Raw genomic sequence first — 57,671 nt, forward strand, 5'->3', positions numbered from 1 at the left:
GCAGCACGCGGCAGGCCTGGGTGCCGGAGTAGTCGAACTCGACGGCCTGTCCGATGACGATCGGGCCGGAGCCGCCGACGGCGGTCCCGACACGACCCAGAAGGGCTCCTAGTCCGTGCCAACGACACGCCTCAGCACCGAACCCACCGCCGTCCTCGTCCTCGAGGACGGACGACGATTCCGGGGACAGGCCTACGGCGCCCGAGGCCGCACCCTGGGCGAGATCGTCTTCGCCACCGGCATGACCGGCTACCAGGAGACGCTGACCGACCCGAGCTACGCCGGTCAGATCGTCGTGCAGACCGCGCCCCACATCGGCAACACCGGGACCAACGACGAGGACATGGAGTCGCGCCGCATCTGGGTCGCCGGCTACGTCGTCCGCGACCCCTCCCGCGTCGTCTCCAACTTCCGCGCGCAGCGCTCCCTCGGCGACGACCTGGAGACCGACGGCATCGTCGGGATCTCCGGCGTCGACACCCGGGCGATCACCCGCCACATCCGCTCGGCCGGCTCGATGCGCGCCGGCGTGTTCTCCGGCGAGGACCTCGCCCTCCCCGAGGAGGAGCAGCTCGCGCTGGTCCTCGGCGGCCGGCAGATGCAGGGGCTCAACCTCTCCTCCTCGGTCTCGACCGACGAGCAGTACACGGTGCCCGCCCGCGGCGAGCGCGTCGGCTCGGTCGCGGTCATCGACCTCGGGGTGAAGACCTCGACGGTCGACTACCTCGCGGAGCGCGGCTTCGACGTCCACGTGCTGCCCGAGTCGGTGACCGCCGAGCAGGTGCTCGCGCTCGACCCGTCCGCGCTCTTCTTCTCCAACGGCCCCGGCGACCCCGAGGCCTCGGACCGCCACGTCGAGCTGCTGCGCACCACCCTGCGCGCCGACCTGCCGTTCTTCGGCATCTGCTTCGGCAACCAGCTGCTGGGGCGCGCTCTCGGCTTCGGCACCTACAAGCTCCCGTTCGGCCACCGCGGGATCAACCAGCCCGTGCTCGACAAGCTCACCGGCCGCGTGGAGATCACCTCGCAGAACCACGGGTTCGCCGTGGACGCGCCGATCGAGGGCGAGCTGGACTCGCCCGAGGGCTTCGGCCGCGTCGAGGTCAGCCACTACTCCCTCAACGACTCGGTCGTGGAGGGCCTGCGCTGCCTCGACATCCCCGCCTTCTCGGTGCAGTACCACCCGGAGGCGGCGGCCGGCCCGCACGACTCCAACCACCTCTTCGACCGCTTCCGCGAGATGGTCGTGCAGCGCACGGCCGGGCGCGGGGCCTCGGAGCCCACCGACATCCCCACGACCAGCAGCATCGGAGAGCAGAAGTAATGCCGCGCAGGGAAGACATCCAGAGCGTCCTGGTCATCGGCTCCGGCCCGATCGTCATCGGACAGGCCGTCGAGTTCGACTACTCCGGCACCCAGGCCTGCCGCGTGCTGCGTGCCGAGGGGGTGCGCGTGATCCTCGTCAACTCCAACCCGGCGACGATCATGACCGACCCCGACTTCGCCGACGCCACTTACGTGGAGCCGATCACGCCCAAGGCGATCGAGGCGATCATCGCCAAGGAGAAGCCGGACGCGATCCTGCCGACCCTCGGCGGGCAGACGGCCCTGAACGCGGCCATCCAGCTGCACGACCTCGGGATCCTCGAGAAGTACGGCGTCGAGCTCATCGGCGCGAGCTTCGAGGCGATCAACCGCGGCGAGGACCGCCAGATCTTCAAGCAGCTGGTGCTGGACGCGGGCGCCGACGTCGCGAAGTCCTACATCGCGCACACCGTCGACGAGGCGATCGAGTACGCCGAGGACCTGGGCTACCCCCTCGTCATCCGCCCGTCGTTCACCATGGGCGGCCTGGGCTCCGGCTTCGCCTACACCCGCGAGGAGCTGGTGCGGATGGTCGGCGACGGCCTGCACCAGAGCCCCACCACCGAGGTGCTCCTGGAGGAGTCGATCCTCGGCTGGAAGGAGTACGAGCTCGAGCTCATGCGCGACACGGCCGACAACACGGTCGTCGTCTGCTCGATCGAGAACGTCGACCCCGTCGGCGTGCACACGGGCGACTCGATCACCGTCGCACCGGCGCTGACCCTCACCGACCGCGAGTACCAGAAGCTGCGCGACATCGGCATCCGGATCATCCGCGACGTGGGCGTGGACACCGGCGGCTGCAACATCCAGTTCGCGATCGACCCGGCGGACGGCCGGATCATCGTGATCGAGATGAACCCGCGCGTCTCCCGCTCCTCCGCCCTCGCCTCCAAGGCGACCGGCTTCCCGATCGCCAAGATCGCCGCGAAGCTCGCCATCGGCTACCGCCTGGACGAGATCCCGAACGACATCACCAAGGTGACGCCGGCGAGCTTCGAGCCGACGCTGGACTACGTGGTCGTGAAGGTCCCGCGGTTCGCGTTCGAGAAGTTCCCGGCCGCCGACAAGACGCTGACCACGACCATGAAGTCGGTGGGCGAGGCGATGGCGATCGGCCGCAACTACGCGCAGGCGCTGCAGAAGGCGCTCCGCTCGCTCGAGAAGCGCGGCTCGTCGTTCCACTGGGGCGCGCAGGAGCGCTCGGTCGAGGAGCTGCTCGAGATCGCGAGGACCCCGACCGACGGCCGCATCGTCACCGTGCAGCAGGCGCTGCGCCTGGGAGCCACGGTCGAGCAGGCGTTCGAGTCCACGAAGATCGACCCCTGGTTCCTCGACCAGATCGTGCTGATCAACGAGATCGCCGACCTGGTGCACGAGCACGACGGCCTCGACGCCGGACTCCTCCGCCTGGCGAAGGACCACGGCTTCTCGGACGCGCAGATCGCCGAGCTCCGCGGGCTCGACGAGGCGGAGGTCCGCCGCACCCGCTACGCGCTGGACGTGCGCCCGGTCTACAAGACCGTCGACACCTGCGCGGGCGAGTTCCCGGCGCTCACGCCGTACCACTACTCCTCGTACGACGAGGAGACGGAGGTCGTCGCCGCCGACCGCCGCAAGGTCGTCATCCTGGGCTCCGGCCCCAACCGCATCGGCCAGGGGGTCGAGTTCGACTACTCCTGCGTGCACGCCTCGTTCGCGCTCTCGGACGCGGGCTTCGAGACGATCATGATCAACTGCAACCCCGAGACGGTCTCGACCGACTACGACACCTCGGACCGCCTCTACTTCGAGCCGCTGACGCTCGAGGACGTGCTCGAGGTCATCCACGCGGAGTCGCAGTCCGGCGAGCTCGTCGGCGTCGTCGTGCAGCTGGGCGGCCAGACGGCGCTCGGGCTCGCCGCGGGTCTCGAGGCGGCCGGCGTGCCCATCCTCGGCACCACCCCCGCGAACATCGACCTCGCGGAGGAGCGCGGCGCGTTCTCGCGGATCCTCGACGAGGCGGGACTTCTCGCTCCGCGCAACGGCACCGCGACCGACCTCGACGGCGCCCGCGAGGTCGCGGTGGAGATCGGCTACCCGGTCCTCGTCCGTCCGTCGTTCGTCCTCGGCGGGCGCGGCATGGAGATCGTCTACGGCACGCCGCAGCTCGAGGACTACTTCGAGCGGATGGCCGGCGAGGGGATCATCGACGAGGCGCACCCGCTGCTGGTGGACCGCTTCCTCGACGACGCGATCGAGATCGACGTCGACGCGCTCTTCGACGGCGAGCAGCTCTACATCGGCGGCGTGATGGAGCACATCGAGGAGGCCGGCATCCACTCCGGCGACTCGGCGTGCACGCTCCCGCCGGTGACGCTCGGCCGCCGCCAGATCGACCAGGTGCGGGAGGCGACCCTCGCGATCGCGCAGGGCGTCGGCGTCCGGGGACTGCTGAACGTCCAGTTCGCGATCGGCCAGGGCGTGCTCTACGTGCTCGAGGCGAACCCCCGGGCCTCGCGCACCGTGCCGTTCGTGTCGAAGGCGCTGGGCATCCCGCTCGCGAAGGCCGCGTCGCGCCTGATGGTGGGCGAGACCATCGCCGCGCTGAAGGCCGAGGGCCTGCTGCCCGAGCGCGACGGCTCCGACGTCCCGATGGACTCTCCCATCGCGGTGAAGGAGGCGGTCCTGCCGTTCAAGCGCTTCCGCACCAAGGAGGGCCAGATCGTCGACTCGCTGCTCGGGCCCGAGATGCGCTCCACCGGCGAGGTCATGGGGATCGACCGCGACTTCCCGCGCGCCTTCGCGAAGAGCCAGGACGCCGCCTACGGCGGCATGCCGGCGAGCGGGACCGTCTTCATCTCGGTCGCCGACCGCGACAAGCGCTCGATCGTCCTGCCCGCGCTGCGCCTGCGCCAGCTCGGCTTCGACATCCTCGCGACCGAGGGCACGGCCGAGGTGCTGAACCGCAACGGGATCCAGGCCCGCGTGGTCCGCAAGTACAGCGAGACCGCCGAGGGCGACGCGCCCTCCATCGTCGAGCTGATCGCCCGCGACGAGGTCGACGTGGTGATCAACACGCCCAGCGGAGGAGCGACCCGCGCCGACGGCTACGAGATCCGCGCGGCCGCGGTCGCCGCGGACAAGCCGCTGTTCACCACGATCGCCCAGCTCGCGGCGGCGGTCGCCTCGCTCGACGCGGCGAACGAGCCCTTCGAGGTGACGAGCCTGCAGGACTACGCCCTGCGCCGCGCGGAGCGCACCGCGTGAGCGGCGGCGCGGCGGGCACCGCCTCCTTCGGCTCGCGCCTCGAGGCGGCGTTCGCCGCGCACGGCCGGCTCTGCGTCGGGATCGACCCGCACGCGTACCTGCTCGACGCGTGGGGCCTCGCCGACGACGCGGCCGGGCTCGAGAGCTTCGGACGCACGGTCGTCGAGGCGGCGGCCGGCCGTGTGGGCGTGGTGAAGCCGCAGATCGCGTTCTTCGAGCGGCACGGCTCGGCGGGCTACGCCGCGCTCGAGCGCGTGCTCGCCGACGCGCGCGAGGCCGGACTGCTGGTGATCGCCGACGTCAAGCGCGGCGACATCGGCACGAGCGTCACCGCCTACGCCGAGGCGTGGCTCCGGCCGGGCTCACCGCTCGAGGCGGACGCCATGACCGCGGCGGCCTACCAGGGGCTCGGCTCCCTCGAGGGGATGCTGACCCTCGCCGAGGAGGCCGGCAAGGGCGTGTTCGTCCTCGCAGCCACCTCCAACCCCGAGGCCCGCCCCGTGCAGCGCGCCCTCGTGCAGGACGGCGGCCGGGCGGGATCCACCGTGGCACGCGCGGTCGTGGCGGACGTGGCATCCTGGAACGACGCTCACGCTCGCGCGTCGATCGGCTCGGTCGGCGTGGTGCTCGGCGCCACTGTCGCCCTGGGCGACTTCGGCATCGGCATCGACGAGCCGCTGCACCCCGCACTCCCGGTGCTCGCGCCCGGCTTCGGCCACCAGGGCGCAGCCGTCGCGGACGCGCAGCGGCTGTTCGGCGCGCTGAGCGCCGCCACCATCGTCAGCGAGTCGCGCAGCGTGCTCGGCGCCGGCCCCTCGGGGATCGCGGCCGAGATCACCCGCCGCGCGACCGACATCCAGGAGACCCTTGTCCGCTGAAACCGTCAGCCCCGATCCCGGCGCCTCCTCGCGCCCGGAGGCCGTGCGCCGTCCCTCGCCGCCCGAGGTCGACCGGCGCGCCGCCTCCGAGGCCGCGATCGCGGCGCGCCGTGCCCGCGCCGCCGTCAAGAAGGCCGTCGCCGCCGGACGCCGCCCCGCGACCGCCGTGCTCGCGGCGGCCCAGGCCGAGCCTCTCGGAGTCGAGGGGCGGATGCGCGTCAGCGAGCTGCTCCGCGCCGTGCCCGCGCTCGGCGTGGTCAAGACGCCCCGGGTGATGGACCAGCTGCGGATCGCCGAGTCGAAGCGCCTCGGCGGCCTCGGCCGGCGCCAGGTCGAGGGCCTGGCGTCGTTCCTCGAGGAGCGGGAGTCGCGGCAGCGCCGCCCCGGCCGCAACCGCCTGCTCGTCCTCGCCGGTCCGACCGCGGTCGGCAAGGGCACCGTGTCTACCTACATCCGCGAGAACTACCCGGACGTCCTGCTCTCGGTCTCGGCCACCACCCGGGCCCCGCGTCCGGGCGAGGTGGACGGCGTCAGCTACTACTTCGTCGACGACGCCGAGTTCGACCGGATGGTCGCGGCGGGGGAGTTCCTCGAGTACGCCGTCGTCCACAACGCTCACCGCTACGGCACGCCCCGCGGCCCCATCGACGCCGCGCTGGAGCAGGGCCGGCAGGTGATGCTCGAGATCGACATCCAGGGTGCCCGCCAGGTGCGCGAGCGGATGCCGGATGCGCGGCTGGTCTTCCTCCTGCCGCCGAGCTGGGACGAGCTGGTCCGCCGCCTGGTCGGCCGCGGCACCGAGAGCGCGGAGGAGCAGGAGCGCCGTCTGGCCACCGCGAAGGTGGAGTTGGCCGCGCAGGACGAGTTCGATTTCGCCGTCGTCAACAGCACCGTGCCCGAAGCGGCCCGCGAGGTCGTAGAATTGATGTCGCCTCGTGCCGACGGTGCGCCCGCTGACCCGGGCCGCTGACACCGGGCCACCGACCACCTCCGGGCCGACGCCCCGGGTCCCACCGGGCACACGCCCCTCGGAGCCCGCGCGCCGTGTTGCTCCGGAGCCGCAGATCGGCGCTGATGCGCCTGCAAGGAGACACCCATGGCCAACAACCTCGGCATCATCGACCCGCCCATCGACGAGCTCCTCTCGAAGGTCGACTCCAAGTACGCGCTGGTGATCTTCGCCTCCAAGCGCGCCCGCCAGATCAACGACTACTACGCCGACCTCCACGAGGGCAGCCTGTTCGACAACGTCGGCCCGCTGGTCGACTCCACCATCGACGACAAGCCCCTCTCGGTCGCACTGCACGAGATCAACGAGGACAAGCTCGTCGCCAAGCCCCTCGCCGAGTAGTCCCCTCCGGGTGGGCTCCTCTCTCGAGGCCGGCCGACGGCTCAACGTCGTCGTCGGCATCACCGGCGGCATCGCCGCGTACAAGGCCGTCGGAGTCGTCCGCGCGCTGGTCCTCGCGGAGCACGACGTGCACGTCGTCGCGACCGAGGCCGCGCTGCGCTTCGTCGGGAAGCCCACCCTCGAGGCCATCTCGCGGAACCCGGTGCACACCGAGCTCTACGAGGGCGTCGCCGAGGTCCGGCACGTGGCCATCGGCCAGGCCGCCGACCTCATCGTGATCGCGCCCGCGACGGCGCACACGCTCGCCAAGCTCGCTGCCGGCCTCGCCGACGACCTGCTCGGCAACACGGTGCTCGCGAGCACCGCCCCGCTCGTGGTCGCCCCCGCGATGCACACCGAGATGTGGGCGAACGCCGCCACCGTCGCGAACACGGCGGTGCTCCGCTCCCGCGGCGTGCACGTCGTCGGCCCCGCGGTCGGCCGCCTCACCGGCGCCGACTCGGGCCCCGGCCGCATGGAGGAGCCCGAGACGATCGTCGCGGAGGCCCTCGCCGTCCACGCCCGCTCCGCCTCCGCCCGCCGCGACCTCGCGGGCGTGCGCGTCCTCGTGACCGCCGGCGGCACCCGCGAGCCCCTCGACCCGGTGCGCTTCGTCGGCAACCGCTCCAGCGGCAGGCAGGGCGTCGCGCTCGCGCTGGCCGCTGCGGCCCGGGGCGCGGAGGTCACCCTCCTCGCCGCGAACCTCGACGTGCCGGCGCCGGAGGGCGTCACGGTCCTCCCGGTGGGCACCGCCCTCGAGCTGCGCGAGGCCGCCCTCGCCGCGGCCCCCGGCGCGGACGTCGTGATCATGGCCGCGGCCGTCGCCGACTACCGGCCCGCCGCGGTCGCCGACGCGAAGATCAAGAAGGAGCAGCAGGGCGACCGTCTCGTCCTCGAGCTCGTCAAGAACCCGGACGTCCTCGCCGAGATCTCCGCCTCCCGGCGGGAGGGGCAGATCGTCGTCGGCTTCGCCGCGGAGACCGAGCCGGACCGGGACGCGATGCTCGCGCTCGGCCGCGCCAAGATCGCCCGCAAGGGCTGCGACCTGCTCGTCCTCAACAGGGTGGGCTGGGCCGAGGGCTTCCAGAGCGACAGCAACGCCGTCGTGGTCCTCGATCGGGCCGGCGATATAGTTGGCGAGGCCTCGGGCAGCAAGGCGGAGGTGGCCGATCGCGTCCTCGACGCGGTCGTGCGCTAGCCCCGCCGGTCCGCCCGCCCAGGCGCCGATCGCCTGCCGCCCGGCATCGCGCCCGCCAGGCCACTCCCGGTACGAACGACCCCGGTCCGCACGAGCCGGGACGAGAAGAGAAGCATGACCTCCGGTCCCCTCCGCCTGTTCACCTCCGAGTCCGTCACCGAGGGCCACCCGGACAAGATCTGCGACCAGATCTCGGACCGCATCCTCGACGCCCTGCTCCGCGAGGACCCGCACAGCCGGGTCGCCGTCGAGACGCTGGTCACGACGGGACTCGTGCACGTCGCGGGCGAGGTCTCCACGAGCGGCTACGTCGAGATCCCCAAGATCGTGCGCGACACGATCGTCGAGATCGGCTACGACTCCTCGGAGAAGGGCTTCGACGGCCGCTCCTGCGGCGTCTCGGTCTCGATCGGCCAGCAGTCGCCCGAGATCGCAGCGGGCGTCGACACGGCGCTCGAGGTCCGCTCCTCCGAGGCGGGCGAGGACGCCTTCGACCGCCAGGGCGCGGGCGACCAGGGCCTGATGTTCGGTTTCGCGACCGACGAGACCCCCGAGTACATGCCGCTGCCGAGCTGGCTCTCGCACCGCCTCGCCGAGCGCCTGGCCGCCGTCCGCAAGTCGGGCGAGCTCGACTACCTCCGGCCCGACGGCAAGACCCAGGTCACCATCGGCTACGACGGCACCACGCCGTCCACCATCGACACCGTCGTCCTGTCCACCCAGCACGCCGAGCACGTCAGCACCGAGAGGATCCACGCGGACATCGCGGCGCACGTCATCCGCCCCGTGCTCGAGACGGTCGACCTCGACTCCTCCGCCGTGCGCCTGCTGATCAACCCGACCGGCCGCTTCGAGATCGGCGGCCCTCAGGGCGACGCCGGGCTCACCGGCCGCAAGATCATCGTCGACACCTACGGCGGAGCGTCCCGCCACGGCGGCGGCGCGTTCTCGGGCAAGGACCCGTCGAAGGTGGACCGCTCGGCCGCCTACGCCATGCGGTGGGTCGCCAAGAACGCGGTCGCCGCGGGGCTCGCCTCGCGGCTGGAGGTGCAGGTCGCCTACGCCATCGGCAAGGCGGCCCCGGTCGGCCTCTACGTCGAGACCTTCGGCACCGGCACCGTCTCCGACGAGACGATCACCGAGGCGATCCGCTCGGTCTTCGACCTGCGCCCGGCCGCGATCATCCACGCACTCGACCTGCTCCGCCCGATCTACGCGCAGACCGCGGCCTACGGCCACTTCGGCCGGGAGCTCCCCGACTTCACCTGGGAGCGCCTCGACCGGGTCGACGACCTGCGCTCCGCCGCGGGCCTCTCGTAGCGGGCGCGGCGGCGATGGCGACGAGTGGAGCCGTCGCGCGCGTGCTCCTGGACTCGCCCCTCCCGCAGCTCGACCGGCTCCTGGACTACGCGGTGCCGGAGGCGCTGCGCGGCGAGGTGGTCGCCGGCGTGCGCGTGCGGGTGCCGTTGCGGACCGGAGGCCGGATCGCCGACGCGTTCGTCGTCGAGACGGGGGAGGGGACCGAGCACGCCGGAGCGCTCAGCGGCATCGAGGAGCTGGTCTCGCCGCTCGTCGTGCTGACCCCGGAGGTCTGGGCCCTCGCCCGCCGAGTGGCCGACCGCGCCTCCGGAGGCGCGAGCGACGTGCTGCGCCTGGCCGTGCCGCGCCGCCACGTCCGCGTCGAGAAGGCGCGACTCGCCGCGGGTCCCGCTCCTGCGGCGCCCGCGGTCGAGGCGGGCGGCGTGACGGGCTACTCCGGCGCCTCCTTCGCGGGACTCTTCGAGGGGGCCCGGCTGGCGGTCGGCGCCGTGCCGGCTCCGGTGAGGCTCGACTCGGGCGCGTGGGTCGGCGGCTGGGCCGTCACGCTCGCCGAGCTCGCCCGGGACACGCTCGCCGCGGGCCGCGACGCGATCCTGGCCGTCCCCGACTACCGCGACCAGGAGCAGCTGGAGCTCGCTCTCGCCGACCTCGTCCCCGCGGAGGCGGTGGTGCGCCTCGATGCGCGGCAGAAGGGGGCCGAGCGCTACTCCGCCTTCGTCCGCTGCCTCGATCCCGGGCCGCGGGTCGTCGTCGGCAACCGCTCCGTCCTCTACGCGCCCTCCTCCGCCCTCGGCCTGATCGCGCTCTGGGACGACGGCGATCCGCTCTTCGCCGAGCCGCTCGCGCCCTACGCGCACGCCCGCGACGTCGCCCTGGTGCGGCAGGAGCAGAGCGGCGCCGGCCTCGTCCTGCTCGGCAACACGCGCACGGTCGAGGTCGAGCGGCTCGTCGAGATCGGCTTCGCGACCGAGGTGGAGCCACGGCCGAGCCGCCGCCCGCACGTCGTGCCGACCGCGCAGCAGTGGGCGGCCGACGAGCACGACGCGGCAGCGCGCATCCCCTCCTCCGCCTGGCGGGAGGCGCGGAAGGCCCTCGACTCCGGTCCCGTGCTCGTCCAGGTCGCGCGCCCCGGCTACGCGCCGGTGGTCGCCTGCGCCCGCTGCCGGACCGTCGCACGCTGCAACCGCTGCCAGGGTCCGCTCGGCGTGCACTCCGAGGGCGGGCGGCCGAGCTGCGGCTGGTGCGGCCTGATCGCGGCCGACTGGACCTGCTCCGTCTGCGAGGCGACGGCTCTGCGCCTCGTCTCCCTCGGCGCGGGCCGCACCGCGGAGGAGCTCGGACGCGCCTTCCCGGGTGCCAAGGTGATCGTCGCCGACGGGCAGCGCCCCGTGCTCACCCTCCCCGACGAGCCCGCGCTCGTCGTGGCCACGCGCGGGGCGGAGCCGCGGGCCGACGGCGGCTACCACGCCGTCCTGCTGCTGGACGGCGAGCGGATGCTGGCCCGCGAGAGCCTGCGGGTCGCCGACGACGCGCTCCGCACCTGGTCGAACGCCGCGGCGCTGGCCCGCCCGGGCGCGCCGGTCCTCCTGGTCGGGGTCGGCGGCCGGCTCGCGACCGCCCTGGCGACCTGGCGGCAGGCCGAGTACCTCCGGGCCGAGCTCCAGGAGCGGCGCGCTCTGCGCTTCCCGCCCGCGGTGCGCCTGGCCACGGTGAGCGGCGACGCGCACGCGGTGGAGGAGGCGCTCGACGCGCTCGACGAGGACGACCGGCACGAGGTCCTCGGTCCTGTCGGGCTCGAGGACGGCTCCGTCCGGGCGATCGTCCGGTTCGACTACGCTCGCGGTGCGGATGTGGCCGCGCGCCTCCGCTCCGCCGTGATCCGCAACGCCACGCGCCGTCGTCGCCCGCCGACCACGCCAGGCCGCTTCCGGCCGGCCCCCCGGCTCCGGGTCCGTCTCGACGACCCCGACATCCTCTGACTCCCCAGGAGACCCCCGTGCGCCTCGTCTTCGCCGGCACGCCCGCCGCCGCCGTTCCGACCCTCCGCGACCTCGCCGCCTCCGCGCACGAGGTCGTGGCCGTGGTCACCCGGGAGGACGCCCCGGTGGGACGCAAGCGCGTGCTCACCCCCTCGCCGGTCGCCGTCGCGGCCGAGGAGCTGGGGATCCCGGTGATCCGGGCGAACCGCCTCGACGAGGACGTGACCGACCGCATCGCGGGGCTCGCCCCCGACCTCGGCGTGATCGTGGCCTACGGCGGCCTCGTCCGGCAGCGCCTGCTGGCGGTGCCGCGCCTGGGCTGGATCAACCTGCACTTCTCCCTGCTGCCGCGCTGGCGCGGGGCGGCTCCCGTCCAGCGGGCGCTGATGGCGGGCGACACGCGGATCGGCGCGAGCGTCTTCCAGCTGGTCGCCGAGCTCGACGCCGGTGACGTGTACGCCGAGCTCGCCGTCGACGCGGGGGAGCGCACCGCGGGCGAGCTGCTGACGGAGCTGGCCGGGAGCGGCGCCGGCCTCACCCTCGGCGTGGTCGACGCGCTGGAGGAGGGCACGGCCGTCGCGACTCCGCAGACCGGAGAGGCGACCCCCGCTCCCAAGCTCGACGCCGCCGACGGCCGGATCGACTGGAGCCTCCCGACCGCGCGGGTCCTCGCGCTCGTGCGCGGAACGGCTCCCGAGCCCGGAGCCTCGACCGCGGTGGGAGACGCGCGCCTCAAGGTGCTCGCGGTCCGCGCGGCCGAGGGGGACCTCGCTCCCGGCGTCGTCCGCCTCGACGCGGGGCGCGCCCTCGTCGGCACCGCGGACGGAGCGGTCGAGCTGGTCACCGTCCAGCCCGCCGGCAGGACCCCGATGGCCGGCGCCGACTGGGCCCGCGGCCTGCGCGAGAGCACGGTGCTCGCGTGAGCGCCCGTCGCGAGGCCGCTCCCGCCCGCCGGGTCGCCTACGACGTCCTGCTCGCGGTGAGCGGGTCGGACGCCTACGCCAACCTGGTCCTGCCCGCGCGGATCAGCGCCGCCGGCCTCTTGCCCGCCGACGCGGGACTGGCCACCGAGCTCTGCTACGGCACCCTGCGGATGTCCGGCTACTACGACCGCGTGATCGCCCTCGCGGCCGACCGGTCCGTCGAGAGCATCGATGCGCCGGTGCTCGACGCGCTGCGCCTGGGCGTGCACCAGCTGCTCGCGACCCGCGTGGCCCCGCACGCCGCGGTGAACGAGAGCGTCGCGCTCGTCGCGGCCGGCTCCTCGCGGGGAGCGGTGGCCTTCGCCAACGCCGTGCTGCGCGCGGTCGCGCGCTCGAGCGCCGGCGAGTGGCGCGAGCGGGTCTCCGCGGCCGCGGTCTCCGGGGACGACCGGATCGCCGCGCTGAGCTCCCACCCCGTGTGGATCGTGCGCGCCCTGCGACGGGCGCTGGCGGCGGAGGGGGCGGCCGACGAGCTCGACGCGCTGCTCGCCGCCGACAATGCGGCTCCGCGCGTGAATCTGGTGGCTCTGCCGGGCCTGGCGTCTCCCGGCGAGATCGCCGACGCCGAATCCGACCGGTTCTCGCCGGTCGGCATGACCAGCACCGGCGGCGACCCGGAGGCGTTCCCCGCGGTGCACGAGGGCCGCGTGCGCGTGCAGGACGAGGGCTCCCAGCTCGCCGCTCTGGCGCTCTCCCGGGCGCGGCCGGTCCGCCCGGGCGAGCGCTGGCTCGACCTGTGCGCGGGACCCGGCGGCAAGGCGGCGCTGCTCGCGGCGGAGGCGCGCGCAGGCGGGGCGGCGCTGCTCGCCAACGAGGTGGTCCCGGGCCGCGCGGGCCTGGTGCGGCAGGCGCTGGCCGCCGTCGATCCGTCGGTCGAGGTGCGCACCGGCGACGGGCGCGACCTGGGCGACGAGCAGCCGGGATCGTTCGACCGCATCCTCCTCGACGCGCCGTGCACCGGTCTCGGTGCGCTGCGGCGTCGGCCCGAGGCGCGCTGGCGCAAGTCCGCGGCCGACGTGGAGCCGCTGGCCGCCCTCCAGGGCGAGCTGCTCGACTCCGCGGTGAGGGCTCTCGCTCCCGACGGGCTGCTGGCCTACGTGACCTGCTCGCCGCACCTCGGTGAGACCCGGCGCGTGCTCGCCCTCGCGCAGGAGCGGCACGAGCTCGAGCTCGTCGACACGCCGGCCGTGCTGCGCGCGGTGACGGCGGACCCGCTCCCGCTGCCGGACGGCCCCCTCCACGTGCAGCTCTGGCCGCACCGGCACGGCACCGACGCCATGTTCGTGCAGCTCCTCCGCCGCCGCCGGCCCTTCGAGGCGGCGTCCGGAGACGCCTGACCCCTCCGGAGCGGGAGCGTGCTCGGCCGGGCGGACGCGGAGGACGCTCCGATCTAGGCTGAAGGCATGCCCGCACGGATCAACCCCAGCATCCTCTCCGCCGACTTCGTGAACTTCGAGGCCGAGCTGCAGCGCATCGCCGGAGCCGACCTCGTGCACGTCGACGTGATGGACAACCACTTCGTGCCGAACCTCACCTTCGGGCTGACCATGGTCCAGCGCCTCCAGGACGTCTCGCCCCGGCCGCTCGACCTGCACCTGATGATCGACGACCCCGACCGGTGGGCCCCCGACTACGCCGAGACCGGCGCCTACTCCGTGACCTTCCACGCCGAGGCCGCGCGCGACGCCGTGGCACTCGCGCGGCGCCTGCGCGAGATCGGCTCGCGGGCGGGGATCGCGCTCAAGCCGGGCACGATGGTGGACGACTACCTCGACCTCCTGCCCGAGTTCGACCAGGTCCTCGTGATGACGGTCGAGCCCGGCTTCGGGGGCCAGTCCTTCATGGAGGAGACGATGCCCAAGCTGCGGACCCTCCGGAACGTGGTGGACCGCACCGGGCTCGACGTCTGGCTCCAGGTCGACGGCGGGATCGCTCCCGGCACGATCGAGATCGCAGCGGAGGCGGGAGCCGACACCTTCGTCGCGGGCTCCGCGGTCTTCGGCGCGGACGACCCGGAGGCCGCGATCGCGTCGCTGCGCGAGACGGCGACCGCTCACCTGCACCGGCACTGAGGCGGCCCGCGCCCGGCCGCCGTATAGACTTCCCCGGTGAAAACTTTCGACGACCTCTTCGCTGAGCTGGGCGAGAAGGCCGCCGCCCGTCCCGAGGGTTCGGGCACCGTCCGCGAGCTCGACGCCGGCGTGCACTTCATCGGCAAGAAGATCGTCGAGGAGGCCGCCGAGGTGTGGATGGCCGCCGAGTACGAGGGCGACGAGCGCACCGCCGAGGAGATCTCGCAGCTGCTCTACCACCTGCAGGTGCTCATGCTCGCCAAGGGACTGACGACGGCCGACGTCTACCGGCATCTGTGAGCCCCGCCCCGCTCGCCGGGGTGCGCCTCCGCTCCGCGCCGTCGCGCCCGCACGCTCCCCGAGGAGCCGTGCCGCCCCCTGAACAGCCGTCGAGTCATGAAGGACGTCCCGTGACCACCACCCCCGCCCCGGCGCTCCTGCGCGTCGCCGTCCCCAACAAGGGCTCCCTCTCGGAGACCGCCGGTCAGATGCTCGCGGAGGCCGGCTACACCGGCCGCCGTGACCCGAAGGAGCTGCACGTCGTCGACGAGCGCAACGGGGTCGAGTTCTTCTACCTGCGCCCGCGCGACATCGCCACCTACGTCGGCTCCGGCGCTCTCGACGTCGGGGTCACCGGCCGCGACCTCCTGATCGACTCCGGCTCCGAGGCGCGCGAGATCGCGAGCCTCGGCTTCGCGAACTCCACCTTCCGCTTCGCCGGGCCCGCCGGCCGCTACGACGAGCTCGCGCAGATCGACGGCCTCCGCGTGGCGACCAGCTACCCGGGCCTCGTGGGCCGCTTCCTCCGGGAGCACGGCGTCGAGGTGACGCTGATCCGCCTCGACGGCGCGGTCGAGTCCGCGATCCAGCTCGGCGTCGCCGACGTCATCGCCGATGTCGTCGAGACCGGCACCACGCTCCGCAAGGCCGGCCTCGAGATCTTCGGCCCGGTCATCCTGGACTCGACCGCCGTCCTGGTCTCCGCCGCGGGGGAGCCCGAGGGCATCCCGGTGCTGCTGCGCCGCCTGCAGGGCGTGCTGGTCGCCCGCGAGTACGTGCTGCTCGACTACGACTGCCCCGTCGCGCTCCTGGAGAGCGCCACGGCGATCGCCCCGGGCTTCGAGTCCCCGACGGTCTCGCCGCTGCACGACGCCGAGTGGGTGGCCGTCCGCGTGATGGTGCCGCGCTCGGACATGAACCAGGTGATGGACCGCCTGTACGACCTGGGCGCCCGCGCGATCCTGGTCACCTCCATCCACGCCGCGCGCCTGTAGAGGGGGAGCCGATGAGTCTCGCCGTCCGCGTCATCCCCTGCCTCGACGTCGCCGCCGGCCGCGTCGTGAAGGGCGTCAACTTCCAGAATCTGCGCGATGCGGGCGACCCCGTCGAGCTCGCCCGCCTCTACTTCGAGCAGGGCGCCGACGAGCTGACCTTCCTCGACGTCACCGCCACGGTCGACGACCGCTCGACCACCTACGACGTGGTGCGGGCGACCGCCGAGCAGGTCTTCATCCCGCTCACGGTCGGCGGAGGGGTGCGCAGCGCCGAGGACGTCTCGCGACTGCTCGCGCACGGCGCCGACAAGGTGGGCGTCAACTCCGCCGCGATCGCCCGGCCCGAGCTCCTCGGCGAGATCGCCGACGTCTTCGGCGCGCAGGTGCTCGTGCTCTCGCTCGACGTCAAGCGGAGCGACGCCACGGCGTCCGGCTTCGTCGTCACCACTCACGGCGGACGCCGCGAGACCGAGCTCGACGCCCTGGCCTGGGCGGCCGAGGCCGTCGAGCGCGGCGCCGGGGAGCTGCTGGTCAACTCCATCGACGCCGACGGCACCAAGCAGGGCTTCGACCTCGAGCTGATCGCCGCGATGCGCGAGCTGAGCTCCGTGCCGGTCATCGCCTCCGGAGGCGCCGGCGCCGTCGAGCACTTCGCTCCGGCCGTCGACGCGGGGGCCGACGCCGTGCTCGCCGCCTCCGTCTTCCACAACCGCGAGCTGACGATCGGCGACGTCAAGCGCGCGCTCGCCGCCTCCGGGATCGAGATCCGATGACCCCCGCCGAGCTCGACGCCGTCCTGGACCGCGCCGCCTTCGATCCGACCGGGCTCCTGCCCGCGATCATCCAGCAGCACGACACCCGCGAGGTGCTCATGATGGGCTGGATGGACCGCGAGGCTCTCCGGCGCACCCTCACCGAGGGCCGCGTCACCTTCTGGTCGCGCTCGCGTCAGGAGTACTGGCGCAAGGGCGACACGTCCGGTCACGCGCAGTACGTGCGGGGTGCCGCCCTCGACTGCGACGCCGACACCCTGCTGGTCCAGGTCGAGCAGATCGGCGCCGCCTGCCACACGGGCGAGCACGCCTGCTTCGACGTCGACCCCCTCGTGCCGTTCACCGGCCTCGGCCCGGTGGAGTGAGCATGAGCGGACGGCGGCTGAAGTACACGGCGATCCTCGGGGTCGTGCTCCTCGCCGCGCTCGAGCTGACCTCCTCCACCCAGACCTGGTCCACGCTGACCCTGGCTGCGATCGAGGGGGAGGGCCAGCGGATCGACGTGGCCGGGACCGTCGCCGCGCCCGCGCTCTCCGCCCTGGCGCTCGCGGGCCTCGCCCTCGCCGCGGCCCTCGCCATCGCCGGCCCCGTCTTCCGGATCGTGCTCGGTCTGCTCCAGGCCGTCCTCGGCGCCTCGGTGGTGCTCGAGGCCGCGACGGCACTGGGCGACCCCGTGCGCGCCGGCGCCTCGCTGGTCACCGAGGCGACCGCCATCGCGGGGGAGCAGTCCGTCGCGGCGCTCGTGGCCTCGTCCTCCGCGACGGCCTGGCCCGTCGTCGCCCTGGTCTGCGGCGTTCTCACGGCGCTGCTCGGGATCGGCGTCCTCGCGACCTCGCGCCGCTGGCCGGGAGCGGCGCGGAAGCGCGCGTCCCGCTTCGAGCCCGCCGACGGCTACGGCCACGGCGCGTCGACCGTGCAGACGGACGACGGCGACATCGACCCGGTCGTCTCGTGGGACGAGCTCTCGCGCGGCGACGACCCCACCTCGGGCCGCTGACACCGGCCGCGGTCGTGTCCGGCGGTCCAGCATCCCCGCCTCCTGCAGGCGGGTGCGCAGGCGAGTCCGGGGCCGGGCGCTCAGGCGCCTCACGCTAGACTGCTCTGGTCCCGATGCACCCCCAGGAGGAGACCCATGAGCACCGAGCACGACGACGACAACCACGGCCACTCGCCCGCAGCGTGGACGGCCGTCGTCATCATGCTGGTCGGATTCACGATCGGCACGATCGCGTTCTGGTTCGACGTGCCCCTGGTGGTCTGGCTCTCGGCCGGCCTGGTCGTGGTGGGTCTGCTCGTGGGCATGGGCATGGCCAAGGCGGGCTACGGCGTCAACGGCGCGAAGGCGAACCCGAAGGCGCGCGCCTAGGTGCTCGCCGACCTCACCGCCGGCGCCCTGGCCGACGCGGCCCGGCGCCGCGAGAGCGCCCCGCTCGAAGCCGTCGAGCGCCGCGCGCTCGCCCAGGCGCCCGCCCTCGACGCCCTGGCCGCTCTGGCCCCCGCCGAGCGCGTCAGGATCATCGCCGAGGTGAAGCGCGCCAGCCCGTCGCGCGGAGCCCTCGCCGACATCCCCGTCCCCGCCGATCTGGCCGGGCAGTACGAGCTCGGGGGAGCGAGCGCGATCAGCGTCCTCACCGAGGAGCGCCGCTTCAAGGGGTCCCTGGCGGACCTCGAGGCGGTCCGCGCGCGCGTGTCGATCCCCGTCCTGCGCAAGGACTTCGTCTCCGAGCCGTACCAGGTCCTCGAGGCCCGTGCGGCCGGAGCCGACCTGGTCCTCCTCATCGTCGCCGCGCTCGAGCAGCCCCTGCTCGCCGAGCTGCACGCCCTCGTCCTCGAGCTGGGGATGACCCCGCTCGTCGAGACGCACTCGGCCGACGAGCTCGAGCGGGCCGCCGACCTCGGCGCGCGGCTCATCGGCGTGAACGCCCGCGACCTCTCCACCTTCCAGCTCGACCGCGACCTCTTCGGCCGCCTCTCCGAGCGCTTCCCCGACGATGCGGTGAAGGTGGCCGAATCGGCCGTCCTCACCGCCGACGACGTCGCGCACTACCGCGGCTCCGGAGCCGACGTCGTCCTCGTGGGCGAGGCTCTCGTCACCGGCGGCGACCCCGTCTCCACCCTCGCCGGCTTCCTGGCGCACTGACCACTCCGATAGGCGGTACCCCCATGGCACTCCGGGATGAACTCGGCCCCTACTTCGGCGAGTTCGGCGGACGCTACGTCCCCGAGTCCCTCGTCGAGGCCCTCGACGAGCTGAGCGCCGAGTACGAGCGCACGAAGGTCGACCCCGCGTTCGCGGCCGAGCTGATGGAGCTGCACCGCAGCTACACCGGCCGTCCGTCGATCATCACCGAGGTGCCGCGGTTCGCCGAGCACGCCGGCGGTGCGCGGATCATCCTCAAGCGCGAGGACCTCAACCACACCGGCTCGCACAAGATCAACAACGTGCTGGGCCAGGCGCTGCTCACCAAGCGGATCGGCAAGACCCGCGTCATCGCCGAGACGGGAGCGGGCCAGCACGGCGTCGCGACCGCCACGGCCGCCGCCCTGTTCGGCCTCGACTGCGTGGTCTACATGGGCGAGGTCGACACCGAGCGCCAGGCCCTCAACGTCGCCCGCATGCGCCTGCTCGGCGCCGAGGTGATCCCCGTGACGACCGGCTCGCGCACCCTCAAGGACGCGATCAACGACGCGATGCGCGACTGGGTGACGAACGTCGGCACCACGAACTACATCTTCGGCACCGTCGCGGGCCCGCACCCGTTCCCGGCCCTCGTCCGCGACTTCCAGAAGATCATCGGCGAGGAGGCGCGCGAGCAGGTCCTCGAGCTGACCGGCTCGCTGCCTACCGCGGTCACCGCCTGCGTCGGCGGCGGCTCCAACGCGATGGGGATCTTCCACGCCTTCCTCGACGACCCCGAGGTCCGCCTCGTCGGCTTCGAGGCCGGCGGCGACGGGATCGAGACCCCCCGCCACGCGGCGACCATCAGCAAGGGCCGCCCCGGCGTCCTGCACGGTGCCCGCAGCTTCCTCCTCCAGGACGAGGACGGCCAGACCGTCGAGTCGCACTCGATCTCGGCCGGCCTCGACTACCCGGGCATCGGCCCGGAGCACGCGTGGCTCTCGAGCATCGGCCGCGCCGACTACCGCGCGGTCACCGACTCGGCCGCGATGGACGCGCTCATGCTGCTCAGCCGCACCGAGGGGATCATCCCCGCGATCGAGTCCGCGCACGCGCTGGCCGGCACGCTGGAGCTCGGGCGCGAGCTCGGCCCCGAGGCCACCATCCTGGTCAACCTCTCGGGCCGCGGCGACAAGGACATGACGACCGCTGCGCACTACTTCGGCCTCATGGACCAGGGCGCGGTGCAGTCGTGAGCGGCCGCGGACCGAGCGTCGCCGAGACCGTCCGGCGCCGGAACGAGGAGGCGGCGGGCGCCCTGATCGGCTACCTCCCCGTCGGCTTCCCCGACCTGCCGACCAGCATCGACGCCGCCGTGGCCATGGCCGAGAACGGCGTCGACGCGATCGAGCTGGGCCTGCCCTACTCCGATCCGGTGATGGACGGACCCGTCATCCAGGAGGCGACCCAGGCCGCCATCGCGGGCGGCTTCCGCCTCCGTCACGGCTTCGAGGCCGTCCGCGAGATCCGGGCGCGCGTCGACGTGCCGGTCCTGGTGATGACCTACTACAACCCCGTCCTGCAGTACGGGGTCGAGCGCTTCGCCACCGATCTGGCCGAGGCCGGCGGGTCCGGCCTCATCACGCCCGACCTGATCCCGGACGAGGGCGCCGAGTGGCTCGCCGTCTCCGAGCGGCTCGGACTCGACCGCGTGTTCCTCGCGGCGCCGTCCTCGACGGACACGCGCCTGCGCCAGGCCGTCGACTCGAGCCGTGGATTCGTCTACGCGGTCTCGACGATGGGCATCACCGGCGCGCGCACCGACGTCGACTCCGCGGCCCGCACCCTGGTCGACCGCCTCCGCGCCGCCGGCTCCGAGAGTGCGTGCGTCGGCCTGGGCATCTCGACCGGCGAGCAGGTCGCCGAGATCCTCGCCTACGCGGACGGCGCCATCGTCGGATCCGCCCTGGTGCGGGCACTGGCGTCCGGCGGGGTCGACGCGGTCGCCGAGACCTCCCGCGGCCTCGCCGAGGGCACCCGCCTGCGCTCCGCGCGCTGACACCCTCCCGCTACAATCGGGATGCCCACCGGGGCGCGGCCGAGCCGTGCCCGGGGGACCCCCTCCTTCGAAAGGTCGAGTACCGGTGTCCGTACCGCTGAGCATTCCGAGCCCCCCCGACGCGTGGAGTCAGTACGACCTCACGATCGGCACCTTCACGCTCGCGATCCACACCTACGCGCTCTGCATTCTCGCGGGGATCATCGTGGCGACGATCATGACGAACCAGCGCCTCAAGCGCCGCGGGGCGGAGCCGTGGGTCGTGCTCGACATCATCATCTGGGCGGTGCCGCTCGGCATCGTCGGCGCCCGCGCCTACCACGTGCTCACCCACCCCGGCGACTACTTCTACGACGGCGCCGACCCGTGGGAGGTCGTCCGCATCTGGAACGGCGGCAACGCCATCTTCGGCGGGCTGATCGGAGGCGCGGTCGGCGCGTTCATCGGCTGCCGCTGGACAGGAGTGCGGTTCTGGACCTTCGCCGACGCCCTCGCCCCCGGCATGCTCGCCGCGCAGGCGCTCGGGCGTCTGGGCAACTGGTTCAACCACGAGCTCTTCGGCCTGCCCACGACCCTGCCCTGGGGCCTCGAGATCGAGACCACCAACCCGGCCTTCCCCGTCGGCCTCCCGGCGGGCACGCTCTTCCACCCGACCTTCCTCTACGAGATCCTCTGGAACGTCGTCGGCATCGCGGTCATCCTCCTGCTCGAGCGCCGTCTCAAGCTGCAGTGGGGCACCGTCTTCGCCGCCTACCTGATCTGGTACGGGATCGGCCGCGTCTGGTTCGAGTCCATCCGGATCGACCCGAGCGAGTTCTTCTGGGGCATCCGCACCAACGTCTGGGCCGCGCTCATCGCCGTGGTCATCGGCCTGGTCCTCGTGGTGATCCAGAAGCGCGAGCACCCGGGCGCCGAGCCCTCGGCCTACCGGCCGGGTCGCGAGTGGACGCCCGCCCCGGCTGCGGTAGAATTCGAGGACGTCGAGTCCGACTCCGACGACACCACCACCCCTGCTTCCGGCACCGACGCCGAGAAGCCGACGGTCTCCCGCACCTGACGGAGGTCGCGGAGCCTCCGCGACCGCCTCCCGGGTGCCCGACACCTCCACGACCGCCCCATCGCGGCGCAGCCACGAGCGCTGCCGCGGGCGGGTCGTCGTGCAGGCACCGCCGACGGCGCGCGACGCTCGCGCCACGGCAGAACCCTGCGGCCCTCCCGATCGGGGAGCCGCTCCTCCTCCACCACCGCGGGCCAGTGACGTCCCGATCAGCCATCACCCCCGTGAGGACGGTTCCCATGGCCTCCGCCCAGCCCTCGACCCCGGCCCGCGCCGTGCCCTTCCTGGGCATGCCGCCGGCGCAGGGGATGTACGACCCGGCCGCCGAGAAGGACGCGTGCGGTCTCGCGATGGTCGCCACCATGCGCGGCACCGCCGGCCACGACATCATCGACGCCGCGCTGAACGCGCTGCGCAACCTCGAGCACCGCGGCGCCGTCGGCTCCGACGCGGGAACGGGCGACGGCGCGGGGATCATCACGCAGATCCCGGACGAGTTCCTCCGCGCGGTCGCTCCCTTCGAGCTCCCGCCGCTGGGCCAGTACGCGGTGGGCAACGCCTTCCTCCCGGTGGACGTGTTCGAGCGCGAGCGGGTCAAGTCGACGATCGCCGACATCGCCCGCGAGGAGAACCTCGCCGTGGTCGGCTGGCGCTCCGTGCCCGTGCAGCCCGACGAGATCGGCACGCTCGCCCGGGCCGCCATGCCGGCGATCGAGCAGCTGTTCATCCGGAGCGAGCTGACCGACGAGAGCGGCACGCCCCTCTCCTCCGTGCGCCTCGACCGTCTGACCTTCCGCCTGCGCAAGCGCGTCGAGCGCGAGCTCGAGGTCTACTTCATGTCGCTCTCGAGCCGCACGCTCGTCTACAAGGGCATGGTGACGACGCTCCAGCTGGAGCCGTTCTACCCGGACCTGTCCGACGAGCGCTTCGCGTCGAAGCTCGCGCTGGTGCACTCCCGGTACTCCACCAACACCTTCCCGTCGTGGCCGCTCGCTCAGCCGTTCCGGATGATCGCGCACAACGGCGAGATCAACACAGTGCAGGGCAACCGCAACTGGATGCGCGCACGCCAGTCGCAGCTGAAGAGCCGCGAGCTGGGCGACCTGGCCCCGCTGTTCCCGATCGTCTCGCCCGGCCGCAGCGACTCCGCCTCGTTCGACGAGACCGTCGAGCTGCTCAACCTGGCCGGCCGGTCGCTCCCGCACGCGGTCATGATGATGGTGCCGGAGGCCTGGGAGAACCAGGACGGCGCGCTCGACCCGAAGCGCCGCGCGTTCTACGAGTACCACTCGATGCTCATGGAGCCGTGGGACGGCCCGGCCGCGATCGTCTTCACCGACGGCGAGCTCGTCGGCGCCACTCTCGACCGCAACGGGCTCCGCCCCGGCCGCTACGTCGTCACCGACGACGGGCTCGTGGTGCTCGCCAGCGAGATCGGCGTGCTCGACATCGACCCCGCGAAGGTGGTCCGCAAGGGACGCCTGCAGCCCGGCCGCATGTTCCTGGTCGACACCGAGCAGGGCCGCATCGTCGAGGACGAGGAGATCAAGGGGCAGCTCGCCGCCTCCGGTCCGTTCGAGGAGTGGCTCGAGAAGGGCCGCATCAACCTCAAGGACCTCCCCGAGCGCGAGCACATCGTGCACACGCCCGCCTCGGTCAACCGCCGCCAGCGCACCTTCGGCTACACCGAGGAGGAGGTCCGCCTCCTCCTGCTGCCGATGGCGCGCGCCGGTGCGGAGCCGCTCGGAGCGATGGGCTCGGACACCCCCGTGGCCGTCCTGTCCAAGCGCCCCCGCCTGCTCTTCGACTACTTCACGCAGGCCTTCGCGCAGGTGACGAACCCGCCGCTGGACTCGATCCGCGAGGAGGTCGTGACCTCGCTCCGCCTGGGCCTCGGCCCCGAGCGCAACCTGCTGACCGCCGGTGCCGAGCACGCGCGCCAGGTCGTCCTCGACTTCCCGGTCATCGACAACGACGAGCTCGCGAAGATCCAGCACATCGCGCCGCGCCCGCTGAGCCACATCACCACGACGATCCGCGGCCTCTACCGCGTCGACGCGGGACCCCGCGCGATGCAGGACCGCATCGACGAGATGTGCGACGAGGCCGACGAGGCCATCGCCGCGGGAGCGCAGTTCCTGGTGCTGTCGGACCGCGACTCCACCAAGGACCTCGCGCCGATCCCGTCGCTGCTGATGCTCGCTGCCGTGCACCACCACCTCATCCGCACCGAGAACCGGATGCGAGTGGGGCTCGTGGTCGAGGCGGGCGACGTCCGCGAGGTGCACCACGTGGCGACGCTCATCGGCTACGGCGCCTCCGCGGTCAACCCGTACCTGGCTATGGAGACCTGCGAGGACCTCGTCCGCAGCGGCATGCTGTCGGACGTCTCGCCGGAGAAGGCCGTGAAGAACGTGATCAAGGCGCTCGGCAAGGGTGTGCTGAAGATCATGTCCAAGATGGGCATCTCCACCGTGTCGAGCTACGCCGGGGCGCAGACCTTCGAGGCCGTCGGCCTCAGCCAGGCGTTCGTCGACCAGTACTTCACCGGCACCGTCTCGAAGCTCGGCGGCATCGGCATCGACGTCGTCGCCGAGGAGAACGCCGCGCGTCACCGCGCCGCCTATCCCGAGGACGGCGCGATCGTCGCCCATGAGCGCCTGGCGGTCGGCGGCGAGTACCAGTGGCGCCGCGACGGCGCCCCGCACCTGTTCAACCCGGACACGGTGTTCCGCCTGCAGCACTCGACGCGCAACCGCCGCTACGACGTCTTCCGCGAGTACACGAAGATGGTCGACGACCAGGCGAGCTCGCTGATGACCCTCCGCGGCATGTTCAAGCTCGACACCGCGGGGCGCACGCCGATCCCGATCGACGAGGTCGAGCCGGTCGAGGCGATCGTCAAGCGCTTCTCGACGGGCGCGATGAGCTACGGCTCCATCTCGCCGGAGGCGCACGAGACGCTCGCCATCGCGATGAACCGCCTCGGCGCCAAGTCGAACACCGGCGAGGGCGGCGAGGACACCGAGCGGCTGCTCGACCCGGAGCGCCGCTCCGCGATCAAGCAGGTCGCCTCGGGCCGCTTCGGCGTCACGAGCATGTACCTCACCCACGCCGACGACATCCAGATCAAGCTCGCCCAGGGCGCCAAGCCCGGCGAGGGCGGTCAGCTTCCGCCCACGAAGGTGTACCCGTGGATCGCGCGCACCCGGCACGCGACCGCCGGTGTCGGCCTGATCTCGCCGCCGCCGCACCACGACATCTACTCGATCGAGGACCTCAAGCAGCTGATCTTCGACCTCAAGCGGGCGAACCCGTCGGCGCGCATCCACGCGAAGCTGGTCAGCCAGTCGGGCATCGGAGCGGTCGCCGCCGGCACCGCGAAGGCCCTCGCCGACGTGATCCTCGTCTCGGGTCACGACGGCGGCACCGGCGCGAGCCCGGTTAACTCGCTCAAGCACGCGGGCACGCCCTGGGAGCTCGGCCTGGCCGAGACCCAGCAGACGCTGATGCTCAACGGCATGCGCGACCGCGTGGTCGTGCAGGTCGACGGCCAGATGAAGACCGGTCGCGACGTCGTCATCGGCGCGCTGCTCGGAGCCGAGGAGTTCGGCTTCGCGACGGCTCCGCTGATCGTCGAGGGCTGCATCATGATGCGCGTCTGCCACCTCGACACCTGCCCGGTGGGCGTCGCGACGCAGAACCCGGAGCTGCGCCAGCGGTTCTCCGGCAAGCCCGAGTTCGTCGTCAACTTCTTCGAGTTCATCGCCCAGGAGGTGCGCGAGTACCTCGCGCAGCTCGGCTTCCGGAGCGTCGACGAGATCGTCGGCCACCGCGAGCTGCTCGACGTCGACCAGGCGATCGAGCACTGGAAGGCGAGCGGGCTCGACCTGACGCCGATCCTCGTCGGACCGGTCTTCACGGCGGAGGAGCCGCGCCGCCACGGCCGCGCGCAGGAGCACGAGCTCGAGCACCACTTCGACAACGAGCTGATCCGCCTCGCGGCGAACGTGCTCGACCACCGCGGCACCGTGCGGATCGAGCGCGAGATCAAGAACACCGAGCGCGCCGTCGGCACCATGCTGGGCCACGAGGTCACCGTCCGATTCGGCGAGAACGGCCTGCCGGCCGACTCCATCGTCGTGTCGCTCCGCGGCTCGGCCGGGCAGTCGCTCGGAGCGTTCCTCCCCGCCGGCATCACGCTGCGGCTCGAGGGAGACTCCAACGACTACGTCGGCAAGGGCCTCTCGGGCGGCCAGATCGTGGTGCGGCCGGACCGCCGCAGCACCTTCGACGCCTCGACGAACGTGATCGCGGGCAACGTGATCGGCTACGGGGCGACCCAGGGCACGATGTTCATCCGCGGGATGGTCGGCGAGCGCTTCCTGGTCCGCAACTCCGGCGCCACCGCGGTGGTCGAGGGAGTGGGCGACCACGCGCTCGAGTACATGACCGGCGGCCTGGCGGTGATCCTCGGCGAGACCGGGCGGAACCTCGGCGCCGGCATGTCGGGCGGCACGGCCTACATCCACGGCCTGCGCCGCGAGCTCGTGAACCGCGACGCGATCGCCTCCGGCGAGCTGACCCTCTCCGAGCTCGGCAGCGCCGACGTGGAGATCCTGCGCGACCTGCTCGAGCGGCACGTCGCGGAGACCGAGTCGACCCTGGCCCAGGGGATGCTCGACGATTTCGACGGAACGGTCTCGCGTTTCGTCAAGGTACTGCCCCGCGACTTCGCCGCGGTGCTCGCGACGCGCGCATCCGCTGTGGAGGAGGGGCTCGACCCCGACGGCGACGTCGTCTGGGGACGGATTCTGGAGGTGACCGGTGGCTGATCCCAAGGGGTTCCTGAAGGTGCAGGACCGGGAGCTGCCCAAGCGGCGTCCCGTGTCCGTCCGCCTGATGGACTGGAAAGAGGTCTACGAGCAGGGCGACTCCGCCGTGCTGCGCCGGCAGGCGGGCCGCTGCATGGACTGCGGCATCCCGTTCTGCCACAAGGGCTGCCCGCTGGGGAACCTGATCCCCGAGTGGAACGACCTGATGTGGCGCGGCGAGGGCCGCCAGGCGATCGAGCGCCTGCACGCGACGAACAACTTCCCGGAGTTCACGGGCCGGCTCTGCCCGGCGCCGTGCGAGTCGTCCTGCGTGCTCGGCATCAATCAGCCCGCCGTCACGATCAAGCAGATCGAGGTCTCGATCATCGATCAGGCCTTCGGCAACGACTGGGTGCAGCCGCACCCGCCGGAGCGCCTGACCGGCAAGACCGTCGCGGTCGTCGGCTCCGGCCCGGCGGGGCTCGCCGCCGCTCAGCAGCTCACCCGCGCCGGGCACACCGTCGCGGTCTACGAGCGCGACGACCGCATCGGCGGTCTCCTGCGCTACGGGATCCCGGACTTCAAGATGGAGAAGAAGCACCTCGAGCTGCGCCTGAACCAGATGAAGGCCGAGGGCACCCGGTTCCGCGCGGGCGTCGACATCGGCTCCGACATCACCTGGGACGACCTGCGGGCGCGCTACGACGCGGTCGTGGTCGCCACCGGTGCTCTCGTGCCGCGCGACCTGCCGATCCCGGGTCGCGACCTCGACGGCGTGCACTTCGCCATGGAGTACCTCGTGCAGTCGAACCGCGCGATCGCGGGCGACCGCGTCTTCGAGCAGATCTCGGCCGAGGGCAAGCACGTCGTCGTCCTGGGCGGAGGCGACACCGGAGCGGACTGCATCGGTACCGCCCACCGCCAGAAGGCCGCGTCGGTCACGAATCTGGCGATCGGGCAGCAGCCGCCGTCGCAGCGCCCGGACAGCCAGCCCTGGCCGATGGACCCGACCGTGTTCGAGGTCTCGAGCGCCCACGAGGAGGGCGGGGAGCGGATGTTCCTCGCGTCGACCGTGGAGTTCCTCGCGAACGAGGGCGGCGAGGTCCGCGCGGTGCGCGTGGCCGAGACCGAGTACCTCGACGGGCGCCGCGTCCCCAAGGCGGGCACCGAGCGCGAGATCCCGGCCGACCTGGTCCTGCTCGCCCTCGGCTTCACCGGCCCGGAGGCGGACCACCTCGGCCGCCAGCTCGACGTCCCCTTCACCGAGCGCGGCAACGTCGCGCGCGGCGACGCCTTCGAGACGACCGTCCCCGGCGTCTTCGTGGCCGGCGACGCCGGGCGCGGCCAGTCCCTGATCGTCTGGGCGATCGCCGAGGGCCGCTCCGTCGCGGCCGAGGTCGACCGCTACCTCGAGGGCACGACCCAGCTGCCGGCGCCGGTCGGCCCCGACGATCGGGGCTTCACGCTCTAGTCCCCGGGACGCGATAGTCTCGGCCCGCCAGCAATCAGCTCACCCTCCCCGCTAACGACGCGCCTCCGGGCGCAGAACAACGGAGCACCCCCTCAATGAGACGAGCGAAAATCGTCGCCACCCTCGGCCCGGCAACGTCGTCGTACGAGACCATTCGTGCGATCATCGACGCCGGCGTGGACGTGGCCCGCATGAACCTCAGTCACGGAAGCTACGACGTCCACGAAGGCATCTACCGCATCGTGCGGAAGGCCGCGGACGACGCCGGGCGCGCGGTCGCGATCCTCGTCGACCTGCAGGGTCCGAAGATCCGCCTCGGCAAGTTCGAGGGCGGCCCGTACGCCCTCGCCGAGGGCGACGTCTTCACCATCACCACCGAGGACGTCCTCGGCACGCGCGAGCTCTCGGGCACCACGTTCAAGGCCCTCCCGGACGACGTGAACCCGGGCGACATGCTCCTCATCGACGACGGCAAGGTCGCTGTCCGCGTCACCGCCGTCGAGGGCCCCCGGGTCGTCACCGAGGTCGTCGTCCCCGGCAACGTCTCGAACAACAAGGGCATCAACCTGCCCGGTGTCGCGGTCAACGTCCCCGCCCTCTCCCAGAAGGACGAGGACGACCTCCGCTGGGCGATCCGTCTCGGCGCCGACATCATCGCCCTCTCCTTCGTGCGCAACGCCAGCGACATCGAGCGCGTGCACGAGATCATGGCGGAGGAGGGCCGCAAGGCTCCCGTCATCGCCAAGATCGAGAAGCCGCAGGCGGTCGACAACCTGCAGGAGATCATCGACGTCTTCGACGGCATCATGGTCGCCCGCGGCGACCTCGGCGTCGAGCTGCCCCTCGAGGCGGTGCCGATCGTGCAGAAGCACGCCGTCGAGCTCGCCCGCCGCTGGGCGAAGCCGGTCATCGTCGCGACCCAGATGCTCGAGTCGATGATCGAGAGCCCTCGCCCCACGCGGGCCGAGGCCTCGGACGTCGCGAACGCCATCCTCGACGGCGCGGACGCGGTCATGCTCTCGGGCGAGACCAGCGTCGGAGCCTGGCCCGTCGTCACCGTGCAGACCATGGCCCGAATCGTCGAGTCCACCGAGGAGCACGGTCTGGAGCGCATCCCCCCGCTGGGCAGCAAGCCCCGCACCCAGGGCGGATCGGTCACGCTGGCCGCCGCCGAGGTCGCGGAGTTCGTCGAGGCGAAGTTCCTCTGCGTGTTCACCGAGTCGGGCGACTCGGTCCGCCGCATGACGCGCCTGCGCCACGGCATCCCGATCATCGGCTTCACCCCCGAGCCGGCCGTCCGCCGCCGCATGGCGCTGAACTGGGGCGTCCAGTCCTTCGTCACGCCGCGCGTCAACCACACCGACGCGATGTTCGCGCAGGTGGACGCGGTGCTGCTCCGCGAGGGCCTCGCCCAGGCGGGCGAGACCGTGGTCGTCGTCTCCGGATCGCCCCCCGGGCGCGCCGGCACGACGAACGACATGCGGGTGCACATCGTCGGCTCGTCCAGCTCGGCCGACAGGGCCGAGAACTGGGACCACTGAGTCCAGCACCCTCCGAGGGGCCCGGTCGCGCGAGCGGCCGGGCCCTCCGGCGTTCCCCGGCGGCCCGCGTGGCGGGACGCGCCTCCGCGGGCGGATACCGTGGACCCATGCGACTCGGCGTGCTCGACATCGGCTCCAACACGGTCCACCTGCTCCTCGTCGACGCGCACCCCGGCGCCCGCCCGGTGCCCTACCGCTCGCACAAGCGGAGCCTCGCTCTCGTGGCGCACCTCGACGAGGCGGGGGAGATCACCGAGCGGGGCCAGCGCGAGCTGATCGCGTTCGTGACCGAGGCCGCGGAGGTCGCCCGCGAGCACCGCGCGGAGGACCTGCTGGCGTTCGCGACCTCGGCGATCCGCGAGGCCGGCAACGGCGCGGCGGTCCTCGACCGGGTCCGCGCCGAGACGGGAGTGCACCTCCAGGAGCTCGGCGGCGAGGCGGAGGCGTCGGCCACCTTCCTCGCCGTGCGCCGCTGGTTCGGCTGGGGCGCGGGCTCGATCCTGGACCTCGACATCGGCGGCGGCTCGTTCGAGCTCTCGATGGGCGTGGACGAGGTGCCCGAGCTCGCCGTGTCGGTCCCGCTCGGAGCGGGGCGGGTGACGCGGGACCTGCTGGTCGGCGATCCCGCCTCGGCCACGAGCGTGAAGGCCGCCCGGCGTCACGCCCGCGAGGTGCTCGCGGAGCCCGTCCGCGGCTTCCTCGCCCTGGGGCGCCCCGACCTGGTCGCGGGTACGTCGAAGACCTTCCGCTCCCTCGCGCGGATCACCGGCGCCGCTCCGAGCGCCGCCGGTCCGCTGGTGCGCCGCGAGCTGCACCTGGTCGACCTCCGGCTGTGGTCCGCCCGCCTCGCCGCGATCAGCGCGGCCGACCGCTCAGCGCTGCCCGGCGTCTCCGCTCTGCGGGCTCCGCAGCTGCTCGCGGGCGCTCTCGTCGCGGAGGCGGCCATGGACGCACTCGGCATCGAGACCCTGGTGATCTGCCCCTGGGCCACCCGCGAGGGGCTGATCATCCGCCGCTTCGAGCTGCTCGACGCGCAGATCCAGCGCGAGGACGTTCAGCTCAGCGCGATGCTGTAGGACAGCGACCGCCGGCCGCCCGGCTCGAGGACGATCTGGCGCGGCTTGTCGACGATGTCTCCGTCCCAGCCCTCGGGGGTCGGGACGCTCCGCCACGGCTCGAGGCAGACGAACGGGCCCCCGACCGGCTTCCACACGCCGACCACGTCGAAGTCCCCGGTGTCGACGACGATCGCGCGGGCAGCGCCGTCGGCCTCGAGCCGGAGGGTCCGCCGGCGCGGCTCGTCGAAGATCATCACGCCCTCCTCGAAGTGCGCGTCGTCCACCGTCAGGACCCCGTCCTCGAGCGGCGCAGGGTGGCGCGCCCCGAGCAGCAGGTTCTTCGGAGCGCGGCGGTACCCCTCCGGCTCGGGCTGCGCGAAGCGGATGCGGTGCTCGCCGCGGCCCTCGGGCAGCGGCAGCGCGAAGGCCGGGTGGTTGCCGAGCGAGAAGCCCAGCGGAGAGGGACCCCTGTTCTCGACGGTCTGGGTGATCCGGAGCGAGGCGCCGGTCACGGCGTAGGCGATGAGGAGCGTCCAGTCGAAGGGGAACACCGCGCGCGTGGCGTCGTCGCTCCGGAGCCGGAACACCGCCTCGTCCGCCGAGACGCCCGCGAGCTCGAAGACGCGGTCCCGCGCGAAGCCGTGCTGCCCCATCCGGTGGTCCGCGCCGTCGTGGTGCAGCGTGTCGCCGGGGAGGCGGCCGATGATCGGGAACAGGACGGGAGCGTGCCGGCGCCACTCCGGGCCGGCCTGCCACAGGTACTCGCGGCCCTCGTCGTCGCGGAGGGACGTCATCTCGGCCCCGGCGGTCGTCAGGGCGAGGCGCAGGCTCTCGCTGCCGAGGGTGAGGACGGTGGGCGCGGGGGAGTCGCTGCTGGTCATCCTCCGATTCTGCCCGTCACGCGGTGCGGGCGGGGGTGTCGGCGGTGCGTGGCAGCATGGGGCGGTGCCTCCCGAGTCGACCCCCTCCTCCTGGCGCGCCCGCGTCGGCGAGCTCAGCGGATCCGCCGAGGCCGAGTCGCCGCCCGTCCTCACGCCGATCGGGCTGCAGTTCGAGCTGCGCCGGCTGGTGCGCCGGGCCGACGATCCGTGGCGGGCGCCGGCGAGCGAGCGCGTCACGGCGAAGACCTACGACGCCGACGAGCGCCGCGACCACCGTCTGGCCACCCGCCCCGTCGTCCGCGGGCGCGGGGGCGCCTGGAACCGCAGCACCCTGACCTGGAAGTCGCTGAACTTCCAGACCCACCGGCTCTCGCTCGACCCCGCTCACCAGCGCTGGTTCGCCGAGTTCGCGGCCCTGCACCGCGCGACGCGCACCGTCCACCTCGGGCAGGACCCCGACTGGATCCACCTCGACGACTACGAGAGCCCGCTGCTCTGGCGGCTGCTCGAGCAGGCGCAGGCCGTCGGGATCCCGCTGCTCGCCCCGGAGAAGGGCGCGGTCCGCCTCGCCGGTCCCGCCCATGTGGCGGTGACGGTCTCGGCGGAGGAAGGAGCGCTCCGGCTGCGGCCCGTCCTGCGGATCGACGGCGCGGAGCACGCGCCCGAGTCGGCGCGTCCGGTCGCCCGGCACGGCGTCTACGCGGTCGAGGGCGGCGATCCGTCCTCGCTCCTGCTCGCGCCCGCGTCCCTGCCCTTCGACGACGAGGAGCTGCGGCTCCTCGACCACCCCGAGGAGACGGAGGTCCCGGCGGAGGACGTGCCCGAGTTCGTCGGCGAGCACCTCCCCGCCCTCCGCGGCCGCGTCGCGGTGCGCGAGGAGGGCGTCGACCTCGTCCTGGACGATCCGGAGCCCCCGCGCCTGGTCTGCACGGTCTCGTTCGAGCCGCGGCGCGCCGTCAGGGTGGGCTGGCACTGGCGCCGCTCGCCCGATCGCGCGGGCGAGCTCGACGGCACGGCCGACGCGGCTGTCGAGCGCGCGGTGCTCCGCCGGGTGCGCTCGGTGCTCGGCGAGGCCGGGTCCGCTCTCGTGCCGGAGCCGGGGACGAGCGCGGTCCTGCGCGGGGCCGAGGCGGCGGTGTTCGTGGTGGAGCAGCTCCCGCAGCTGGAGGGGATCGGCGGGGTCCGGATCGAGCGCGAGGGCGTGGCCCCGGACTACCGCCTGCTGACCGGACCGCTCACGCTCACCATCACCGCGGTCGACACCGAGAGCGCCGACTGGTTCGACCTCGGCGTCGTCGTGACGATCGGCGACGCGACCGTGCCGTTCCTGCCCCTCTTCCGCGCTCTGGCCGCGGGCGGTGACCGCATCCGCCTGGTCGACCACTCCTACCTCTCACTCGCGCACCCCGGCCTCGACCGGCTCCGGGAGCTGCTGACCCGGGCGGACGAGCTCGACGAGTGGGAGACGGGACCGCGGCTCGGCCGGCACCAGACCGGGTTGTGGAACGAGCTGGAGGAGCTCGCCGACGAGAGCGTCCCCTCCGACGCGTGGCGCGCCGTGCTCGACTCCGCGCTGGCCGCCGGGTCGCCGGAGGACGTGGAGCCGCCGGAGGGCCTGACCGCCCGGTTGCGCCCGTACCAGCGGGCGGGCTACGCCTGGCTCGTGCACCGCCTCCGTCACGGGCTCGGCGGGATCCTGGCCGACGACATGGGCCTCGGCAAGACCCTGCAGGCGCTGGCCATGATGCTCGATGCGGTCGAGGAGGCGGGCCGCGCCGGGATCCGCCCCGCGCCGTTCCTCGTGGTCGCCCCCACCTCGGTCGTGCCGGGCTGGCGCTCGGAGGCCGAGCGCTTCGCGCCCGCCCTGCGCGTCCACCTCGTCACGAGCTCTCGGGAGGGCGCGCTCGACGCGATCCCGGCCGACGCGGACGTGGTCCTCACCAGCTACGCGGTCCTGCGCCTCGGCGGCGAGCGCTGGGCGGCGAGGACGTGGTCGGCGCTGATCCTCGACGAGGCCCAGTTCGTCAAGAACCCCGCCTCGCAGACGCACCGGGCCGCCCGCGGGGTCGGCGCGCCCGTCACGCTCGCGCTCACCGGCACACCGCTGGAGAACTCGCTCGACGAGCTCTGGGCGGTCCTCGCCCTGGTGGCGCCCGGGCTCCTGCCGCCGCTGCGCCGCTTCCGCGAGGAGTACACCCGGCCGATCCTGCACGCGGAGGCGCCCGTCGGCATCGCCTCGCCCGATCTGTCCGAGGGACGGACCGTCAGCCACACCGAGGGCGCGCGCCGCCGCCTCGAGAGACTGCGCCGGCGACTGCGTCCGTTCCTGCTCCGCCGCACCAAGGAGGCGGTGGCGCCGGAGCTCCCCGAGAAGCAGGAGCAGACGATCGAGGTCGCGCTGACGCCCGCCCACAGGGTGCTCTACGACGGCTACCTCCAGCGCGAGCGGCGGAAGCTCCTGGGCCTGGTCGACGACCTCGACCGGCAGCGCTTCACGGTGTTCCGATCCCTCACCCTCCTGCGCCTGCTCGCGCTCGACGCGTCCCTGGTCGACCCGGCCTACCGGCACGTCCCGTCCGCGAAGCTCGACGTGCTCGTCGAGCAGCTCGACGACGTGATCGCGGAAGGCCGTCGGGCCCTCGTCTTCAGCACCTTCACCTCGTACCTGGAGCGGGCGGGGGAGCGGCTGCGCCGGCGCGGCATCCCCTTCGTGCAGCTCGACGGCTCCACACGGGACCGCGCGGGAGTGATCGAGGAGTTCCGCTCGGGAGCCGCGCCCGTCTTCCTGATCAGCCTGAAGGCGGGCGGCACCGGGCTCACCCTCACCGAGGCCGACCACGTCTTCATCCTCGACCCGTGGTGGAACCCGGCGGCCGAGGCGCAGGCCGTCGACCGCGCGCACCGCATCGGCCAGGAGCGGCGGGTGAACGTGTACCGGCTGGTGGCGACGGACACGATCGAGGAGAAGATCGTGCGCCTCCAGGAGCGCAAGGGCCGCCTCAGCACGGCGGTGCTCGACGAGGGCGAGCTCTTCGCCCGGGCGCTGTCGGCCGACGACGTCCGCGAACTGCTGGCCGAGTGACCACGGCCCCACGAAGGGTGACAGAACGGCCAGGCGCGGCCCAGGATCCGAGCGCACACTGAGCGGATGAGACGCCGCCGCCCCCGCCCCCGCGCCGACTGGATCGTGGCCCTCGAGAAGGGCGACGACGCCGGGCTCTTCGGACCGGGCAGCGCGGTCTGGGCGGTCAACGGCGGCCTGCCCACGATGATCGCCGGAGTGCGGGCTCTGCTCATGCAGACCCTCCACGCCGGAGCGATGGCCGGTGTCCACGACCACTCCCGCTACCGCGAGGACCCGATGGGCCGGCTCGACAACACGGTCCGCTGGGTCCTGACCACCAGCTTCGGCGACACCGCCGCGGCGAGCGGAGCGGCGCGCTGGGTGACCGGCGTGCACGAGCGGATCGTCGGCTCCTACGAGGACGCCGGCGGGCGCGAGCGCTCCTACTCGGCGCAGGACCCCCGCCTGCTGCTCTGGGTGCACGACGCCTTCACCGACGCATTCCTCGGCGCCCACGAGATCTGGGGCGGACGGATCCCCGGCGGCCCCGACGCCTACGTGCGCGAGTGGGCCGCCTCCGGCCGGCTGCTCGGAGTGCAGGATCCGCCCGAGAGCGTCGCGGAGCTCCGCGCGCAGCTCGCCGGATTCGCGGGCGAGCTCAAGCCCGACGCACGTGTGCACGAGGCGGTCGGCTTCCTCCGCGACATCCGGCTGCCGGGCGAGGCGGGCGTGGTCTACCCGCTGCTGTTCGCCGGCGCGGTCGCCTCGCTCAGCCCCGAGGTGCGGAGGCTCCTGGGCCTCCGGCGCCCGTGGTGGCCCGCGATCACGGCGAACCGCCTGCTGTTCGTGTTCCTGGGCCGCTATCTCGGCCGGGTGTCACCGAGCGAGCAGGCCGCGATCGACCGCATCGCCGGCCTCGATCAGGTGCGCACCGGCGCCTGACGCTCTTCCCGTACACCTGTCCGGGAAGTGGTAGACTGACATCGATGACTCCCGCCCGCCTCGCCTCCGTGCCCGCGGCGGAGTCCCCCTCGGCGCCCGGCTCCGCCGATCCGCGAGCCCGGCGCACCCGCCGCCGCGTGTTCGACGCGGTGGAGCGCCTCGTCATGCAGAGCGACGGCGAGAGGGCCGAGGGCATCGCCGTGAGCGACATCGTGCGCGAGGCAGGGATCAGCCGCAGCTCGTTCTACGCCCACTTCGACGACGCGGCGGGAGTCGCCTCAGCGCTGCTCCGCCAGGACCTCGTGGTCGCCGACGTCGCCGAGGGCGATCCCGCCGATCGCTCCGGAGCCGACGCCCTGCAGCGCGGCTACTCTCGGCTCGTCGAGCGGCTGGTCGACCGCCACGCCTTCCATGCCCGGCTCCGCGCGCGGGCCTCCGCCCGGGTCGCCTCCGACGACGCCGTGCTCGACACGGCGCTCGCCCTGCACCGCGAGGTGCTCGCCCGGGTCGACGTCCCCGCAGCGGTCGACCCCGAGCTCACCGCGGTCTTCGCGGCCGGCGGCGTCCTCTCCGTGGTCGGCGCCTGGCTCGCCGGCTCGCTCGACGGCACCGACGAGGAGCTGGTCGAGCACCTCGTCGCGCTGCTCCCGGCCTGGCTCGCCGCGGCGCCGCTGCGCCCCCTGGACTCCTCACTCCCACCACGCCCCACGACGAAAGGCACGACATGATGACATTCGAGGTCGGCGAGACCCTGGTCTACCCGCACCACGGAGCGGTGACGATCACCGGGCTCGAGAAGCGCTCGGTCAAGGGCGTCGAGAAGACGTTCATGACGATGAACGTGCACACCAGCGAGCTCACCATCACCCTCCCCGTCGAGAACGCCGAGCTCGTCGGCGTCCGCGAGATCATCGACGACGCCGGAGTCCAGGCGGTCTACGACGTCCTGCGCAGCGACGTCGCGGAGGAGGCCAGCAACTGGTCCCGCCGCTTCAAGGCCAACCAGGAGAAGATGGCCAGCGGCAGCGTGTACCGCGTCAGCGAGGTCGTCCGCGACCTGTGGCGCCGCGAGCAGGCGGGCGGCGTCTCGGCCGGCGAGAAGCGGATGCTCCTGAAGGCGCGTCAGATCCTCGTGTCGGAGCTCTCGCTCGCCCTGAAGGGCACCGACGAGGAGGCCTCGGCCAAGCTCGACGAGGTCCTCGCCTCGGCGATCTGACCCCGCGTCGCGGCGGGTCGGCTCACTCGGGCCGGCACGCCGCGATGATCCTCGCGGCGACCTCGTCCTGCGAGGCGGAGCCGTCGATCCGCACCAGGAGCTCGCGCTCGTCGTAGACCTCCGCCAGAGGAGCCGTCTCGCGCTCGTAGACCTCGATCCGGTTCCGCACCACCTCGGGGTCGTCGTCGGCGCGGTCCTGCTCCTGCGCCCGCACGTGCAGCCGTTCGAGGACCACGTCCGCGTCGGCCGTCAGCAGTACGACGCACGAGAGCGGCGTGCCCCGCTCCTCGAGGAGCTCCGCCAGCGCGTCCACCTGGGCGAGCGTGCGCGGGTAGCCGTCGAGGATGAACCCGTCCCGGGCGTCCTCCTCGGCGATGCGCTCGGCGACCAGGGCGTTCGTCAGCTCGTCCGGCACGTACTCGCCGGCCTCCACGAGCGCCCGCAGACGCCGTCCGAGGTCGGTGCCGTCGGCGACGTGCGCGCGGAACAGATCGCCGGTGGAGATCGCCGGCACCCCCAGCTCGCGCGACAGCACGGCCGCCTGGGTGCCCTTGCCCACGCCGGGCGGGCCCATCATGATGACGCGCATCGCTCGTCCTCCTCGGTGTCGTCAGGCGATGCTAGCGGTGCGGAGCGGGGTGGCCGGTGCACACCGCGCCCGTAGGCTGGCGGGACGAGCCGAGGAGGAGCGATGCCCGCAGCACCCGGGGCCGAGCAGGCCGCCGCCGATCTGGCCGCGGTCCTGCGCGAGGTCTCCGCCGAGCTCGACGCCCGCGGCATCGCCGACCAGGCCGTCGCCGAGCTGCGGACGCCGCGCGCGATCCTCGGCTTCCGCCGCAAGCCGGTGATGGCGCCGGTGACCCGCGCGTGGCGCCTCGGCGTGGTGCTCCTCGGACGCGAGGGCGAGCTCCTCGCGACGGGCTCGGTCACTCGTGCCGTCGCTCCGCTGCACGCCAACAACCAGTCCGAGTCGCAGGAGGCGCGCCGCGAGATCCGGCGCGCCGCCTTCGACGGTCCGTTCCAGGAGGGCGAGATCGTCAACTACGGCTGGCGGCGCCTCGCACTGGACGCCGCAGCGCTCGAGTCGGGCCAGGAGCCGCTGGCCCTACGCGGCTCCGAGGTGCTCGTGCGCTGGGCGCCCGGTCTGGGAGAGCAGGGACTGATGCCGCTGCGCCGGTACCTGGCCGACCGCCTCGACCTCCTCGAGGCCGACTAGCGCCGGGTCACTCCTCCTCGGCCACCGGGTGGAACCACGGCGGGTAGACGGCGACGCGGGGAGAGGCGTCGATGCCCTCGAAGAGAGCCTTGACGCGGTTGCGGGCGGCGACCGACGCCACGCCGACCGTCGCGACGCCCTCGAGCGGGAAGCGCTCGGGCACGAGCGCCTCGGCGCTGCGCAGGGCCGGCTCGTCGACCAGGAGGCGCGCGAAGGTGCGCACGAGCGCGTCGCCCTCGGTGAAGCGCGTGAGGACGTGGGAGGCGTCGCCGTCGCTCAGGACCGGGGCGGAGGCGAGCGAGCCCACCAGGACGACGTACTGCGAAGCGGTGGTCTCGTGGGCGCTCGGCGACCAGTGCGGAGCGACCCGCTCGCCGCGCAGGTCGGCCCAGAGGGCGGCGTCGGGGGAGAGGAAGAAGGGCACGAAGCCGGCGACGCTGACGCCGTCCTTCACCTGCACGGCACGTCGGTGCTCGCGGGTGGTCTCGGCGCTGACGTCGATCGCGGGGCGCTCCTGGAGCTGCTGGTCCGCCAGGATCGCGCCGGCGGCGACGATCGCCTCGAGGTTGTCGAGGTGGGTGACGTGGTAGATCCGCTGCGCGGCGATGTCGACCTTCGGCAGGGGCTTCTCGCGCGCCGTGCCGCGGGCGGCGGCACGGGCGGTGGCCGCACGGGAGGTCCCGGGCACGCGCGCGGGGGCGCGGGTGGCACGGCCGACCTGCTCGGGGAGCTTCTTCGGGGTGCAGACGTCGCAGAGCGCGATGTCGAGGCCGTGGATGCATTCGGTGGGCACTCTGGATTCCTTCTGCGCGCGGGCTCGGGGTTCCGCCGCAGGGACGACGTTACGCGACCGGGGCCCCCGCGCGTCCCGGCGGCGGGGATCTGCGGAGCCGCGGCGTCCGCCCGGGCATCCTCTGGGAGGCGCCGGAGCACCGCTCCCCGCCGCGTAGCGTGAGCGGGATGAAGCGCGTGCCGCCCGCCGAGGGCCAGGAATCCGTCTGGGACTACCCGCGACCCCCGAGGGTCGAGACCACCACCGAGCACGTGGTCGTGCGGCTGGGCGGCGTCGTCGTCGCCGAGACCCGTGACGCTCTCCGCGTCCTCGAGACGAGCCACCCTCCCGTCTACTACCTCCCCGTGTCCTCGTTCGCGCCCGGGGCGCTCGAGCCCGCGCCCGGCCGCAGCATCTGCGAGTTCAAGGGCGCGGCCTCCTACCTCACCGTGCGCGGGGGAGGAGGAGCGGTCGCGGAGGCGGCCGGTTGGACGTACCCCGAGCCGATGGACGGCTTCGAGGCCCTCGTCGACACGGTCGCCCTCTACCCCGGCCGGATGGACTCCTGCACCGTCGACGGCGAGACGGTCCAGCCGCAGCCGGGCGACTTCTACGGCGGCTGGATCACCTCGCGCGTGGTCGGTCCGTTCAAGGGCTCGCCGGGCACGATGTTCTGGTGAATCAGACGGGGGAGGGCGGACCGAGCGGGTCCTGGACGAGGACCGCTCGTGCGGCGTCGATCCCCGAGACCTCCAGCGTCCATTCCGGCCGCACCAGGGTCTCCGGTGTGACACGGAACCGCAGCTCCTCGACCGGCGCACCGTCCGGACCGACGATCCGGTGCGTCCCGTTCGGCCGGTAGCCGAGGGCCTCCGACACCCGGATCGAGCGGGTGTTCCAGGCGAGGGCGGCGCTCTCGGCGACCTCGGCTCCGAGGTGGTCGAAGGCGAGGAGGAGCACGGCCGCGCGCATCTCCTGCCCGAGGCCGCGGCCCTGCGCCGAGCGGGTGAGCCACGACCCCGAGGTCAGGGTGCGGGTGGCGGCGAAGGACTCGGCGACCACGTCCTGGCAGCCGACGACCCGGCCGTCCTCGACCACGGCGAACGCGACGCGCCACGACTCTCGCGTCGTCTGCGCGCGCTGCGACCAGTGGAAGCGGGCGAGCTCGCCGGGCAGGCGCTCCGGCGGCGCCTCGGCCCAGGGGGAGGGGAACGGCGAGCGGCCGCTCTCGTGCACGCCCGCGAGGGCCGCGTCGGCGAGAGGGCCGAGGTCGGCGTCGCGGACCGGATGCAGCTCGAGCCGCGGCGTGCGCAGCTCCAGCGAGAACAGGGGCCAGGGGTCGGTGCTCATCCGACGACGCTAGCGAGCGGAGGCGCGCACCGCGCGACCAGGCGGGTACCGGTGGTGGGACTCGAACCCACAAGCCCTCTCGGACAGAGCATTTTGAGTGCCCCGCGTCTGCCATTCCGCCACACCGGCTCATCACCAGCCCGTCGAGAATACCGTAGGCTCATCGGCGTGACTGACCAGGAACCCTCGTCGACCGCACCCCGTCGGGTCGTCGTCGCCGAAGACGAATCCCTCATCCGCCTCGACATCGTGGAGATCCTCCGCGACAACGGCTTCGAGGTCGTCGGCGAGGCCGGCGACGGCGAGACCGCTGTGGCCCTCGCCACCGAGCTGCGCCCCGATCTCGTCATCATGGACGTCAAGATGCCCCAGCTCGACGGCATCTCGGCGGCCGAGCGCCTCTCGAAGGCGCACATCGCGCCCGTCGTCCTGCTCACCGCCTTCAGCCAGAAGGAGCTCGTCGAGCGCGCCAGCGAGGCCGGAGCGCTCGCCTACGTCGTGAAGCCCTTCACGCCCAACGACCTGCTGCCCGCGATCGAGATCGCCCTCTCGCGGTACGCCCAGATCCTCACCCTCGAGGCCGAGGTCGCCGACATGGTCGAGCGCTTCGAGACCCGCAAGCTCGTCGACCGCGCCAAGGGCCTGCTCAACGAGAAGATGGGGCTCACCGAGCCCGAGGCGTTCCGCTGGATCCAGAAGGCCTCCATGGACCGCCGGCTCACCATGCACGACGTCGCGCAGGCGATCATCGAGCAGCTGAGCACGAAGAAGGCCTAGCGCGGAGGCCGGGCCCGAGGGCCCGCGGCCTCAGGGCCAGAGGCGGGTGCGCTCCCACGGGGAGCCGCCCGCCTCCGTCGTTCCCGGGCGGTACTCGAGACGGGTGTGATCCTGCTCCGGCGCGGTCGAGCCCTGCCAGAACTCGATGCGCTCGGGCACGACGCGGTAGACGGCCCACTCCCGGTCGAGCGTCGCGGGCGAGCAGCCCACGGCGACGCTGGTCTGGAGCGTGACGAGGCCGAAGTCCTGCGCGCTGCGCATCGGCTCGCTCTGGCGTCCGACGAGCAGGGCGGTGCGAGCGGCCTCGGAGCGGCGGCGGAAGTCGTCGGCCGACTCCTGCGCGGAGGCGCGCTCGACCCGGCCCTCGACCCGGACCTGACGGCCCTGGACCGGCCAGAAGAAGGTCAGCGCGGCGTGCGGGTTCTCCTCCATGGCGCGTCCCTTGGGGCTGGTGGCATGGGTGGAGAACGCCCAGCCCGCCTCGTCGATCTCGCGCAGCACGAGCACGCGCGCCGAGACGGTGCCGTCGTCGGAGGCGGTGGAGAGCGTGGCGCCGTGGGGGAGGAGCTGCCCCGCGTCCTTCGCCTCCTCGAGCCACTGCGCGAACAGCTCGAGAGGATCGGCCGGAGCCGCCTCCGCATCGAACGAGGGCAGCTCGGAGGGCATGGACGGGAGGCTCTTGAGGAGATGGCGAAGGCTCATCCGCTCAGTGTCGCCCTTCGGGCACCACCGGGCACAGTCGCGCGCCGTCGCTTGACAGTGCCGCTCGCCGCGGTGCCGGGTCCCCGAGCGGCGCGGCCGACCGGTCGATCCCCCGTCGCTCGCAGGCACGGGCGGTCCCGACGGCGGTCGCGGTCCTGGGCGTGGTCGTCGCCCTCCGCTCCCGCGAGGGGGACCCGTCCGCTCCCGTCAGCGGGCGTCGCGGATGATGTTGGTGATCCGCACGGTGGAGAGGCGGCGCCCCTCCTGGTCGCGCACGACGATCTCGTGGGTGGTGAGGGTGGAGCCCAGGTGGATCGCGTCGCAGGTGGCGATCACGAAGCCCGAGTGGACCGACCGGCTGTGGCTCGCGTTCAGCTCGATGCCCATCGCCAGGCGGCCCGCGCCGGCGTGCACGTTCGCCGCGATCGAGCCCATCGACTCGGCGAGCACGACGTGCGCGCCGCCGTGCAGGATGCCGACCGGCTGCCGGTTGCCCTCGACGGGCATCGAGGCCACCGAGTGCTGCGGGGCGAGCTCGTGCCAGAGGATCCCCATCCGCTCGGCGAGCTCGCCCATGCCGCGGCCGATCCCGGCGACCAGGTCGAGCGCGGGCGGGCGGATCCAGGCGGTCGTGGTGGGGGTCGGCTCGGTCACGTCGCTCCTCGCGCTGGAGCCTCGGAGCGGCCCTGACCGGCGGGCGCGAGCGGGCCGATCCGGTGTCGGAGGCGCTGTGTAGTCTGGCCCTGTGTCAGATCCGGAACAGCCTACCCTCCTGCTCGTCGACGGCCATTCCCTGGCGTTCCGGGCGTTCTACGCGCTCCCGGTCGACAGCTTCCAGACCCGCGAGGGCCAGCACACGAACGCCATCCACGGCTTCCTCTCGATGCTGATCCTGCTGCTGAAGAACGAGAAGCCGACCCACCTCGGCGTCGCGTTCGACATCTCCCGCTACTCGTTCCGCACCCGCGAGTACCCGGAGTACAAGGGCACCCGCGGCGAGACGCCGCCCGAGTTCAAGGGCCAGGTCCCCCTCCTCGAGGAGGCGCTGCACGCCATGAACATCCGGACCGTCTCGAAGGAGGACTTCGAGGCCGACGACATCCTCGCGACGCTCGCGCGCCAGGGGGCCGAGGCCGGCTTCCGCGTGCTGGTCGTCTCAGGTGACCGCGACACCATCCAGCTGGTGACCCCGGACGTCACCCTGCTCTACCCCTCCACCCAGGGCGTCTCGCAGCTCACCCGCTACGACCGCGACAAGGTGTTCGAGAAGTACGGCGTCGAGCCGCACCAGTACCCCGAGATCGCCGCCCTCGTCGGCGAGACCAGCGACAACCTGCCCGGCGTCGACAAGGTCGGCCCCAAGACGGCCGCGAAGTGGGTCAACCAGTACGGCACGGTCGCCGACATCATCGCCCACGCCGACGAGATCAAGGGCGTGGTCGGCGAGAAGCTGCGCGAGCAGAAGGAGAACGCGCTCCGCAACCGCCGCCTCAACCGGCTGGTGACGGACGTCGAGCTCCCCCTCGGGCCGCACGATCTGACGCGCCGTCCGATCGATCCCGACGCGGTCCGCGAGATCTTCAGCCGCCTCGAGTTCAAGACCCTGCAGGAGCGGGTCCTCACGATCGCCGCGGAGGAGGGCGTCGACGGCGCCGCCGCGGCCCTGGCGGGCGACGTGGTCACGACCTCAGCGCCCGCCGTCCGCACCCTGGTCGACGAGGAGCTCGCGCACTGGCTCGACCGCGTGTCGGCGAAGGGCACCGCGCCCGTCGCCGTGCAGGTCCTGCTCGGAGCCAGCGGGCTCGAGGGTGTGGGTCTCGCGGTCGAGAAGGAGACGGCGTTCGTCCCGTGGGCCGCCGAGCGGCCCGACTACACCGCGCTCGAGCAGTGGCTGGCCGGGCCCGCCCCCAAGTACTTCGCCGACGCGAAGCCCCAGATCAAGGCGCTGCGGAGGGCCGGACTCCCCGTCGCGGGGCTCGCGTTCGACACCCGCGTCGCCTCCTGGCTGGTGCAGCCCACCGGGCACCCGGCCACGCTCGCGGCGCAGGTCGCGCAGCACCTCGACGAGACCATGGCGCAGGGCGACCCGAACCAGCTGGTCCCCACCGTCGAGCCGATGGGGCCCGCCACCGAGGCCTGGTACGCGTACCGGCTCGTCGCTCCGCTGCGCGAGCGGCTGGGCGAGGGGATGCTCTCGGTGCTCGTCGACATCGAGCTGCCGATCGTCCAGGTCCTCGCGACGATGGAGCTCACCGGCGTCGCGATCGACGCCGACGTGCTGGCGCGCCTCCGCGCCGAGCTGACCGTCTCGGCCGCCGACCTCGCGAGCCGCGCGTTCGCCGAGATCGGCCACGAGATGAACCTCGGCTCGCCCAAGCAGCTGCAGCAGGTCCTCTTCGAGGAGCTCGACATGCCGCGCACCCGGGCCACGAAGACGGGCTACACCACCGACGCCTCCGCCCTCGCCGACCTGCAGGAGTCCCACCCGCACCCGTTCCTCGGGCTGCTCCTCGAGCACCGCGACGCGACCAAGCTCAAGCAGATCATCGAGACGCTCGAGAAGTCGGTCACCGCCGACGGCCGGATCCACACCAGCTACGACCAGACCGGCACGGCCACCGGCCGGATCTCCTCCAACGACCCGAACCTGCAGAACATCCCCGTCCGCAGCGAGGTGGGCCGCCGCATCCGCACCGCCTTCGTCCACGGAGCGGAGGCGAGCACCCTCCTCACTGCCGACTACTCGCAGATCGAGATGCGGATCATGGCGCACCTCTCCGGGGACGCCGGGCTGATCGAGGCCTTCCACTCCGGCGAGGACCTGCACCGCTTCGTCGGATCGCGGATCTTCGGCGTCGATCCGGGCGACGTCACCTCGGCCATGCGCAACAAGGTCAAGGCGATGTCGTACGGTCTCGCCTACGGCCTGAGCGCCTTCGGCCTGTCGAAGCAGCTGCGCATCTCGAGCGCCGAGGCGAAGCAGCTGATGACCGACTACTTCGTCCGCTTCGGCGCGGTGCGCGACTACCTCCGCAGCGTCGTCGAGCAGGCCCGCGAGACCGGCTACACCGAGACGATCTTCGGTCGCCGGCGTCCTTTCCCCGACCTGCAGAGCGCGAACCGCGTCCTCCGCGACAACGCCGAGAGGGCGGCACTCAACTCGCCGATCCAGGGCTCGGCCGCCGACATCATGAAGCGCGCGATGATCGGCGTGCAGGCCGACCTCGACGAGCAGGGGCTCGGCTCTCGGATGCTCCTCCAGGTGCACGACGAGCTGATCTTCGACGTCGCGCCCGGCGAGGAGGAGCCGCTCGAGGCGATCGTCCGCGGCCGGATGGCGGGTGCCGCCGACCTGAGCGTCCCGCTCGAGGTGCAGGTGGGCCACGGGTCCGACTGGGACGTCGCCGCGCACTGAGCCGGCCGCAGCGCCTGGCTAGGCTCGGAGGCATGAGCACCGACACCCCCCGCGAGCCCACCGCCGTCGACGCCGTCGCCGAGCGCTGGGTCGACACGCTCGTCGACCTCGACCCCACCCTCGGTACCGCGATCGGACGCAGCGGCGCGAACGGCCGCCTGGGCGACTACTCGCCGGCCGGTCTCGAGCGCGCCCGGGCGGCGACCGCCTCGGCCCTCGCCGAGCTCGAGGCAGCCGACCCCGTGGACGACGTCGACCGCGTCACGGTCGCCGACCTCGGCGCCGAGCTCCGGCTCTCCCTGGAGGGGCACGACGCCGGTCTGCCGCTGCGGGACCTCAACGTGATCGCGTCCCCGGCGCAGGAGCTGCGCGACGTCTTCGACCTGATGCCGACGGACGAGGTCGCCGACTGGGAGGCGGTCGCCGAGCGGCTGCTGGCCGTGCCGGCCGCACTCGAGGGCTACGCGGAGACCCTGCGCGAGGGGATGCGCACCGGTATCATCCCCGCCCGCCGCCAGGTCGAGCTCGTCGCCGAGCAGGCGCGGAAGATCGCCGCTCCCCGGGGGTTCTTCGCCGAGCTGGCCGCGGAGGCCGCTCCCGCCGCCGGATCCCTGCCCGCGTCGCTCGCTCAGCGACTGGAGGACGGCGCCCGCCGTGCCTCGGCCGCCTACGGGTCGCTCGCGCAGTTCCTCCGGGGCGAGCTCGCCCCAGCCGCGACCGAGCAGGACGCCGTCGGCCGGGAGCTGTACGCGCTGCACTCCCGCCGCTTCCTCGGCGCTGTCGTCGACCTCGACGAGACCTACGAGTGGGGGATCGAGGAGCTGGCCCGCATGACGTCCGAGCAGGAGTCGATCGCGCGCGAGATCCTGCCCGGCGCCTCCGTCGCCGAGGCGATCGCCCACCTCGAGGCGGACCCGGCCCGCACTCTGCACGGCGTCGACGCTCTGCAGGCCTGGATGCAGGAGACGAGCGACCGCTCCGTCCGCGAGCTCGCCGGCACCGCCTTCGACATCCCGGAGGAGGTGCGCCGCCTCGAGTGCAGGATCGCGCCGACCCAGGAGGGCGGCATCTACTACACCGGTCCGAGCGACGACTTCTCGCGCCCGGGGCGGATGTGGTGGTCGGTCCCGGACGGAGTCACCGAGTTCGCCACCTGGCGGGAGCTGACCACGGTCTACCACGAGGGCGTCCCGGGCCACCACCTGCAGATCGGCCAGGCCGTCCACAACCGCGCCCGCCTCAACACCTGGCGCCGTCAGCTCGCCGGGACCTCCGGCCACGCCGAGGGCTGGGCGCTCTACGCGGAGCGGCTGATGGAGCGCTTCGGCTACCTCGACGACCCGGCCGACCGCCTGGGCATGCTCGACGGCCAGCGGATGCGCGCGGCGCGCGTCGTGCTGGACATCGGCGTGCACCTCCAGAAGCCGATGCCGGGCTCCGACGCCGTCTGGACCGCCGAGTCGGCCCTCGACTTCCTGCGGGCCAACGTGAACATGGACGACGCGTTCGTGCGCTTCGAGGTGAACCGGTACCTCGGCTGGCCGGGGCAGGCTCCGTCCTACAAGATCGGGCAGCGGATCTGGGAGCAGCTGCGCGACGAGGCGGAGGTGCGCGAGGGCGCCGCGTTCTCGCTCGCGGCCTTCCACCGGAGGGCACTCGACCTCGGCGGCGTCGGTCTCGACACACTCCGCTCCTCCCTCGCCGGCTGACTCCGGAACCCGCGCCTGGACGGGCGCGGCGAGATTGCCGTGCGCCTCCCGGGGCGTCTAAGCTGGAGTGTCACATCTGTGGCGCCGCCGTGCCCGCGGCGCGCGAGGAAGGCCGGTCCGCCGGCCGGCCGAGCGCGGCTCCCGGGCCGGAGGCACTTCCCTCACCATCGCAGTGGTCACCACTCCGCCGAGCCGCGAGGCCCGCAGGCGGCCGCCGCCCGAGACCCATCCATCCTGGAGCATCCCTTAATGACAACCGCAACGACCGACAAGGCAACCAAGCAGGTCGCGATCAACGACATCGGGTCTGCTGAAGACTTTCTTGCCGCGGTCGAAAAGACTCTGAAGTTCTTCAACGACGGAGACCTCATCGAAGGCACCGTCGTGAAGATCGACCGCGACGAGGTCCTCCTCGACGTCGGCTACAAGACCGAGGGCGTCATCCCCTCGCGCGAGCTCTCCATCAAGCACGACGTCGACCCCTCCGAGGTCGTCAACGTGGGCGACAGCGTCGAGGCCCTCGTCCTCCAGAAGGAGGACAAGGAGGGTCGCCTGATCCTGTCCAAGAAGCGTGCGCAGTACGAGCGCGCGTGGGGCGACGTCGAGAAGATCAAGGAGTCGGACGGCGTCGTCACCGGCTCGGTCATCGAGGTCGTCAAGGGCGGTCTCATCGTCGACATCGGCCTCCGCGGCTTCCTCCCGGCCTCGCTCATCGAGCTGCGCCGCGTCCGCGACCTCACGCCGTACCTCGGCCAGGAGATCGAGGCGAAGATCCTCGAGCTCGACAAGAACCGCAACAACGTGGTCCTGTCGCGTCGCGCGCTCCTCGAGCAGACCCAGTCCGAGAGCCGCACCACGTTCCTGAACAACCTGCACAAGGGTCAGGTCCGCAAGGGCGTCGTGTCGTCGATCGTCAACTTCGGTGCGTTCGTCGACCTCGGCGGCGTCGACGGTCTCGTCCACGTCTCCGAGCTCTCCTGGAAGCACATCGAGCACGCCTCCGAGGTCGTCGAGGTGGGCCAGGAGGTCACCGTCGAGATCCTCGAGGTCGACCTCGACCGCGAGCGCGTGTCGCTCTCGCTCAAGGCGACCCAGGAGGACCCGTGGCAGGTCTTCGCCCGCACCCACGCGATCGGACAGGTCGCGCCGGGCAAGGTCACGAAGCTGGTCCCGTTCGGTGCCTTCGTCCGTGTCGCGGACGGCATCGAGGGCCTCGTCCACATCTCCGAGCTGTCGGGCAAGCATGTCGAGCTCGCCGAGCAGGTCGTGTCGGTCGGGGAAGAGGTGTTCGTCAAGGTCATCGACATCGACCTCGACCGTCGCCGCATCTCCCTCTCGCTCAAGCAGGCGAACGAGAACGTCGACCCCGAGGGCACCGAGTTCGACCCGGCGCTCTACGGCATGGCCACGGAGTACGACGACCAGGGGAACTACAAGTACCCCGAGGGCTTCGACCCCGAGACCAACGAGTGGCGCGAGGGCTTCGAGTCGCAGCGCGAGGCCTGGGAGCAGGAGTACGCCGCTGCTCAGGCGCGCTGGGAGGCCCACAAGGCCCAGGTCGCCAAGTCGCAGGAGGAGGCGGCCACCGTCTCCGAGGGCGTCTCGGTCGGCGCCGGCTTCACCAGCGAGTCGACCACCGGCGGCACCCTCGCCGACGACGAGTCGCTCGCCGCGCTCCGCGAGAAGCTGTCCTCGAACAACTGATCGCGAGCACATCGCATCGAACGGCCGGTCCCCTCGGGGGCCGGCCGTTCGGCGTTCCGGGCGACGGCGCTGGGTAGGGTGGCCGGGTGCATCTCGTCGCCCTCACCGGAGGCATCGCCTCGGGCAAGTCCACCGTCGCCCGCCGTCTCGCCGAGCACGGAGCGGTGGTGGTCGACGCCGACATCCTCGCGCGCGAGGTCGTCGAGCCGGGGGAGCCGGCGCTGGCGGCGATCGCCGAGCGCTTCGGCCCGTCCGTGATCCGCGCGGACGGCGCGCTCGACCGCCCGTCGCTCGGCGCGATCGTCTTCTCGGACGCGGCGGCCCGCGCCGACCTCAATGCGATCACCCATCCGGCGGTGACCCTCCGCTCGCAGCGGCTGTTCGCGGAGGCCGCCGAGGCGGACCCGGCCGCGGTGGTCGTCTACGACGTCCCCCTCCTCGCCGAGGGCCGTGGAGCGGGGGAGTTCGACGAGGTGGTCGTCGTGCACGCGCCGCAGCACCTCCGCATCGAGCGTCTCGTCGCCCTCCGGGGACTGACCGAGGAGGAGGCACGTGCGCGGGTCTCGTCGCAGGCGAGCGACGAGGAGCGCCTCGCCCTCGCCGACGTCGTGATCGACTCCTCCGGCACGCTGGAGGAGACGCTCGCTCGGACCGACGCGCTGTGGGAGCGGCTCGCCCGCTGACGGTCCCTCCCCGACACCCGCCCTCGTGACCGAGCGGCACGGCCGGAGAGCACACCCCCGTTCGCCGCCAGCGCACGCGCCGTCCGGTGTCGGTGGTCGCGGCTACGCTTCGAACCATGGAGCCAACCCGTGCCGTGCACCCGTTCGAGGTCATCAGCGAGTACAAGCCGAGCGGTGACCAGCCCGGCGCGATCGCCGATCTGAGCGCCCGCATCAACGCCGGCGAGACCGATGTCGTCCTGCTGGGCGCCACCGGAACCGGCAAGTCCGCGACCACGGCCTGGCTCGTCGAGGCCGTGCAGCGCCCCACGCTCGTGCTCGCGCACAACAAGACCCTCGCCGCGCAGCTCGCCAACGAGTTCCGCGAGCTGTTCCCCAACAACGCCGTCGAGTACTTCGTCTCGTACTACGACTACTACCAGCCCGAGGCCTACGTCCCGCAGACGGACACCTTCATCGAGAAGGACAGCTCGGTCAACGCCGAGGTCGAGCGGCTGCGCCACTCCACCACGAACTCGCTCCTGAGCCGCCGCGACGTGATCGTGGTGTCGACCGTCTCGTGCATCTACGGCCTCGGCCAGCCCGAGCAGTACCTCGAGGCGATGGTGGCGCTTCAGGTCGGCCAGCGGGTCGACCGGGACCGCCTCATCCGCAAGTTCGTGTCGATGCAGTACGCGCGCAACGACGTCGACTTCGCCCGCGGCACCTTCCGGGTGCGGGGCGACACGATCGAGATCATCCCGATGTACGAGGAGCTCGCGATTCGGATCGAGATGTTCGGCGACGAGATCGAGGCGCTCTACACGCTCCACCCGCTCACCGGCGACATCGTCCGGAAGCTCGACTCCGTGTCGGTCTTCCCCGGCTCGCACTACGTCGCCAGCCAGGACGTCATGCACCGTGCGATCGACACCATCCAGCAGGAGCTCGAGGTGCGCCTGGCCGACCTCGAGAAGCAGAACAAGCTCCTCGAGGCGCAGCGCCTGCGGATGCGCACGACCTTCGATCTCGAGATGATGCAGCAGATCGGATTCTGCTCCGGCATCGAGAACTACTCCCGCCACATCGACGGCCGCGAGTCGGGCGAGGCCCCGCACTGCCTGCTCGACTACTTCCCGGACGACTTCCTCGTCGTGATCGACGAGTCGCACGTGACGGTGCCGCAGATCGGCGCGATGTACGAGGGCGACGCGTCCCGCAAGCGCACGCTGGTCGAGCACGGCTTCCGCCTGCCCTCGGCGATGGACAACCGGCCCCTGAAGTGGGAGGAGTTCAAGTCGCGCGTCGGCCAGACCGTCTACCTCTCCGCGACCCCGGGGCGCTACGAGATGGGCATCGCCGACGGCATCGTCGAGCAGATCATCCGCCCGACCGGCCTGATCGACCCCGAGATCGTCGTCAAGCCGACGAAGGGCCAGATCGACGACCTGCTCGAGGAGATCAAGCGCCGCACCGAGCGTGACGAGCGCGTGCTCGTCACGACGCTGACGAAGCGCATGGCCGAGGAGCTCACCGACTTCCTCACGGAGGCCGGCGTCCGGGTCCGCTACCTGCACTCCGACGTCGACACCCTGCGGCGCGTCGAGCTCCTCTCGGAGCTGCGGGCGGGCGTGTACGACGTCCTGGTCGGCATCAACCTGCTGCGCGAGGGGCTCGACCTGCCCGAGGTCTCGCTCGTGGCGATCCTCGACGCCGACAAGGAGGGCTTCCTCCGCTCGTCCACGTCGCTCATCCAGACGATCGGCCGTGCGGCGCGCAACGTCTCGGGCGAGGTCCACATGTACGCCGACAAGGTGACGGACTCGATGCGGCTCGCGATCGACGAGACCGACCGCCGACGCGAGAAGCAGGTCGCCTACAACCTCGACCACGGCATCGACCCGACGCCGCTGCGGAAGAAGATCGCCGACATCACCGACGCCCTCGCCCGCGAGGGGGCCGACACCGCCAAGCTGCTCGCCGGGCGCGACGCCAAGAAGAAGAGCCCGACGCCGAACCTGCGCCGTCAGGGTCTCGCCGCGAACGGCGGCAACGACCTCGAGGCGATCATCTCCGACCTCAACGGGCAGATGCTCCAGGCGGCGGGCGAGCTCAAGTTCGAGCTCGCGGCCCGGCTGCGGGACGAGGTCCAGGAGCTCAAGCGCGAGCTCCGCCAGATGGAGAAGGCCGGGCACCTGTCCTGATCGGAGGCGCTGATCCGCAAGGGGAGGGGCCCGCGGATCAGCGCCCAGCGAACGCCACGGGCGATGTCGGTGGCTCCGCATACACTTTCGGAGTGTCGATCCTGAACGCCGTTACGGACCCCTCCTCCACCCCCTCTCCCTCCTTCCACCGCTTCGTCTCCTCGCTCGACGAGTCGTCCTCGAAGCTGGTGGTGAGCGGCGCGCGGGTGCACAACCTGCAGAACGTCGACCTCGAGATCCCGCGCGACTCGATGGTGGTGTTCACCGGTCTCTCGGGCTCGGGCAAGTCCTCCCTGGCCTTCGACACGATCTTCGCGGAGGGCCAGCGGCGCTACGTCGAGTCCCTCTCCGCATACGCCCGCCAGTTCCTCGGGCAGGTGGACCGGCCTGACGTCGACTTCATCGAGGGCCTCAGCCCCGCGGTCTCGATCGACCAGAAGTCGACGAACCGCAACCCGCGCTCCACCGTCGGCACGATCACCGAGATCTTCGACTACATGCGCCTGCTCTGGGCGCGCATCGGCGTCCCGCACTGCCCCATCTGCAGCGAGCGGATCTCCGCGCAGACCGTGCAGCAGATCGCCGACCAGCTGATGGAGCTCGAGACCGGTACCCGCTACCAGATCCTCAGCCCCGTCGTCTCGCAGAAGAAGGGCGAGTTCGTCGACCTCTTCAAGGAGCTGACCGCGGGCGGCTACTCCCGCGCCATGGTGGACGGGAAGCTCGTCCAGCTGAGCGAGCCGCCGGTGCTCAAGAAGCAGTACAAGCACGACATCTCCGTCGTGGTCGACCGGCTCGTCGCCGGCCCCGACATCCTCGGACGCCTCACCGACTCCCTCGAGACGGCCCTGCGGCTCACCGACGGCATCGTGCAGATCAACCACGTCGACGGCGAGGGCGACGGCGCCTGGACCACCTACTCCGAGAAGCTGTCCTGCCCCAACAACCACCCGATCTCGCTGACCGAGATCGAGCCGCGGACCTTCTCCTTCAACGCGCCCTTCGGCGCCTGCCCGGAGTGCTCGGGCCTCGGCACGCGCATGTCGGTCGACGACGAGCTGCTGCTCGGCGACCCCGACCTGAGCATCGCCGAGGGCGTCATCATCCCCTGGACCACCCAGGGCAAGGGCCTGTTCCAGTACTACGAGAAGCTGCTCGACGGCCTGGCCCGCGACCTCGGCTTCACGCTCACCACCCCGTGGAAGCGCCTCAGCACCGAGGTGCAGCAGGCCGTCCTCCACGGCGACAACTTCGAGGTCAAGGTCAAGTGGAAGAACCGCTACGGCCGCGAGATGAGCTACACCTCGGGCTTCGAGGGCGTCGTGCCCTACATCGAGCGCCAGTTCGTCCAGGCCGAGACCGACGTCCAGCGCACCCGCTGGTCCGAGTTCCTTCGCGAGGTGCCCTGCCCCGTGTGCAAGGGCTCCCGCCTGAAGCCCGAGGTGCTCGCCGTGCTCGTGCACGGGGCGAGCATCGCGGACGTGGCCGACCTCAGCCTCGGCGACGCCCAGGACTTCATGAGCCGGCTCGAGCTGACCGACCGCGAGGCGCACATCGCGGCGCAGGTGCTGCGCGAGATCCGCGCGCGCATCGACTTCCTCATCGAGGTCGGGCTCAACTACCTCAACCTCTCGCGCGCCGCCGCCTCCCTGTCGGGCGGCGAGGCGCAGCGCATCCGCCTGGCGACCCAGATCGGCTCCGGGCTGACCGGCGTGCTCTACGTGCTCGACGAGCCGAGCATCGGTCTGCACCAGCGCGACAACCGCCGCCTGATCGACACCCTCATCAAGCTGCGCGACCTGGGCAACACGCTGATCGTGGTCGAGCACGACGAGGACACCATCCGCACCGCCGACTGGATCGTCGACATCGGCCCGGGCGCCGGGGTCAACGGCGGCAAGGTCGTGCACTCCGGCTCCTACGAGTCGCTGCTCGAGAACACCCACTCGCTGACCGGCGACTACGTCTCGGGCCGCAAGGCGATCGAGGTCCCGAAGAAGCGGCGGAAGATCGACCGCAAGCGGATGATCAAGGTCGTCGGGGCGAACGCCAACAACCTCCGCAAGGTCGACGCGGAGTTCCCGCTCGGCACGTTCGTCGCGGTCACCGGGGTCTCCGGCTCCGGCAAGAGCACCCTCGTGAACGACATCCTCTACCGCGTGCTCGCCAACCAGCTCAACGGCGCCCGCAAGGTGCCGGGCAAGCACACGCGCGTCACCGGCCTCGAGAACCTCGACAAGGTCGTGCACGTCGACCAGAACCCGATCGGCCGCACGCCGCGCTCGAACCCCGCCACCTACACGGGCGTGTTCGACCGCATCCGCAACCTCTTCGCCGAGACCACGGAGGCGAAGGCGCGGGGGTACCTGCCCGGCCGCTTCAGCTTCAACGTCAAGGGCGGCCGCTGCGAGGCCTGCTCGGGTGACGGCACCATCAAGATCGAGATGAACTTCCTGCCCGACGTCTACGTGGCGTGCGAGGTCTGCGGGGGAGCGCGCTACAACCGCGACACCCTGACCGTGCACTACAAGGGCAAGAACATCGCCGAGGTGCTCGACATGCCGATCGCCGAGGCGGCCGACTTCTTCGAGCCGATCACGGCGATCCACCGCTTCCTCCGCACGCTGGTGGAGGTGGGCCTCGGCTACGTCCGCCTCGGGCAGAGCGCGACCACGCTCTCCGGCGGCGAGGCGCAGCGCGTCAAGCTGGCCACCGAGCTCCAGCGCCGCTCCAACGGCCGCAGCGTCTACGTGCTCGACGAGCCGACGACCGGCCTGCACTTCGAGGACGTCCGCAAGCTCCTCCTCGTCCTCAACGGCCTGGTCGACAAGGGCAACACGGTGATCACCATCGAGCACAACCTCGATGTCATCAAGTCGGCCGACTGGCTGATCGACATGGGTCCCGAGGGCGGCGCCGGCGGCGGACAGGTGGTCGCGGTGGGCACCCCCGAGCACGTGGCGAAGGTCGAGGGCAGCCACACCGGCATGTTCCTCGCCGAGATCCTCGGCTGACGCGAGCGAGAGGCATGGCGCAGACAGTCGACTTCCGGCCGAAGCCGGGTGAGATCCCGACCCTCCCCGGCGTGTACCGCTTCACGGACGCCCGGGGGCGGGTGCTCTACGTGGGCAAGGCCAAGAACCTCCGCGCGCGGCTGAGCAACTACTTCGCCCCGCTGCCGAGCCTGCACGAGCGCACCCGGCGGATGGTCACCTCGGCCTCCGGGGTCGAGTGGACCGTCGTCGGCACCGACGTCGAGGCCCTGCAGCTCGAGTTCACCTGGATCAACGAGTTCGATCCCCCCTTCAACGTCAAGTTCCGCGACGACAAGTCCTACCCCTACATGGCGGTGACGCTCGGCGACGAAGCCCCGCGGGTGATGGTCACGCGGAACGCCAAGATCAGGAAGGCCCGCTACTTCGGGCCCTACCCGAAGATCTGGGCGATCCACGAGACGATCGACCTGATGATCAAGGCGTTCCCGATCAGGACCTGCAACGACTCCAACTACAAGCGCGCGATGCAGAGCGGCAAGCCCTGCTTCGCGTCGCAGATCGGCCGCTGCGGCGGGCCCTGCTCCCACCGCGTCACCTTCGCCGAGCACCGCGAGATGGTCAACCGCTTCGTCGCCTTCATGGGCAGCCACGACCGCCGGATGATCGGCGAGCTCGAGAAGGAGATGCGCGAGGCCGCCGCCGCGATGGAGTACGAGCGCGCGGGGAAGCTGCGCGATCAGGCCGCCGCTCTCGACGCGGTCCTCGCCAAGAGCGCGGTCGTGCTCAAGGACAACGTGGACGTCGACCTCTACGCGATCGTCCACGACGAGCTCGCCGCCTCCGTGCAGCAGTTCCGGGTCCGCGGCGGGCGCATCCGCGGCGAGCGGGGCTGGGTCGTCGACAAGGAGCTCGACATGAGCACGGCGGAGCTCGTCGACACGGCCCTCCAGGCCGCCTACGAGACCGGCGACGTCCCGCCCCGGGAGGTCGTCGTGCCGGAGCTGCCCGAGGACACCGAGGCGCTCGAGGAGTGGCTGAGCGGGCTGCGCGGCACGAACGTGCGCCTCCGAGCGGCCCAGCGCGGAGACAAGGCCGCCCTCCTCGAGACGGCGACGCAGAACGCGAAGCACTCGCTGATGCTCTACAAGACCCGCCGCTCCGCCGACTTCACCGCTCGGACGCAGGCCCTGGAGGACATCCGCGACGCCCTCGGCATGAGCGAGGCGCCGCTCCGGATGGAGTGCTACGACGTCTCCCACCTCAGCGGCACCAACATCGTCGCCTCGATGGTCGTCTTCGAGGACGGGCTCGCGCGGAAGGACCAGTACCGACGGTTCTCCATCGCAGAGTCGACGGACGACACCGAGTCGCTGCACCAGGTGCTCACCCGCCGCCTCGCCTACCTCCGCGAGCCGGTCGAGCCCGCGGCGGTCGACCCCGAGACCGGCGAGGCCAAGCGGCGCAAGTTCTCGTACCCCCCGCAACTGCTGATCGTCGACGGCGGCCAGCCGCAGGTCGCGGCGGCGCAGCGCGCGCTCGACGAGTCCGGGGTGACCGGCATCACCCTCTGCGGGATCGCCAAGCGCCTCGAGGAGATCTGGCTGCCGGACTCCGACTTCCCCGTCATCCTGCCGCGCAACAGCGATGCGCTCTTCCTCTTCCAGCGCATCCGCGACGAGGCGCACCGCTTCGCGATCACCCACCAGAGGACGCGTCGCAAGCGCGACATCTCGTCGCAGCTGGCCGAGGTGCCCGGGCTCGGAGGCACGCGCGTGCGCGACCTGCTGAAGCACTTCGGATCCGTCGCCCGGCTCCGCGAGGCGGGCGAGGCCGAGATCGCCGAGGTCAAGGGCATCGGCCCGACGCTGGCGGGCGCGATCCACGCGCACCTGCATCCGGACGGGTCCGCCGTCGGGGGCACGCCCTAGGCTGGAGGCCCGCGCTCCGGGGGAGAGCGGCCGGTGCCCGGCACCGACGACACGAGCAGACACGAGCACGGAGAGAGCATGAGCACGGAGAGCGAGCAGCAGGACGTGCTGATCGTCACGGGGATGTCCGGAGCGGGCCGGTCCACGGCCGCGAACGCACTGGAGGATCTCGGCTGGTACGTCGTCGACAACCTGCCGCCGCAGATGCTGCGCCCGCTGGTCGACCTGGCGCAGCGTGCGGGGGACACGCTGCCGAAGATCGCGGCGGTCGTCGACGTCCGCGGACGCGACTTCTTCGAGGACCTCGGCGACATCGTCCGCGAGCTGCGCGCCGGGGTCGACCTCCGAGTGGTGTTCCTCGAGGCCACCGACGCCGCGCTCGTCCGCCGCTTCGAGCAGGTGCGCCGTCCGCACCCGCTGCAGGGCCGGGGGACCCTCCTCGACGGCATCTCCGCCGAGCGGACGCGCCTCGCTCAGCTGCGGGAGTCGGCCGACATCGTCATCGACACCTCGGACCTCAACATCCACCAGCTGGCCACCAGCATCACCGAGCGCTTCGCCGAGGCCGGCCGCGCGGGCCTCCAGGTCACGGTGATGAGCTTCGGCTTCAAGTACGGGCTGCCGACGGACGCCGACATGGTGGCCGACGCGCGGTTCCTGCCGAACCCGTACTGGATCCCGGAGCTGCGTCCGCACACGGGTCTCGACGAAGAGGTGAGAGACTACGTGCTGGCCCAGCAGGGCGCCGAGGAGTTCATCGACTCCTACTCCCGGGCCCTGCGCCCCGTGCTCGACGGCTACCAGCGCGAGAACAAGCGCCACGCGACCATCGCGATCGGCTGCACGGGAGGCAAGCACCGCTCCGTCGCGGTCGCGGGCCGTGTCGCGGCCCGTCTGGCCGAGCTGCCGGGCGTCGCCGTCAACGTGGCGCACCGCGACCTCGGCCGAGAATGATCCCCGCGCGCTCAGCCGCGCACCCGACGTAAGGAAGACTCCGTGGCCCTCACCGCAGACGTCAAGGGCGAACTGGTCGCGATCGTCTCGCGCAAGAACACCGTCCGTGCCGCCGAACTGGCGACCATCCTCCGCTTCTCCGGAGGACTGCACATCATCTCCAACCGCCTCGCGGTCGAGGTCGAGCTCGACTCCGCCCCGCTCGCGACCCGCGTGCGCCGTGACCTCGCCGAGCTGTACGGCGTCCGCAGCGAGGGCAGCATCGTCTCGGCCGGGGGATCCCGGAGGACCACGAGCTGGCTGGTGCGCGTCGTCGAGGGCGGGGACACGCTCGCCCGGCAGACCGGCCTCCTCGACCAGCGGGGCCGGCCCGTCCGCGGCCTGCCCAACCGCCTCACGACCGGCTCCCGCGAGGAGCTCGCCGCCCTGTGGCGCGGCGCCTTCCTCGCCCAGGGCTCGCTGACCGACCCGGGCCGCTCCGCGGCGCTCGAGATCGTCTGCCCCGGCAACGAGGCGGCCATGGCGATCGTCGGAGCCGCCGGACGCCTGGGCGTCCAGGCCAAGTCCCGCGAGGTGCGC

Annotated in this window: 47 protein-coding genes and 1 tRNA gene (1 of these 48 running past the window's edge); 41 read left to right on the forward strand and 7 right to left on the reverse strand. The window is 72.4% G+C overall.

Going from position 1 to position 57,671, the window contains the following annotated elements; genetic code table 11:
* The first annotated feature begins 115 nt into the window (after positions 1 to 115).
* From carA to C5C59_RS03065, 25 genes are all read left to right on the forward strand, one after another.
* Positions 116 to 1,324, forward strand: a complete 1,209-nt coding sequence (carA, locus tag C5C59_RS02945) for a glutamine-hydrolyzing carbamoyl-phosphate synthase small subunit (RefSeq protein ID WP_104250389.1) — start codon at positions 116 to 118, stop codon at positions 1,322 to 1,324.
* Positions 1,324 to 4,614, forward strand: a complete 3,291-nt coding sequence (gene carB / locus C5C59_RS02950; RefSeq protein WP_104237508.1) for a carbamoyl-phosphate synthase large subunit — start codon at positions 1,324 to 1,326, stop codon at positions 4,612 to 4,614. The genes carA and carB overlap by 1 nt, the downstream gene beginning before the upstream one ends.
* Positions 4,611 to 5,492 carry an orotidine-5'-phosphate decarboxylase gene (gene pyrF, locus C5C59_RS02955; RefSeq protein WP_104225320.1) on the forward strand — a complete coding sequence of 294 codons (882 nt, stop codon included), beginning with the start codon at positions 4,611 to 4,613 and terminating at the stop codon, positions 5,490 to 5,492. Before carB ends, pyrF begins: the two co-directional genes overlap by 4 nt.
* Before the next feature lie 43 nt (positions 5,493 to 5,535).
* A complete protein-coding gene (gmk, locus tag C5C59_RS02960) occupies positions 5,536 to 6,462 on the forward strand; it encodes a guanylate kinase (RefSeq protein WP_104354723.1) in 927 nt (308 codons plus the stop codon).
* Between the two features lie 126 nt (positions 6,463 to 6,588).
* Positions 6,589 to 6,843 (forward strand): DNA-directed RNA polymerase subunit omega, encoded by a 255-nt coding sequence (gene rpoZ / locus C5C59_RS02965; protein WP_104221835.1) that lies wholly within the window; start codon positions 6,589 to 6,591, stop codon positions 6,841 to 6,843.
* A gap of 10 nt (positions 6,844 to 6,853) precedes the next feature.
* On the forward strand, positions 6,854 to 8,080 hold the full coding sequence (gene coaBC, locus C5C59_RS02970; RefSeq protein ID WP_104237507.1) for a bifunctional phosphopantothenoylcysteine decarboxylase/phosphopantothenate--cysteine ligase CoaBC: 1,227 nt from the start codon (positions 6,854 to 6,856) through the stop codon (positions 8,078 to 8,080).
* Positions 8,081 to 8,194: 114 nt separating this feature from the next.
* The gene (metK, locus tag C5C59_RS02975) at positions 8,195 to 9,400 is read left to right on the forward strand and encodes a methionine adenosyltransferase (RefSeq protein WP_104237506.1); all 1,206 of its coding nucleotides are present in this window, start codon (positions 8,195 to 8,197) and stop codon (positions 9,398 to 9,400) included.
* Positions 9,401 to 9,414: 14 nt separating this feature from the next.
* Positions 9,415 to 11,379 (forward strand): hypothetical protein, encoded by a 1,965-nt coding sequence (locus C5C59_RS02980; protein ID WP_104237505.1) that lies wholly within the window; start codon positions 9,415 to 9,417, stop codon positions 11,377 to 11,379.
* 17 nt (positions 11,380 to 11,396) lie between these two features.
* Positions 11,397 to 12,302 carry a methionyl-tRNA formyltransferase gene (locus tag C5C59_RS02985; protein ID WP_104237504.1) on the forward strand — a complete coding sequence of 302 codons (906 nt, stop codon included), beginning with the start codon at positions 11,397 to 11,399 and terminating at the stop codon, positions 12,300 to 12,302.
* Entirely contained in the window at positions 12,299 to 13,699 is a 1,401-nt protein-coding gene (locus C5C59_RS02990; RefSeq protein WP_104237503.1) for an RsmB/NOP family class I SAM-dependent RNA methyltransferase, read from the forward strand. Before C5C59_RS02985 ends, C5C59_RS02990 begins: the two co-directional genes overlap by 4 nt.
* Before the next feature lie 66 nt (positions 13,700 to 13,765).
* Positions 13,766 to 14,434, forward strand: a complete 669-nt coding sequence (rpe, locus tag C5C59_RS02995) for a ribulose-phosphate 3-epimerase (RefSeq protein ID WP_104232661.1) — start codon at positions 13,766 to 13,768, stop codon at positions 14,432 to 14,434.
* A 36-nt stretch (positions 14,435 to 14,470) separates the two neighbouring features.
* Positions 14,471 to 14,734 (forward strand): phosphoribosyl-ATP diphosphatase, encoded by a 264-nt coding sequence (locus C5C59_RS03000; RefSeq protein WP_055791842.1) that lies wholly within the window; start codon positions 14,471 to 14,473, stop codon positions 14,732 to 14,734.
* A 110-nt stretch (positions 14,735 to 14,844) separates the two neighbouring features.
* Positions 14,845 to 15,708 (forward strand): ATP phosphoribosyltransferase, encoded by an 864-nt coding sequence (gene hisG / locus C5C59_RS03005; protein ID WP_104221851.1) that lies wholly within the window; start codon positions 14,845 to 14,847, stop codon positions 15,706 to 15,708.
* An 11-nt stretch (positions 15,709 to 15,719) separates the two neighbouring features.
* On the forward strand, positions 15,720 to 16,481 hold the full coding sequence (gene hisF / locus C5C59_RS03010; RefSeq protein WP_104221853.1) for an imidazole glycerol phosphate synthase subunit HisF: 762 nt from the start codon (positions 15,720 to 15,722) through the stop codon (positions 16,479 to 16,481).
* The gene (hisI, locus tag C5C59_RS03015; RefSeq protein ID WP_104237502.1) at positions 16,478 to 16,846 is read left to right on the forward strand and encodes a phosphoribosyl-AMP cyclohydrolase; all 369 of its coding nucleotides are present in this window, start codon (positions 16,478 to 16,480) and stop codon (positions 16,844 to 16,846) included. Before hisF ends, hisI begins: the two co-directional genes overlap by 4 nt.
* A 2-nt stretch (positions 16,847 to 16,848) precedes the next feature.
* Entirely contained in the window at positions 16,849 to 17,478 is a 630-nt protein-coding gene (locus C5C59_RS03020; protein ID WP_104237501.1) for a Trp biosynthesis-associated membrane protein, read from the forward strand.
* Positions 17,479 to 17,613: 135 nt separating this feature from the next.
* Positions 17,614 to 17,847 (forward strand): DUF6704 family protein, encoded by a 234-nt coding sequence (locus tag C5C59_RS03025; RefSeq protein ID WP_104221860.1) that lies wholly within the window; start codon positions 17,614 to 17,616, stop codon positions 17,845 to 17,847.
* The gene (trpC, locus tag C5C59_RS03030) at positions 17,848 to 18,621 is read left to right on the forward strand and encodes an indole-3-glycerol phosphate synthase TrpC (RefSeq protein ID WP_104237500.1); all 774 of its coding nucleotides are present in this window, start codon (positions 17,848 to 17,850) and stop codon (positions 18,619 to 18,621) included.
* 23 nt (positions 18,622 to 18,644) lie between these two features.
* The gene (trpB, locus tag C5C59_RS03035; RefSeq protein WP_104225310.1) at positions 18,645 to 19,856 is read left to right on the forward strand and encodes a tryptophan synthase subunit beta; all 1,212 of its coding nucleotides are present in this window, start codon (positions 18,645 to 18,647) and stop codon (positions 19,854 to 19,856) included.
* Complete coding sequence (gene trpA, locus C5C59_RS03040; RefSeq protein ID WP_104232657.1) at positions 19,853 to 20,659, forward strand: tryptophan synthase subunit alpha; 807 nt, start codon at positions 19,853 to 19,855, stop codon at positions 20,657 to 20,659. The genes trpB and trpA overlap by 4 nt, the downstream gene beginning before the upstream one ends.
* Before the next feature lie 85 nt (positions 20,660 to 20,744).
* On the forward strand, positions 20,745 to 21,716 hold the full coding sequence (gene lgt / locus C5C59_RS03045; RefSeq protein ID WP_258059820.1) for a prolipoprotein diacylglyceryl transferase: 972 nt from the start codon (positions 20,745 to 20,747) through the stop codon (positions 21,714 to 21,716).
* Positions 21,717 to 21,955: 239 nt separating this feature from the next.
* Positions 21,956 to 26,551 (forward strand): glutamate synthase large subunit, encoded by a 4,596-nt coding sequence (gltB, locus tag C5C59_RS03050; RefSeq protein ID WP_104232656.1) that lies wholly within the window; start codon positions 21,956 to 21,958, stop codon positions 26,549 to 26,551.
* Positions 26,544 to 28,001 (forward strand): glutamate synthase subunit beta, encoded by a 1,458-nt coding sequence (locus C5C59_RS03055; RefSeq protein WP_104232655.1) that lies wholly within the window; start codon positions 26,544 to 26,546, stop codon positions 27,999 to 28,001. The genes gltB and C5C59_RS03055 overlap by 8 nt, the downstream gene beginning before the upstream one ends.
* Before the next feature lie 95 nt (positions 28,002 to 28,096).
* Positions 28,097 to 29,542, forward strand: coding sequence for a pyruvate kinase (gene pyk, locus C5C59_RS03060; protein WP_104237499.1), 1,446 nt, complete (start codon positions 28,097 to 28,099; stop codon positions 29,540 to 29,542).
* Between the two features lie 107 nt (positions 29,543 to 29,649).
* Positions 29,650 to 30,618: an exopolyphosphatase gene (locus C5C59_RS03065; RefSeq protein WP_104232654.1), complete on the forward strand. Its 969-nt coding sequence runs from the start codon at positions 29,650 to 29,652 to the stop codon at positions 30,616 to 30,618.
* Here C5C59_RS03065 and C5C59_RS03070 read toward each other — a convergent pair.
* Entirely contained in the window at positions 30,597 to 31,481 is an 885-nt protein-coding gene (locus C5C59_RS03070; protein ID WP_104237498.1) for an aldose 1-epimerase family protein, read from the reverse strand. The genes C5C59_RS03065 and C5C59_RS03070 overlap by 22 nt on opposite strands.
* A gap of 64 nt (positions 31,482 to 31,545) precedes the next feature.
* Here C5C59_RS03070 and C5C59_RS03075 point away from each other — a divergent pair, with 64 nt between their 5' ends.
* From C5C59_RS03075 to C5C59_RS03090, 4 genes are all read left to right on the forward strand, one after another.
* The gene (locus C5C59_RS03075; RefSeq protein WP_104237519.1) at positions 31,546 to 34,563 is read left to right on the forward strand and encodes a DEAD/DEAH box helicase; all 3,018 of its coding nucleotides are present in this window, start codon (positions 31,546 to 31,548) and stop codon (positions 34,561 to 34,563) included.
* Between the two features lie 66 nt (positions 34,564 to 34,629).
* Positions 34,630 to 35,487 (forward strand): oxygenase MpaB family protein, encoded by an 858-nt coding sequence (locus tag C5C59_RS03080; protein ID WP_104221875.1) that lies wholly within the window; start codon positions 34,630 to 34,632, stop codon positions 35,485 to 35,487.
* 44 nt (positions 35,488 to 35,531) lie between these two features.
* Entirely contained in the window at positions 35,532 to 36,215 is a 684-nt protein-coding gene (locus tag C5C59_RS03085; protein ID WP_104237497.1) for a TetR/AcrR family transcriptional regulator, read from the forward strand.
* Positions 36,215 to 36,703, forward strand: a complete 489-nt coding sequence (locus C5C59_RS03090; protein ID WP_068257183.1) for a CarD family transcriptional regulator — start codon at positions 36,215 to 36,217, stop codon at positions 36,701 to 36,703. Before C5C59_RS03085 ends, C5C59_RS03090 begins: the two co-directional genes overlap by 1 nt.
* 22 nt (positions 36,704 to 36,725) lie before the next feature.
* Here the strand turns inward: C5C59_RS03090 and C5C59_RS03095 are convergent, their stop codons facing one another.
* Positions 36,726 to 37,292 (reverse strand): adenylate kinase, encoded by a 567-nt coding sequence (locus C5C59_RS03095; RefSeq protein ID WP_104221879.1) that lies wholly within the window; start codon positions 37,290 to 37,292, stop codon positions 36,726 to 36,728.
* 102 nt (positions 37,293 to 37,394) lie between these two features.
* Between C5C59_RS03095 and C5C59_RS03100 the strand changes: the two genes are divergently transcribed.
* Entirely contained in the window at positions 37,395 to 37,919 is a 525-nt protein-coding gene (locus C5C59_RS03100) for a hypothetical protein (RefSeq protein WP_104237496.1), read from the forward strand.
* A 7-nt stretch (positions 37,920 to 37,926) separates the two neighbouring features.
* Here the strand turns inward: C5C59_RS03100 and C5C59_RS03105 are convergent, their stop codons facing one another.
* On the reverse strand, positions 37,927 to 38,712 hold the full coding sequence (locus tag C5C59_RS03105) for a DarT ssDNA thymidine ADP-ribosyltransferase family protein (RefSeq protein ID WP_104221883.1): 786 nt from the start codon (positions 38,710 to 38,712) through the stop codon (positions 37,927 to 37,929).
* Between the two features lie 167 nt (positions 38,713 to 38,879).
* On the opposite strand from C5C59_RS03105, the gene C5C59_RS03110 reads away from it, so the two are divergent.
* Complete coding sequence (locus tag C5C59_RS03110) at positions 38,880 to 39,371, forward strand: DUF427 domain-containing protein (protein WP_104237495.1); 492 nt, start codon at positions 38,880 to 38,882, stop codon at positions 39,369 to 39,371.
* A 1-nt stretch (position 39,372) separates the two neighbouring features.
* Here the strand turns inward: C5C59_RS03110 and C5C59_RS03115 are convergent, their stop codons facing one another.
* Positions 39,373 to 40,041: a GNAT family N-acetyltransferase gene (locus C5C59_RS03115; protein WP_104237494.1), complete on the reverse strand. Its 669-nt coding sequence runs from the start codon at positions 40,039 to 40,041 to the stop codon at positions 39,373 to 39,375.
* Between the two features lie 46 nt (positions 40,042 to 40,087).
* Positions 40,088 to 40,170 (reverse strand) — tRNA-Leu (locus tag C5C59_RS03120).
* 39 nt (positions 40,171 to 40,209) lie between these two features.
* Here C5C59_RS03120 and C5C59_RS03125 point away from each other — a divergent pair.
* The gene (locus C5C59_RS03125; protein ID WP_104221889.1) at positions 40,210 to 40,818 is read left to right on the forward strand and encodes an ANTAR domain-containing response regulator; all 609 of its coding nucleotides are present in this window, start codon (positions 40,210 to 40,212) and stop codon (positions 40,816 to 40,818) included.
* 30 nt (positions 40,819 to 40,848) lie between these two features.
* Here the strand turns inward: C5C59_RS03125 and C5C59_RS03130 are convergent, their stop codons facing one another.
* Both C5C59_RS03130 and C5C59_RS03135 read right to left on the reverse strand, forming a co-directional pair.
* Positions 40,849 to 41,520, reverse strand: coding sequence for a pyridoxal 5'-phosphate synthase (locus C5C59_RS03130; RefSeq protein WP_104232645.1), 672 nt, complete (start codon positions 41,518 to 41,520; stop codon positions 40,849 to 40,851).
* A gap of 207 nt (positions 41,521 to 41,727) precedes the next feature.
* Positions 41,728 to 42,174, reverse strand: a complete 447-nt coding sequence (locus C5C59_RS03135; RefSeq protein WP_374953878.1) for a PaaI family thioesterase — start codon at positions 42,172 to 42,174, stop codon at positions 41,728 to 41,730.
* 91 nt (positions 42,175 to 42,265) lie between these two features.
* Between C5C59_RS03135 and polA the strand changes: the two genes are divergently transcribed.
* The 9 genes from polA to whiA all read left to right on the forward strand — a co-directional run.
* Positions 42,266 to 44,935 (forward strand): DNA polymerase I, encoded by a 2,670-nt coding sequence (polA, locus tag C5C59_RS03140; protein WP_104237493.1) that lies wholly within the window; start codon positions 42,266 to 42,268, stop codon positions 44,933 to 44,935.
* 32 nt (positions 44,936 to 44,967) lie between these two features.
* Complete coding sequence (locus C5C59_RS03145; protein ID WP_104237492.1) at positions 44,968 to 46,644, forward strand: DUF885 domain-containing protein; 1,677 nt, start codon at positions 44,968 to 44,970, stop codon at positions 46,642 to 46,644.
* Positions 46,645 to 46,893: 249 nt separating this feature from the next.
* Complete coding sequence (rpsA, locus tag C5C59_RS03150) at positions 46,894 to 48,348, forward strand: 30S ribosomal protein S1 (protein ID WP_104221897.1); 1,455 nt, start codon at positions 46,894 to 46,896, stop codon at positions 48,346 to 48,348.
* Between the two features lie 86 nt (positions 48,349 to 48,434).
* Positions 48,435 to 49,031 (forward strand): dephospho-CoA kinase, encoded by a 597-nt coding sequence (coaE, locus tag C5C59_RS03155; RefSeq protein ID WP_104237491.1) that lies wholly within the window; start codon positions 48,435 to 48,437, stop codon positions 49,029 to 49,031.
* Positions 49,032 to 49,147: 116 nt separating this feature from the next.
* Positions 49,148 to 51,214: an excinuclease ABC subunit UvrB gene (uvrB, locus tag C5C59_RS03160; protein ID WP_104221901.1), complete on the forward strand. Its 2,067-nt coding sequence runs from the start codon at positions 49,148 to 49,150 to the stop codon at positions 51,212 to 51,214.
* Between the two features lie 188 nt (positions 51,215 to 51,402).
* Positions 51,403 to 54,228, forward strand: a complete 2,826-nt coding sequence (gene uvrA, locus C5C59_RS03165; protein ID WP_258062569.1) for an excinuclease ABC subunit UvrA — start codon at positions 51,403 to 51,405, stop codon at positions 54,226 to 54,228.
* 14 nt (positions 54,229 to 54,242) lie between these two features.
* A complete protein-coding gene (gene uvrC / locus C5C59_RS03170; RefSeq protein ID WP_104237490.1) occupies positions 54,243 to 56,138 on the forward strand; it encodes an excinuclease ABC subunit UvrC in 1,896 nt (631 codons plus the stop codon).
* A gap of 78 nt (positions 56,139 to 56,216) precedes the next feature.
* Positions 56,217 to 57,092, forward strand: a complete 876-nt coding sequence (gene rapZ / locus C5C59_RS03175) for an RNase adapter RapZ (protein ID WP_097166020.1) — start codon at positions 56,217 to 56,219, stop codon at positions 57,090 to 57,092.
* Between the two features lie 42 nt (positions 57,093 to 57,134).
* Positions 57,135 to 57,671, forward strand: the 5' portion of a protein-coding gene (whiA, locus tag C5C59_RS03180) for a DNA-binding protein WhiA (protein WP_104237489.1). 444 nt of this gene lie beyond the right edge of the window; only the first 537 of its 981 coding nucleotides appear in the window; it begins with the start codon at positions 57,135 to 57,137; the stop codon falls past the right edge of the window.

Origin of the sequence: Rathayibacter sp. AY1F4 (assembly GCF_002931775.1) — a bacterium.
In the GTDB taxonomy this organism is placed as follows: Bacteria; Actinomycetota; Actinomycetes; order Actinomycetales; family Microbacteriaceae; genus Rathayibacter.

What these genes read in the sequence shown, in the direction of transcription:
- C5C59_RS03020 (WP_104237501.1), top strand. Translation starts at nt 16,849, where the DNA reads ATGAGCGGACGGCGGCTGAAGTACACGGCGATCCTCGGGGTCGTGCTC.
- uvrB (WP_104221901.1), top strand. Translation starts at nt 49,148, where the DNA reads ATGGAGCCAACCCGTGCCGTGCACCCGTTCGAGGTCATCAGCGAGTAC.
- C5C59_RS02980 (WP_104237505.1), top strand. Translation starts at nt 9,415, where the DNA reads ATGGCGACGAGTGGAGCCGTCGCGCGCGTGCTCCTGGACTCGCCCCTC.
- C5C59_RS03095 (WP_104221879.1), bottom strand. Translation starts at nt 37,292, where the DNA reads ATGCGCGTCATCATGATGGGCCCGCCCGGCGTGGGCAAGGGCACCCAG.
- rapZ (WP_097166020.1), top strand. Translation starts at nt 56,217, where the DNA reads ATGAGCACGGAGAGCGAGCAGCAGGACGTGCTGATCGTCACGGGGATG.
- C5C59_RS03025 (WP_104221860.1), top strand. Translation starts at nt 17,614, where the DNA reads ATGAGCACCGAGCACGACGACGACAACCACGGCCACTCGCCCGCAGCG.
- C5C59_RS03110 (WP_104237495.1), top strand. Translation starts at nt 38,880, where the DNA reads ATGAAGCGCGTGCCGCCCGCCGAGGGCCAGGAATCCGTCTGGGACTAC.
- trpB (WP_104225310.1), top strand. Translation starts at nt 18,645, where the DNA reads ATGGCACTCCGGGATGAACTCGGCCCCTACTTCGGCGAGTTCGGCGGA.
- C5C59_RS03065 (WP_104232654.1), top strand. Translation starts at nt 29,650, where the DNA reads ATGCGACTCGGCGTGCTCGACATCGGCTCCAACACGGTCCACCTGCTC.
- C5C59_RS03085 (WP_104237497.1), top strand. Translation starts at nt 35,532, where the DNA reads ATGACTCCCGCCCGCCTCGCCTCCGTGCCCGCGGCGGAGTCCCCCTCG.
- hisF (WP_104221853.1), top strand. Translation starts at nt 15,720, where the DNA reads ATGAGTCTCGCCGTCCGCGTCATCCCCTGCCTCGACGTCGCCGCCGGC.
- carB (WP_104237508.1), top strand. Translation starts at nt 1,324, where the DNA reads ATGCCGCGCAGGGAAGACATCCAGAGCGTCCTGGTCATCGGCTCCGGC.
- C5C59_RS03090 (WP_068257183.1), top strand. Translation starts at nt 36,215, where the DNA reads ATGACATTCGAGGTCGGCGAGACCCTGGTCTACCCGCACCACGGAGCG.
- C5C59_RS03070 (WP_104237498.1), bottom strand. Translation starts at nt 31,481, where the DNA reads ATGACCAGCAGCGACTCCCCCGCGCCCACCGTCCTCACCCTCGGCAGC.
- rpe (WP_104232661.1), top strand. Translation starts at nt 13,766, where the DNA reads ATGCCCGCACGGATCAACCCCAGCATCCTCTCCGCCGACTTCGTGAAC.
- C5C59_RS03115 (WP_104237494.1), bottom strand. Translation starts at nt 40,041, where the DNA reads ATGAGCACCGACCCCTGGCCCCTGTTCTCGCTGGAGCTGCGCACGCCG.
- hisI (WP_104237502.1), top strand. Translation starts at nt 16,478, where the DNA reads ATGACCCCCGCCGAGCTCGACGCCGTCCTGGACCGCGCCGCCTTCGAT.
- gltB (WP_104232656.1), top strand. Translation starts at nt 21,956, where the DNA reads ATGGCCTCCGCCCAGCCCTCGACCCCGGCCCGCGCCGTGCCCTTCCTG.
- C5C59_RS03080 (WP_104221875.1), top strand. Translation starts at nt 34,630, where the DNA reads ATGAGACGCCGCCGCCCCCGCCCCCGCGCCGACTGGATCGTGGCCCTC.
- pyk (WP_104237499.1), top strand. Translation starts at nt 28,097, where the DNA reads ATGAGACGAGCGAAAATCGTCGCCACCCTCGGCCCGGCAACGTCGTCG.
- metK (WP_104237506.1), top strand. Translation starts at nt 8,195, where the DNA reads ATGACCTCCGGTCCCCTCCGCCTGTTCACCTCCGAGTCCGTCACCGAG.
- C5C59_RS03100 (WP_104237496.1), top strand. Translation starts at nt 37,395, where the DNA reads ATGCCCGCAGCACCCGGGGCCGAGCAGGCCGCCGCCGATCTGGCCGCG.
- C5C59_RS03145 (WP_104237492.1), top strand. Translation starts at nt 44,968, where the DNA reads ATGAGCACCGACACCCCCCGCGAGCCCACCGCCGTCGACGCCGTCGCC.
- C5C59_RS03130 (WP_104232645.1), bottom strand. Translation starts at nt 41,520, where the DNA reads ATGAGCCTTCGCCATCTCCTCAAGAGCCTCCCGTCCATGCCCTCCGAG.
- rpsA (WP_104221897.1), top strand. Translation starts at nt 46,894, where the DNA reads ATGACAACCGCAACGACCGACAAGGCAACCAAGCAGGTCGCGATCAAC.
- rpoZ (WP_104221835.1), top strand. Translation starts at nt 6,589, where the DNA reads ATGGCCAACAACCTCGGCATCATCGACCCGCCCATCGACGAGCTCCTC.
- uvrC (WP_104237490.1), top strand. Translation starts at nt 54,243, where the DNA reads ATGGCGCAGACAGTCGACTTCCGGCCGAAGCCGGGTGAGATCCCGACC.